Source organism: Reyranella sp., assembly GCF_965229815.1.
Taxonomy (GTDB): domain Bacteria; phylum Pseudomonadota; class Alphaproteobacteria; order Reyranellales; family Reyranellaceae; genus Reyranella.
Genome location: NZ_CBDDJN010000002.1, coordinates 499661 through 555232 on the forward strand (window position 1 = coordinate 499661; position 55572 = coordinate 555232).

General features: G+C 68.9%; 53 protein-coding genes and 2 pseudogenes (2 of these 55 only partly in view). 27 read left to right on the plus strand and 28 right to left on the minus strand.

The genetic code is table 11. The annotated features are described in order from the left end of the window. Window positions 1–612, minus strand: partial view of a helicase HerA-like domain-containing protein gene (locus ACO073_RS02900; protein ID WP_421995083.1) — the 5' portion only. It extends 999 nt beyond the left edge of the window; the window shows 612 of its 1611 coding nt (coding positions 1–612); it begins with the start codon at window positions 610–612; the stop codon falls past the left edge of the window. A gap of 64 nt (window positions 613–676) precedes the next feature. Here ACO073_RS02900 and ACO073_RS02905 point away from each other — a divergent pair, with 64 nt between their 5' ends. Both ACO073_RS02905 and ACO073_RS02910 read left to right on the plus strand, forming a co-directional pair. After that, complete coding sequence (locus ACO073_RS02905; RefSeq protein ID WP_421995085.1) at window positions 677–1612, plus strand: sugar phosphate isomerase/epimerase family protein; 936 nt, start codon at window positions 677–679, stop codon at window positions 1610–1612. An 8-nt stretch (window positions 1613–1620) separates the two neighbouring features. Continuing rightward, window positions 1621–2514, plus strand: a complete 894-nt coding sequence (locus ACO073_RS02910) for a PhzF family phenazine biosynthesis protein (protein ID WP_421995087.1) — start codon at window positions 1621–1623, stop codon at window positions 2512–2514. Between the two features lie 17 nt (window positions 2515–2531). On the opposite strand, the gene ACO073_RS02915 is transcribed toward ACO073_RS02910, so the two are convergent. The 3 genes from ACO073_RS02915 to ACO073_RS02925 are packed head-to-tail and all read right to left on the minus strand — an operon-like array spanning window position 2532 to window position 4595. After that, complete coding sequence (locus tag ACO073_RS02915; protein WP_421995089.1) at window positions 2532–3029, minus strand: hypothetical protein; 498 nt, start codon at window positions 3027–3029, stop codon at window positions 2532–2534. Further along, a complete protein-coding gene (gene rpe, locus ACO073_RS02920) occupies window positions 3026–3685 on the minus strand; it encodes a ribulose-phosphate 3-epimerase (protein WP_421995091.1) in 660 nt (219 codons plus the stop codon). The genes ACO073_RS02915 and rpe overlap by 4 nt, the downstream gene beginning before the upstream one ends. Window position 3686: 1 nt before the next feature. Further along, entirely contained in the window at window positions 3687–4595 is a 909-nt protein-coding gene (locus tag ACO073_RS02925) for a prephenate dehydratase (protein WP_421995093.1), read from the minus strand. Between the two features lie 223 nt (window positions 4596–4818). Between ACO073_RS02925 and ACO073_RS02930 the strand changes: the two genes are divergently transcribed. Together ACO073_RS02930 and hisN are read left to right on the plus strand one after the other, a co-directional pair. Next, the gene (locus ACO073_RS02930) at window positions 4819–5346 is read left to right on the plus strand and encodes a c-type cytochrome (protein WP_421995096.1); all 528 of its coding nucleotides are present in this window, start codon (window positions 4819–4821) and stop codon (window positions 5344–5346) included. Between the two features lie 16 nt (window positions 5347–5362). Further along, a complete protein-coding gene (gene hisN, locus ACO073_RS02935; protein ID WP_421995098.1) occupies window positions 5363–6178 on the plus strand; it encodes a histidinol-phosphatase in 816 nt (271 codons plus the stop codon). Here the strand turns inward: hisN and ACO073_RS02940 are convergent. Then, the gene (locus ACO073_RS02940) at window positions 6175–6702 is read right to left on the minus strand and encodes a GNAT family N-acetyltransferase (protein WP_421995100.1); all 528 of its coding nucleotides are present in this window, start codon (window positions 6700–6702) and stop codon (window positions 6175–6177) included. The genes hisN and ACO073_RS02940 overlap by 4 nt on opposite strands. A 93-nt stretch (window positions 6703–6795) precedes the next feature. Here ACO073_RS02940 and ACO073_RS02945 point away from each other — a divergent pair, with 93 nt between their 5' ends. From ACO073_RS02945 to hisH, 7 genes are all read left to right on the plus strand, one after another. Continuing rightward, window positions 6796–7290 (plus strand): Spy/CpxP family protein refolding chaperone, encoded by a 495-nt coding sequence (locus ACO073_RS02945; RefSeq protein ID WP_421995102.1) that lies wholly within the window; start codon window positions 6796–6798, stop codon window positions 7288–7290. 32 nt (window positions 7291–7322) lie between these two features. Then, complete coding sequence (locus ACO073_RS02950) at window positions 7323–8012, plus strand: response regulator (RefSeq protein WP_421995104.1); 690 nt, start codon at window positions 7323–7325, stop codon at window positions 8010–8012. 112 nt (window positions 8013–8124) lie between these two features. Continuing rightward, entirely contained in the window at window positions 8125–9375 is a 1251-nt protein-coding gene (locus ACO073_RS02955; protein WP_421995106.1) for an ATP-binding protein, read from the plus strand. Between the two features lie 37 nt (window positions 9376–9412). Continuing rightward, window positions 9413–10684 (plus strand): acyl-CoA dehydrogenase family protein, encoded by a 1272-nt coding sequence (locus tag ACO073_RS02960; RefSeq protein WP_421995108.1) that lies wholly within the window; start codon window positions 9413–9415, stop codon window positions 10682–10684. Window positions 10685–10765: 81 nt separating this feature from the next. Next, on the plus strand, window positions 10766–11677 hold the full coding sequence (locus ACO073_RS02965) for a DMT family transporter (RefSeq protein WP_421995110.1): 912 nt from the start codon (window positions 10766–10768) through the stop codon (window positions 11675–11677). A gap of 28 nt (window positions 11678–11705) precedes the next feature. Further along, window positions 11706–12368, plus strand: a complete 663-nt coding sequence (gene hisB, locus ACO073_RS02970; protein ID WP_421995112.1) for an imidazoleglycerol-phosphate dehydratase HisB — start codon at window positions 11706–11708, stop codon at window positions 12366–12368. Between the two features lie 10 nt (window positions 12369–12378). Beyond that, window positions 12379–13020 carry an imidazole glycerol phosphate synthase subunit HisH gene (gene hisH / locus ACO073_RS02975; RefSeq protein ID WP_421995114.1) on the plus strand — a complete coding sequence of 214 codons (642 nt, stop codon included), beginning with the start codon at window positions 12379–12381 and terminating at the stop codon, window positions 13018–13020. Window positions 13021–13039: 19 nt separating this feature from the next. Here the strand turns inward: hisH and ACO073_RS02980 are convergent, their stop codons facing one another. The 12 genes from ACO073_RS02980 to ACO073_RS03035 all read right to left on the minus strand — a co-directional run bounded on the left by ACO073_RS02980 (window position 13040) and on the right by ACO073_RS03035 (window position 26940). Continuing rightward, window positions 13040–14095, minus strand: coding sequence for a CobW family GTP-binding protein (locus ACO073_RS02980; RefSeq protein WP_421995116.1), 1056 nt, complete (start codon window positions 14093–14095; stop codon window positions 13040–13042). Beyond that, window positions 14088–14417: a hypothetical protein gene (locus ACO073_RS02985; RefSeq protein ID WP_421995118.1), complete on the minus strand. Its 330-nt coding sequence runs from the start codon at window positions 14415–14417 to the stop codon at window positions 14088–14090. The genes ACO073_RS02980 and ACO073_RS02985 overlap by 8 nt, the downstream gene beginning before the upstream one ends. 87 nt (window positions 14418–14504) lie before the next feature. Continuing rightward, window positions 14505–15386, minus strand: a complete 882-nt coding sequence (locus tag ACO073_RS02990) for a polysaccharide deacetylase family protein (protein ID WP_421995120.1) — start codon at window positions 15384–15386, stop codon at window positions 14505–14507. A 115-nt stretch (window positions 15387–15501) separates the two neighbouring features. Continuing rightward, entirely contained in the window at window positions 15502–16812 is a 1311-nt protein-coding gene (locus ACO073_RS02995) for a paraquat-inducible protein A (protein WP_421997383.1), read from the minus strand. 2 nt (window positions 16813–16814) lie between these two features. After that, a complete protein-coding gene (locus ACO073_RS03000) occupies window positions 16815–17393 on the minus strand; it encodes a PqiC family protein (protein WP_421995122.1) in 579 nt (192 codons plus the stop codon). Further along, a complete protein-coding gene (locus ACO073_RS03005; protein ID WP_421995124.1) occupies window positions 17390–19000 on the minus strand; it encodes an intermembrane transport protein PqiB in 1611 nt (536 codons plus the stop codon). The genes ACO073_RS03000 and ACO073_RS03005 overlap by 4 nt, the downstream gene beginning before the upstream one ends. A gap of 235 nt (window positions 19001–19235) precedes the next feature. After that, window positions 19236–20456, minus strand: a complete 1221-nt coding sequence (locus ACO073_RS03010) for a patatin-like phospholipase family protein (protein WP_421995126.1) — start codon at window positions 20454–20456, stop codon at window positions 19236–19238. Between the two features lie 72 nt (window positions 20457–20528). Next, complete coding sequence (locus ACO073_RS03015; RefSeq protein WP_421995128.1) at window positions 20529–23345, minus strand: DNA translocase FtsK 4TM domain-containing protein; 2817 nt, start codon at window positions 23343–23345, stop codon at window positions 20529–20531. A gap of 8 nt (window positions 23346–23353) precedes the next feature. Then, entirely contained in the window at window positions 23354–24559 is a 1206-nt protein-coding gene (locus ACO073_RS03020; RefSeq protein ID WP_421995130.1) for an aminotransferase class I/II-fold pyridoxal phosphate-dependent enzyme, read from the minus strand. 172 nt (window positions 24560–24731) lie between these two features. Beyond that, window positions 24732–25070 carry a P-II family nitrogen regulator gene (locus ACO073_RS03025; RefSeq protein WP_421995132.1) on the minus strand — a complete coding sequence of 113 codons (339 nt, stop codon included), beginning with the start codon at window positions 25068–25070 and terminating at the stop codon, window positions 24732–24734. Window positions 25071–25255: 185 nt separating this feature from the next. Continuing rightward, window positions 25256–26566: an ammonium transporter gene (locus ACO073_RS03030; protein ID WP_421995134.1), complete on the minus strand. Its 1311-nt coding sequence runs from the start codon at window positions 26564–26566 to the stop codon at window positions 25256–25258. Window positions 26567–26601: 35 nt separating this feature from the next. Continuing rightward, window positions 26602–26940 (minus strand): P-II family nitrogen regulator, encoded by a 339-nt coding sequence (locus ACO073_RS03035; protein WP_421995136.1) that lies wholly within the window; start codon window positions 26938–26940, stop codon window positions 26602–26604. A 149-nt stretch (window positions 26941–27089) separates the two neighbouring features. Between ACO073_RS03035 and ACO073_RS03040 the strand changes: the two genes are divergently transcribed. From ACO073_RS03040 to ACO073_RS03055, 4 genes are all read left to right on the plus strand, one after another. After that, window positions 27090–28025 carry a TorF family putative porin gene (locus ACO073_RS03040; RefSeq protein ID WP_421995138.1) on the plus strand — a complete coding sequence of 312 codons (936 nt, stop codon included), beginning with the start codon at window positions 27090–27092 and terminating at the stop codon, window positions 28023–28025. A gap of 67 nt (window positions 28026–28092) precedes the next feature. Beyond that, window positions 28093–29352 carry a UbiH/UbiF/VisC/COQ6 family ubiquinone biosynthesis hydroxylase gene (locus tag ACO073_RS03045; RefSeq protein ID WP_421995140.1) on the plus strand — a complete coding sequence of 420 codons (1260 nt, stop codon included), beginning with the start codon at window positions 28093–28095 and terminating at the stop codon, window positions 29350–29352. 70 nt (window positions 29353–29422) lie between these two features. After that, window positions 29423–30388 (plus strand): CobW family GTP-binding protein, encoded by a 966-nt coding sequence (locus tag ACO073_RS03050; protein WP_421995142.1) that lies wholly within the window; start codon window positions 29423–29425, stop codon window positions 30386–30388. A gap of 1 nt (window position 30389) precedes the next feature. After that, window positions 30390–31433, plus strand: a complete 1044-nt coding sequence (locus ACO073_RS03055) for a WD40 repeat domain-containing protein (RefSeq protein ID WP_421995144.1) — start codon at window positions 30390–30392, stop codon at window positions 31431–31433. A gap of 9 nt (window positions 31434–31442) precedes the next feature. On the opposite strand, the gene ACO073_RS03060 is transcribed toward ACO073_RS03055, so the two are convergent. Next, window positions 31443–32651 (minus strand): Bcr/CflA family multidrug efflux MFS transporter, encoded by a 1209-nt coding sequence (locus tag ACO073_RS03060; protein ID WP_421995146.1) that lies wholly within the window; start codon window positions 32649–32651, stop codon window positions 31443–31445. A gap of 160 nt (window positions 32652–32811) precedes the next feature. Here ACO073_RS03060 and ACO073_RS03065 point away from each other — a divergent pair, with 160 nt between their 5' ends. Genes ACO073_RS03065 through ACO073_RS03080 form a run of 4 tightly spaced genes read left to right on the plus strand, consistent with a single transcriptional unit; the run spans window position 32812 to window position 36390 of the window. Next, on the plus strand, window positions 32812–33585 hold the full coding sequence (locus ACO073_RS03065) for a HesA/MoeB/ThiF family protein (RefSeq protein ID WP_421995148.1): 774 nt from the start codon (window positions 32812–32814) through the stop codon (window positions 33583–33585). Beyond that, the gene (locus ACO073_RS03070; protein WP_421995150.1) at window positions 33582–33977 is read left to right on the plus strand and encodes a DsrE family protein; all 396 of its coding nucleotides are present in this window, start codon (window positions 33582–33584) and stop codon (window positions 33975–33977) included. Before ACO073_RS03065 ends, ACO073_RS03070 begins: the two co-directional genes overlap by 4 nt. 17 nt (window positions 33978–33994) lie before the next feature. Beyond that, window positions 33995–34972, plus strand: a complete 978-nt coding sequence (locus ACO073_RS03075) for an adenosine kinase (protein WP_421995152.1) — start codon at window positions 33995–33997, stop codon at window positions 34970–34972. Further along, entirely contained in the window at window positions 34969–36390 is a 1422-nt protein-coding gene (locus ACO073_RS03080) for an AmpG family muropeptide MFS transporter (protein WP_421995154.1), read from the plus strand. Before ACO073_RS03075 ends, ACO073_RS03080 begins: the two co-directional genes overlap by 4 nt. 146 nt (window positions 36391–36536) lie before the next feature. Here the strand turns inward: ACO073_RS03080 and phoB are convergent, their stop codons facing one another. The 7 genes from phoB to ACO073_RS03115 form a co-directional block, all read right to left on the minus strand. Beyond that, window positions 36537–37229, minus strand: coding sequence for a phosphate regulon transcriptional regulator PhoB (gene phoB / locus ACO073_RS03085; protein ID WP_421997384.1), 693 nt, complete (start codon window positions 37227–37229; stop codon window positions 36537–36539). Between the two features lie 47 nt (window positions 37230–37276). After that, window positions 37277–37987: a phosphate signaling complex protein PhoU gene (gene phoU / locus ACO073_RS03090; protein ID WP_421995156.1), complete on the minus strand. Its 711-nt coding sequence runs from the start codon at window positions 37985–37987 to the stop codon at window positions 37277–37279. Between the two features lie 14 nt (window positions 37988–38001). Further along, complete coding sequence (pstB, locus tag ACO073_RS03095) at window positions 38002–38832, minus strand: phosphate ABC transporter ATP-binding protein PstB (protein ID WP_421995158.1); 831 nt, start codon at window positions 38830–38832, stop codon at window positions 38002–38004. Next, window positions 38829–39695 (minus strand): phosphate ABC transporter permease PstA, encoded by an 867-nt coding sequence (pstA, locus tag ACO073_RS03100; protein WP_421995160.1) that lies wholly within the window; start codon window positions 39693–39695, stop codon window positions 38829–38831. The genes pstB and pstA overlap by 4 nt, the downstream gene beginning before the upstream one ends. A gap of 4 nt (window positions 39696–39699) precedes the next feature. Further along, window positions 39700–40689 (minus strand): phosphate ABC transporter permease subunit PstC, encoded by a 990-nt coding sequence (gene pstC, locus ACO073_RS03105; RefSeq protein WP_421995162.1) that lies wholly within the window; start codon window positions 40687–40689, stop codon window positions 39700–39702. A 94-nt stretch (window positions 40690–40783) separates the two neighbouring features. Then, window positions 40784–41830, minus strand: a complete 1047-nt coding sequence (pstS, locus tag ACO073_RS03110) for a phosphate ABC transporter substrate-binding protein PstS (RefSeq protein WP_421995164.1) — start codon at window positions 41828–41830, stop codon at window positions 40784–40786. Between the two features lie 632 nt (window positions 41831–42462). Beyond that, window positions 42463–42936 carry a hypothetical protein gene (locus ACO073_RS03115; RefSeq protein WP_421995166.1) on the minus strand — a complete coding sequence of 158 codons (474 nt, stop codon included), beginning with the start codon at window positions 42934–42936 and terminating at the stop codon, window positions 42463–42465. Window positions 42937–43072: 136 nt separating this feature from the next. Here ACO073_RS03115 and ACO073_RS03120 point away from each other — a divergent pair. Then, window positions 43073–43267, plus strand: a pseudogene (locus tag ACO073_RS03120) (type IIL restriction-modification enzyme MmeI); the annotation flags it as partial. Between the two features lie 48 nt (window positions 43268–43315). Here the strand turns inward: ACO073_RS03120 and ACO073_RS03125 are convergent. After that, window positions 43316–48130: a beta strand repeat-containing protein gene (locus tag ACO073_RS03125; protein WP_421995168.1), complete on the minus strand. Its 4815-nt coding sequence runs from the start codon at window positions 48128–48130 to the stop codon at window positions 43316–43318. Between the two features lie 269 nt (window positions 48131–48399). On the opposite strand from ACO073_RS03125, the gene ACO073_RS03130 reads away from it, so the two are divergent. After that, the gene (locus ACO073_RS03130; RefSeq protein ID WP_421995170.1) at window positions 48400–49677 is read left to right on the plus strand and encodes a winged helix-turn-helix domain-containing protein; all 1278 of its coding nucleotides are present in this window, start codon (window positions 48400–48402) and stop codon (window positions 49675–49677) included. Here ACO073_RS03130 and ACO073_RS03135 read toward each other — a convergent pair. Next, a pseudogene (locus ACO073_RS03135) lies at window positions 49649–49828 on the minus strand (ATP-binding protein); the annotation flags it as partial. The gene ACO073_RS03130 and the pseudogene ACO073_RS03135 sit on opposite strands and share 29 nt — an antisense overlap. Before the next feature lie 223 nt (window positions 49829–50051). Here ACO073_RS03135 and ACO073_RS03140 point away from each other — a divergent pair. The 4 genes from ACO073_RS03140 to arsB are packed head-to-tail and all read left to right on the plus strand — an operon-like array spanning window position 50052 to window position 54316. Next, entirely contained in the window at window positions 50052–50900 is an 849-nt protein-coding gene (locus ACO073_RS03140; protein ID WP_421995172.1) for a metalloregulator ArsR/SmtB family transcription factor, read from the plus strand. 11 nt (window positions 50901–50911) lie between these two features. Continuing rightward, on the plus strand, window positions 50912–51952 hold the full coding sequence (locus tag ACO073_RS03145; RefSeq protein WP_421995174.1) for an ArsJ-associated glyceraldehyde-3-phosphate dehydrogenase: 1041 nt from the start codon (window positions 50912–50914) through the stop codon (window positions 51950–51952). A gap of 1 nt (window position 51953) precedes the next feature. Beyond that, entirely contained in the window at window positions 51954–53186 is a 1233-nt protein-coding gene (gene arsJ / locus ACO073_RS03150) for an organoarsenical effux MFS transporter ArsJ (protein WP_421995176.1), read from the plus strand. Window positions 53187–53242: 56 nt separating this feature from the next. Beyond that, window positions 53243–54316, plus strand: a complete 1074-nt coding sequence (arsB, locus tag ACO073_RS03155; RefSeq protein WP_421995178.1) for an ACR3 family arsenite efflux transporter — start codon at window positions 53243–53245, stop codon at window positions 54314–54316. On the opposite strand, the gene ACO073_RS03160 is transcribed toward arsB, so the two are convergent. Further along, a complete protein-coding gene (locus ACO073_RS03160) occupies window positions 54279–54731 on the minus strand; it encodes a cupin domain-containing protein (protein WP_421995180.1) in 453 nt (150 codons plus the stop codon). The two genes, arsB and ACO073_RS03160, sit on opposite strands and share 38 nt — an antisense overlap. Window positions 54732–54859: 128 nt before the next feature. Here ACO073_RS03160 and ACO073_RS03165 point away from each other — a divergent pair, with 128 nt between their 5' ends. After that, on the plus strand, window positions 54860–55189 hold the full coding sequence (locus ACO073_RS03165) for an ArsR/SmtB family transcription factor (protein ID WP_421995182.1): 330 nt from the start codon (window positions 54860–54862) through the stop codon (window positions 55187–55189). A gap of 50 nt (window positions 55190–55239) precedes the next feature. After that, a protein-coding gene (locus tag ACO073_RS03170) for an NAD(P)-binding domain-containing protein (protein ID WP_421995184.1) crosses the window boundary here: on the plus strand, window positions 55240–55572 show its start. It continues 1080 nt past the right edge of the window; the window shows 333 of its 1413 coding nt (coding positions 1–333); it begins with the start codon at window positions 55240–55242; its stop codon lies beyond the right edge, outside the window.

Here is a 55572-nt window from a genome sequence, read left to right on the forward strand (position 1 = left end):
GGCCGGCTCGCCGAAGAAGCGCTCGCCGCCCTGCTGCTCCAGGGTGAGCAGCGCCCGCTGGATGGCGCCGATCGACTGCTTGGTCACGTTGCCGTAGCGCGTGGTGAGCGAGCCGGCATTCTCGGCCGCCCACTGCAGCACCGATTGAAGGTCCTTAAAGTCGAGCAGCAGCAGTCCCTGCTCGTCGGCGACCTTGAAGACGATGTTGAGCACGCCTTCCTGCGTGTCGTTGAGCTGCAGCAGCCGGGCCATCAGCACCGGGCCGATCTCGGTCACCGTGGTGCGGACCGGATGGCCCTTCTCGCCGAACAGGTCCCAGGGGATCACCGGGAAGGCCCGTCCGGCATAGGGCTCGATCTCGAGCTGGCGGGCCCGCTCGACGGCGCGCGGATTGTCGCCGCCCGGCAGGCCGATTCCCGACAGGTCGCCTTTGACGTCGGCCATGAAGACCGGCACGCCGTAGGCGGAGAAGCCCTCGGCGATGGTCTGCAGCGTCACCGTCTTGCCGGTGCCGGTGGCGCCCGCCACAAGACCGTGCCGGTTGGCGTACTTCAGGAGCAGGAACCGGTCGGTCTCGCCTGCGCCCACGAAGATCGCCGTGTCGTCACTCATCCCGTTTCCTTCCGCCGCACATTGGACTTTAGCCAAAGTTCGGCGGCCATAGTAGGCTGGCCCGATGAGCCTTCCCCGCCTTCAGCTATCCGTCATCGGCGACGAAATCGGCCCGACTCTCGACGAAATGATCGCCTTCGCGCACGAGCACGACCTCAAGCGACTCGACATGCGCACCGTGGCCGGCCGCAACCTGCTCGCCATGACGACGGAGGAGGTGATCCACATCAGCCGGACGCTGGAAAAGGCCGGTATCACCGTGACCGCTTTCGTTTCGCCACTGTTCAAGTGGCGGGCGCCGGGAAAGGCGCCGCCCAGCGGGCCGGTGGATTTCGCCTTCGATCCCTCGCAGTGCCCGGTCGAGGACTGGGTGGCGCACGCCATCCAGATCGCGGTCATCCTGGGCGCCCCGCACATGCGGATCTTCAGCTACCTGCGCTATCCCGGTTTCCGTCACACCGACCTCTACAAGATCGGCGGCCATCTCGGGAAGCTCTTGGGCCTGGCCAGCCATTACGACATCTCCCTGCAGCTCGAGAACGAGCCGGTCTGCAACCTCGGCACCATCGCCGAGCTGGCGGCCTTCTTCGAGGCCGACGAGAAGCTGGCGCAGGAAGCGGCGGAGACACAGGACGAGCTGGCGGCGCTCGAGAATGCCGGCACGCCCGACCAGCCGCGCTACCTGCGGCCGCTGGTTGACATCGCCAACGCATGGGCGGCCGGCGAGCGGCCGAGCGACGCCGACATCGCGACCCTGGCGCCTTTCACCACGGCGATCCATCTCAAGGACCGGGACCTCGCGGCCGGCCGCGTCGTGCCGTTCGGCGAGGGCAACGTGCCGTGGGCCGACGAGCTCAGGCGACTGCTGGCCGGAGTCGAGACCAAGGAAGTGCTGGCCAGCATCGAGACCCACGTGCCGGACGACCGGCGCAACGCCACCGCTCGCTCGCTCGCCGGCCTGCGCCGCATCGCCGGCGAGATCGGGGTCGAGATCACCTGACCGGTCCGATGCGGTCCTACGCGTTCGTCACGGTCGACGTCTTCACCGACCGCCGCTTCGGCGGCAACCCGCTGGCGGTCTTCCCCGACGCCGACGGCCTGTCCGACGCCGACATGCAGGCCCTGGCGGCAGAGTTCAACCTCAGCGAGACGACCTTCGTCCTGCCGCCCGCCGATCCGGCGAATACCGCGCGCGTGCGCATCTTCAACCGCACGGCCGAGATGGCCTTCGCCGGTCATCCCAACGTGGGAACCGGCTGGGTGCTGTCCGGACGGGGCCGCGCCCGCGACGGCAGGTTGCGCTTCGAGGAGATCGCCGGCCTGGTCGAGGTCGAGGCCGGCGCCGACGGCATCGTCACCATCTCCGCGCCGCAGCCGCTGTCGCTCGGCCCCGAGATGCCGGTCGACCTGCTGGCCGGGTGTGTCGGCCTGTCGACACCCGACATCGTGTGCACGACCCATCGGCCCGTGATGGCCTCGGTCGGCAACGGTTTCGTCGTAGCCGAGGTCACGCCCGATTCCCTGTCCCGCGCCGCGCCCGACCTCGCCCGCTTCCGCGCCGCCCACGAGGACTTCCCGCATCTCGGCCCCCGCCGCCTGCCCGTCTATCTCTACGCGTCCGACGGCCGGACCGACGACGGCAGCCGGCGCCTGCGCACGCGCATGTTCTCGCCCCTGTCCGGCACGCTCGAGGATGCCGCGACAGGGAGCGCCGCGACCCCGCTGGCGGCTCTGCTGCTCTCGCTGGGGCCGGACGAGGCCGCAGGCTATGCCATCGTCCAGGGCGTCGAGATGGGCCGGCCGAGCCGGCTCGCCTGCCGGGCGTGGCGGGCATCGGACGGCATCCGCGCCAGCGTCGGCGGCGGCTGCGTGCCCGTCCTGTCGGGCGAGGTGTCGCTGTAAGGCAGGCTGCCGCGGCCTCAGTGGATGGTGGCCAGTCCGACCAGGATCGCGAAGCCCGATCCGCCCGTGACCGCCAGCCGCCAGGCCCAGCGATAGAGCGTCACGCGACGCTCCACGACCTTGCCCAGCGCCTCGATCTCGGCCTCTTCGGGCAGCCGGCTGCCGCGGTCCTCACCGGGAAGCGCGCCCAGGAACTCGCGGCCGATGCCGATCACGGGGAAGGCGAAGCCGCAGCTCACGACGCTCGCGACCAGGCTGAGATGGCCCACGAACATGCCCGCCGCCTTGATGACGGTGTTGGCGCCGGCGAAGGGATCGGTGGCGCGGACCACGACGAGATAGGCCAGGGCGGCCACGACGATGGCGTTGAACCGCAGCAGCGCCGAGGTCTTGGAATCGAGCGTCGAGAGCATCGAGTCGAGGTGATCCTTGGCGTTGATCAGCACGCGCTCCTGCGGTGCGCCCTCGCCCACCTCGCGGCGCGCCATCGCGAGCGCCCGGCCGGCGGCGATCATGCGCGCAGGGCCTCGATGTTGGCGGCGTACTTCCCGGGTCCGCCGGCGAACACGGCCGTGCCAGCGACCAGGGCGTCGGCGCCGGCAGCGCGGCAGCGACGGGCGGTCTCGGGGTTGACGCCGCCATCGACCTCGAGGTCGATGGGCTTGCCCAGCGCGTCGATCGCCTTGCGCAGGGCCGCAATCCTGGCGAGCTGGCTGTCGATGAAGGCCTGGCCGCCGAAACCCGGGTTGACGCTCATGACCAGCACCAGGTCGAGGTCGCCCAGCACGGGCTCGACGGCGGAGAGCGGCGTCGCCGGATTGAGCACGCAGCCCGCCCGCTTGCCCAGGCCTTTGATGAGCTGCAGCGTGCGATGAAGGTGCGGGCCGGCCTCGGGATGGACGGAGATCGTGTCGGCACCGGCCTCGGCAAAGGCCGGGACCAGCGGGTCGACCGGCGAGACCATGAGATGCACGTCGAAGGGCAGGCGGCTGTGCGGCCGCAGGGCCTTCACCACCATCGGCCCGATCGTCAGGTTCGGCACGAAATGGTTGTCCATCACGTCCACATGGATCCAGTCGGCGCCGGCGGCCGTCACCGCCTCGACCTCGCGGCCCAGCGCCGCGAAGTCGGCGGACAGGATCGACGGCGCGATGCGGACGGGCTTCTGCATGTCAGGTGCCCGGCCGCGTCGGCGCTTCCCAGCCCTTTCGGCGGAAGGGATTGGCCGGAAAGGTGCCGAGCGGCTTGAACTCCTCGGAGAAGAAACCGAGCTCCTCGAAGGCGAGCTTCATCGCGCGCTGATCGGGATGGCCCTCGACCTCGGCATAGAACTGCGCCTGCTCGAACTGTGCGCCCGACAGGTAGCTCTCCAGCTTCACGATGTTCACGCCGTTGGTGGCGAAACCGCCCAGCGCCTTGTAGAGCGCGGCCGGCCGGCTCTTCACCCGGAACAGGAAGGCGGTCATGCATTGCACCGTGCGCCAGTCGGGACTGGCCTCGTCGCGCGAGAAGACCAGCATGCGGGTCGTGTTGTGGTCGGCATCCTCGATGTTGCGCGCGAGGACCTTGAGGCCATAGATGCGCGCCGCCAGCGACGAGGCGATGGCGCCCACCGCCTTGTCGCCGTCTTCGGCGATCTCGCGGGCCGCGCCGGCCGTGTCGGCGTGGACCAGCGGCGCCAGGCGATGCTTGCGCAGGAAGTTTCGGCACTGGGCCAGTGCCTGGACGTGGCTCTTCACCGTCTTGATCGACTTCAGCGTCGCGCCTGGCAGGGCGACCAGGCAGTGCTCGACCCGCTGGAAGTGCTCGGCCACGATCTTGAGCCGCGTGTGGGGCAGCAGGCTGTGCAGGTCGGCCACCCGGCCGGCGATCGAGTTCTCGACCGGGATCATCGCCAGTTCCGCCTTGCCGGCCTGGACGGCCGCCATGGCCGTCTCGAACGTCGGGCAGGGCAGGGTCGTCATGTAGGGAAACGCCGACCGGCAGGCCATGTCGGAATTGGCGCCGGCCTCGCCCTGGAAGGCGATGCTGTTGCTCGCCGCACTGCCACCGATGCGGGCTCGCTTCCGCGCCTTCGCCATCTCCGTTTCCCCCCGGGCGCGTCGCGCCCCAAAACTGCTGCGAGGCGTTGTTTCGCCCGCCGGATAAGCCCCGTCAATCGCCCGACAATCGGCGAAAAACCTCGCAAAATCCGGGACTTGCGACGTTCCGCCGCGCGAGGCCGCGTCCGTGATCAGATACTACTGGCGGTGCTGCGGGCGTGCTACAGCAACGTCCGGAATTTTGGCGCTGCGGGAATCGACTATGGCCAGTTTCAACACGATTGCGGGCTGCGTTCTGGCCTCGGCGCTGTTCGCGATGGTGGTGGGCAAGGTCTCCAACGCCCTCGTCCATCCGCACAAGCTCGAGAAGCCGGCCCTCGCGGTCTCCGACACGCCGCCGGTCGCCACGGCCGCCGCGCCGGCCCAGGAGCTGGCACCGATCGGCCCGCATCTCGCCGGCGCCAACGTCGAAGCCGGCAAGGCGCTGTTCCAGAAGCAGTGCTTCCAGTGCCACACCGTCGACAAGGGCGGCCCCAACAAGGTCGGCCCCAACCTCTGGGGCCTCGTCGGCCGCAAGAAGGCGAGCCACGAGGGCTTCAGCTACTCCTCGGCGCTGCAGGCCAAGGGCGGCGACTGGACCTACGAAGACATCAATCACATGATCTTCAAGCCGTCGGCCTACGTGCGAGGCACCAAGATGGCGTTCGTCGGCGTGCCCAAGGAAAAGGAGCGCGCCGACATCATCGCCTACCTGCGCACGATGGCGGACTCGCCGCAGCCGCTGCCCTGATCCGGGGAGCAAGGCCATGACCGGGTCGGTCCCTGCCGAGCTGGTCGCCCTCGCCCATCGCCTCGCCGACGCCGCGCGGCCGATCGCGGCACGCTACTTCCGCACCGGCGTGACGATCGACGACAAGACCGACGCCAGCCCCGTCACCATCGCCGACCGCGAGGCCGAGACGGCGATGCGCGCGCTGCTCGACGAGCACGTGCCGCAGCACGGCGTGTTTGGCGAGGAGCACGGCGCTGTGCGCACCGACGCCGAGTATGTCTGGGTTCTCGATCCGATCGACGGCACCAAGGCGTTCATCACCGGCCTGCCGATCTTCGGCACGCTGATCGCCCTGCTCCACCGCGGCCGGCCGGTGCTGGGCGTCATCGATCAGCCCATTCTCCAGGAGCGCTGGCTGGGCGTCGACGGCGCGGCCTCGACGTTCAACGGCCGGCCGATCCGCGTGCGCGCCTGTGCGAGCCTCGACCACGCCTACATGTACTCGACGGCGCCGATCATGTTCCCCGGCGCGCTCGCCGCGCGCCACGAGGCGCTGACCCGGCGCGTGAAGCTCTTCCGCTGGGGCGGCGACTGCTACGCCTACGGGCTGCTGGCGTCGGGCCATCTCGACCTGGTGGTCGAGAACACGCTCAAGCTCTACGACTTCGCGGCCCTGGTGCCGGTCGTCCGCGGTGCCGGCGGCCTGATCACGGACTGGGCCGGCCGCGAGCTCGACATGAATTCCGACGGCTCGGTGTTGGCGGCCGGCGACGCCGCCGTGCACCGGCTCGCGCGCGAGGTCCTGTCGGGCACGGCACCGTCGACCGCGCCGCGTCGCGGCCTGGGCTAGGCTCGAGGGGATCGCGAGCGCCAGGCGTCGCGGTCGATGTCGAACCAGACGATATCCTTGAAGCCCTTGTAGTCGACGCGGCGGCGGTAGCCGAGGCCGAGCCGCCGCATGACCGCCTGCGAGGCGAGATTGTCCGGCAGGGTTATGGCGAAGATCAGGTCGAGGCCGAGGGTCCCAAAGCCGTAGTCGAGGGCCGCGCGCGCGGCTTCCGTAGCGTAGCCCTGCCCCCAGGCGTCGGGATGCAGCGCCCAGAGTACCTCGGTCTCGGCGAACTCCGGCACGTAATTGAGCCCGGCATGGCCGACCAGCCGGCCGTCGCGAAAGAGGCCCCACGGCGCGTGGCGCCGCTCCCGCCAGCCCGCCGCGAAGCGGGCGATGGCCGCCTCCGCCGCCGCCACGGGCTCGTCCGAGGCGGGCGGCAGCCATCGGGACACGTCGGGATGGAAGCGCATCTGCGCATAGGCCGGAGCATCCGCCGGTTCCAGCGGGCGCAGCACCAGCCGCTCGGTCTGCAGGGTGGTCATCTTTACAGAACTTTACACCCGCGAGAGGAACGCGAAACCGGGGGGCTCCATATCAGCGTCACGGGGAATCACCCGCAACACACGGAGCATCACATGACGAACGACATCACGCTGAAGGGCACCCGCCGGACGAGCCTGAGGACGGTCATGGCGGCCCTGCTTGCCGGCAGCCTCGCCGCTACGGCCGGCGGCGTCGCCTACGCCAAGACCGAGGGTCGCACCTTCGATCCCGTCAAGTTCCAGGAGCGGATCGAGAAGCGCGTCGACAAGGCGCTGACCGGGACCGACGCGAGCGCCGAGCAGAAGAAGAAGGTCGTGGACATCCTCCAGGCCGCCTTCAAGGAGATGAAGCCGCTGCATGGCCAGCGCGTCGAGAACCGCAAGGCGATGGAATCCGCGATGCAGGCCCCGACCATCGACCCGGCGAAGATCGAGCAGATCCGCGCCGAGCAGATGAAGATCGCGGACCAGGGCTCGAAGATCTTCACCCAGGCCCTGACCGACGCCGGCAAGGTGCTGACGCAGGAGCAGCGGCAGGCCTTCTTCAAGAACTGGCATCAGCGCCACGGCCACGGCAAGCGCGGATGACATGACGGGGACCCCGGCCCGATACTGATCCTATGGCCGAGCGTATCCTGATGATCGACGACGATGTCCGCCTCGCCGGGATGGTCTCCGACTATCTCGGCGGGGCGGGCTTCCGTCTGACCACCGCCGCCACGGCGCGCGAGGGCGAGGCGCTGCTGAAGCGCGAGTCGTTCGACGCCATCATCCTCGACCTCATGCTGCCGGACGCCGACGGCCTCGACCTCTGCCGGCAGTTGCGCGCGGCGACGGACGTGCCGATCCTCATGCTGACGGCGCGCGGCGAGCCCATGGACCGGGTCGTCGGCCTCGAGGTCGGCGCCGACGACTATCTCGCCAAGCCCTTCGAGCCGCGCGAGCTGCAGGCCCGGCTGCGCGCCATCCTGCGCCGCCGCACCGGTCCGGTGCGCAGCGACAGCCTGCGCTTCGGTCGCCTCGAGATCGACAAGGGCGCCCGCATCGTGCGGCTGGACGGCGAGGAGAAGCCGATCACCTCCTACCAGTTCGCGCTGCTGCTGGCGCTGGCCGAGCGCGCCGGCCGCGTCCTGTCGCGCGACGCGCTGATGGACCTGCTGAAGGGCGAGAAGCTCGAGGCCTTCGACCGGTCGGTCGACGTGCACGTCTCGCGCATTCGCGCCGCCATCGAGGACGATCCGAAGAAACCGCGGCGCATCCTGACCGTTCGCGGCGCGGGCTACGTCTTCGCCAGGGACCAGGACCGATGAGAACGCGCACCCTGTCATCCCGAGCGCAGCGAGGGACCTTTCCTGTTGCGCCGAAGGTCCCTCGCTGCGCTCGGGATGACAGATGGGCCTTCCGCAGCGAACGTGCGCCCTGATGCAGCGGCTGTACCTGCAATTCTATCTCGCCATCCTGGTCGTGCTGGCGGTATTCGTGGGCGCCGCCGCGCTGCTGTGGCGGCTGGCCGACGACGATGCCCGGACACCGCAGTATTTCCAGGTCGCCGCCGAGCTGACCGGGGCGCTCCTGCCCGACAGCGACGCGCCGGTCGCCGAGCAGCAGCGCGCCATCGAGGTCCTGCACCGCAAGCTGCGCTTCGACATCGCCCTCTACCGCTCCGACGGCGACCTGATCGCCCGCGCCGGCAAGCCGCCGCCGCGCTTCGACGTGCAGCGCGCGCGCCCGGGCTGGCGCCGCGGCCCGGGCGCGCCCAACTTCACCCTGCAGCTTCCCGACGGCCGCTGGCTGGTCGCGCGCCAGGTGCGCGAGCGGCCCAACCCGACCGTCTGGATCACCGCCTTCCTCGCCCTGGTCGCGCTGGCGATCGCCGTCGGCGCCTATCCCGTGGTCCGCGGGCTGGGCCGACGGCTGGAGCGGCTCAAGGCCGGCGTCGAGAAGTTCGGCGACGATCTCGGCGCGCGTGTGAAGGTCGAGGGCCACGACGAGGTCGCCGCGCTGGCCCAGAGCTTCAACCGGTCGGCGGCGCGCATCGAGGAGCTGGTCGCGGCGCATCGCCTGCTGCTGGCCAACTGCAGCCACGAGCTGCGCACGCCGCTGGCCCGCATCGCCGTGGCGGCCTCCCTCCTCGGCGACAACGCCGATGCCCGGACCCGCGATTCGCTGAAGCGTGACATCGCCGAGCTCGATCACCTGATCGAGGAGATCCTGCTGGCCAGCCGGCTCGACGCCCAGGGCGGCGCCGACGTGCGCGAGCCGGTCGACCTGCTGGCGCTGGCGGCCGAGGAAGCCGCCCACTACGACCTCGAGGCGACCGGCGCGCCGGTCACCGTGACGGGCGACCGGCTGCTGCTGCGGCGCGCCATCCGCAACCTTCTGGAGAACGCCCGCCGCCACGGCGGCGAGGGGCCGGTGACGATCACCGTCACGCCGCAGGACGGCCGGGCGCGCGTCGACATCGTCGACCACGGGCCGGGCGTGCCGCCGGAGGAGCGCGAACGGATCTTCGAGCCGTTCTACCGGCTGGCGCGCTCGCGCGAGACGGGCCGCGGCAGCGGCCTCGGCCTCGCCCTGGTGCGCCAGATCGCGCGGCGTCACGGCGGCTCCGCCGTTTGCTTGGCGACAGACGAGGGCGGCAGCCGCTTCCGCATCGACCTGCCCGCCGCGTAGTATCCGGTGAACGGACGTTCACCAATGGAGCGCTGGCATGGATTTCGATGTTCCTGCCGACATCAAGGCCTATCTCGACGAGCTCGACACCTTCATCGAGCGCGAGATCCGTCCGCTCGAGCGCGAGAACGACAATATCCGGTTCTTCGACCATCGCCGCGAGCACGCCCGCACCGACTGGGACAATGACGGCCAGCCACGGCACGAATGGGAGGAGCTGCTGGCCGAGATGAAGCGCCGCGCCGACAAGGCCGGCCATCTGCGGTTCGGCCTGCCCAAGGCGCTGGGCGGCAAGGACGGCTCGAACCTCGCCATGGCGATCATTCGCGAGCACCTCGCCCACAAGGGTCTCGGCCTGCACAACGACCTGCAGAACGAGAGCTCGATCGTCGGCAACTTCCCGGTCGCCCTGCTGCTGCACCGCTTCGGCACGCCGGAACAGAAGGAGCGCTATCTCGAGGGCATGTTCACCGGCAAGGAGCGCATCGCCTTCGGCCTGACCGAGCCCGACCACGGTTCCGACGCGACCTTCATGGAGACGACCGCGACGAAGCAGGGCGCCGACTGGATCATCAACGGCATGAAGCGGTTCAACACCGGCATGCACACTGCCACGGTCGACCTGGTCTTCGCCCGCACCTCGGGCAAGGCCGGCGACGCGCGCGGCATCTCGGCCTTCCTCGTTCCGGTCACGTCGCCCGGCTTCAAGGTCGAGTACATGTGGTGGACCTTCAACATGCCGTCCGACCATGCCGAGGTCTCGCTCAGGGACGTCAAGGTGCCGGGCTCGACCATGCTGGGCGAGGAAGGCCGCGGCCTCGACGTCGCCCAGACCTTCGTGCACGAGAACCGCATCCGCCAGGCCGCCTCGAGCCTCGGCGCGGCGCAGTACTGCATCGACATGTCGGTGGCCTATGCCCGCAACCGCAAGGTCTTCGGCAAGGCGCTGGCGTCGAACCAGGCGATCCAGTTCCCGCTGGCCGAGCTGCACACCGAGGCCGAGATGACGCGCGGTCTGGTGCGCAAGACCGCCTGGCACCTCGACCGCCAGCACCACATGAACGTCAGCGAATGGGTGGCGATGTCGAACTACCGCGCCAACCGGCTGGTCTGCGACGCCGCCGACCGCGCGATCCAGGTCCATGGCGGCATCGGCTATTCCCGCCACATGCCGTTCGAGCACATCTACCGCCACCACCGGCGCTACCGCATCACGGAGGGCTCCGAGGAGATCCAGATCCGCCGCGTCGCCGGCGCCCTGTTCGGCTTCTGGGGCGCCCAGAAGGCATCGACGGCACCGAAGGCGTGAGGTCTCGACACGCTCACTCCCCCATCTCCCCCGTTCATGTTCCTCTCCCCCGCCAGGGGGAGAGGAGCAAGATTTGAGAGAATGAAAGAGAGAAGCAGCCGCTTCACCGGCGACGCCGTCATGGTCGGGACGGCCATGCTCATGGGGTCGAGCTATCCGTTCGCCAAGGACGTGCTCGGCGTCATGAGCCCCCTGCTCTACAGCGCCTCGCGCTACCTCGTGGCGTCCGGCTTCCTGTTCCTCGTCCTGGCGGCGATGCGCCGGCCGATCGCGCTGCCGACGCGCGACTGGGTGCCGATGATCCTGCTGTCATTGATCGGGGTCGCCCTGTTCCAGGCCTGCTGGGGGCTGGCCATGGCGCGCAGCGCGCCCTCCGTGGGCTCGATCGTGATGACCACGACCACGGCCTTCTCGGCCATCCTGGCCTGGCTGGGCGGCCGTCGCCTGCCGGCCCTGGGCTGGAGCGGCATCGCGATCGCCTTCCTGGGGGTCGTGCTGGTGGTCAACAACTCGCTGAGCCGCATCACCCTGTCCCTGGGAGGCCTCGACGGCACGCTGATCTGGATGCTGGCGGCCTTCGCCTGGGCGCTCTACGTCGACCGCTGCGCGCCCTACAACCTGCGCCTCGGCGCGCTCCGGGTCATGGCCTGGACCACCCTCTTCGGCTCGCTGGTCCTGCTGCCGGTCTCCCTGCTGTTCGATTCCCTCGGCGAGTTCGCCCGGCTCGACGGCCGCCTGCTGGGCTTCTGGCTCTACACCGCGATCTTCCCCGTGGGCGTCGCCTTCCTCGGCCTGACCGTCGGCCTCGACCGGCTGGGGGTGAGCCGGGTGATGGTCTACATGTACCTGATCCCGGTGGCCGGGGTCGGCCTGTCGGCGGCGTTCTTCGGCGACCCCCTGACCGCCGCCCGGGTCCTGGGCGGCCTGATCGTCCTCCTGGGCGTCATTCTGACGCGTGTCGCGCTCGACCGTGCGGCGCGTGTTCCTGTATGAACGGGCTGGCAGACTTAGAGGGATTCCAATGGCCCGCCCGGCCGCCAGCAAGAAGGCCTCTCCCAAGGCCGTGACCGAGATCCTGACCACCCCCGGAACCGGCGGGCGGCGGGCCTTCGTGTCGCGGGCCACCAAGGAGACGCGCATCGCCGCCGCCATCAACCTCGACGGCACCGGCAAGTACGACATCCGGACCGGCATCGGCTTCCTCGACCACATGCTCGAGCAGCTCTCCCGCCACAGCCTGATCGACATCACGCTGCGCGCCGAGGGCGACCTCCACATCGACTATCACCACACGACCGAGGACACGGGCATCGTGCTGGGCGAGTGCCTGACCAAGGCGTTGGGCGACCGCGCGGGCATCCGGCGCTACGGCGCGGCCCATATCCCGATGGACGAGACGCTGACGGAGGTGGCGCTCGACGCCTCCAACCGGCCCTACCTGATCTGGAAGGTGGCCTTCTCGCGGCCCAAGCTCGGCTCGATGGACACCGAGCTGTTCAAGGAATGGTTCCAGGCCTTCGCCCAGCTCGGCGGGCTGACGCTGCACGTCTGGAACCATTACGGCGAGAACAACCACCACATCGTCGAGAGCTGCTTCAAGGGCGTGGCCCGCGCCCTGCGCGCCGCCGTGGAGATCGATCCGCGCCAGGTGTCGGCGGTTCCCAGCACCAAGGGCGTGCTCTGAGCCCATCCTGATGACCGTTGCCATCGTCGACTACGGATCGGGCAACCTGCGATCCGCCGCGAAGGCCTTCGAGCGCGCCGCGCGCGAGGCCGGCGTCGACACACGCGTGCTCGTGACCTCCTCGCCGAACGAGGTCGCGGCCGCCGACCATATCGTCCTGCCCGGCGTCGGCGCCTTCGCCGACTGCCGCGCCGGCCTCTACGGCGTGCCCGGCATGGTCGACACGCTGAACGAGCAGGTGATCCGCCGCGGCAAGCCGTTCCTCGGCATCTGCGTCGGCATGCAGCTCATGGCGACGCGCGGCGTGGAGTACGGCATCCATGCCGGCCTCGACTGGATCGCCGGCGACGTCGTGCGCATCGAACCCGGCAGCACGGGCCTCAAGATCCCGCACATGGGCTGGAACGAGCTGGTCTCGCTGCGCCCGCATCCGCTGCTGGCCGGCATCGAAGAGGGCGACCACGCCTACTTCGTGCATTCGTTCCAGCTCAAGGCGCGTCGCGCCGACACCGTCCTGGCGCTGACCGAGTATGGCGGGCCGATCACCGCCGTGGTCGGCCGCGACAATCTCGCCGGCACCCAGTTCCACCCCGAGAAGAGCCAGGCGACCGGGCTGCGCCTGATCGCCAACTTCCTGCGCTGGAAGCCCTGACCGGCTGCGCCCGCGCCCGCTATGCCGCGGGCGACAACACCGCCGGGACGAGGCCCAGGAACGAGGCCAGGGAGCGCTCGATCAGGCGCGCGTCGAGCCCGTCCACGATGAACACCAGGCGCGAGGATCGCGGCCCGTCGGGCCAGGCGGCCATGTGGACCGGCGGATGCACGAGGTGCTGCACGCCGTGGATGGCGACCGGCGTCGCCGAGCCGGTGACGTTGAGGATGCCCTTCACCCGCAGCACCCGCTCGCCGTGCCGGTGAAGCAGCATGGTCAGCCACAGGCCGAAGGCCGTCCAGTCGACCGCGCCGTCGAGCGTCAGGGTGAAGGTATGGATGGTCTCGTCGTGCCGGTTGGGATCGCGGTCGGCCACCGGCGGCGGCGCGGCCTCGAGTTCGGCCGCCAGCCACCGGCGCGCCTGGGCGCTGCGGCTGGCGGTCGCGAACACGTCGTGCGCCAGCAACGCGGCGGCGTCGACCGGCCCCTCGGCCGAGCGCCACAGCGGCGCCGACGGATTGAGACGGCGCAGCCGCTCGACCAGCAGCTCGACCTCGGCCGCCTCGGCGAGATCGGTCTTGGTGAGAACCAGCCGGTCGGCCACGGCGACCTGCTTGGTGCTCTCGGGCTGGCGCGCCAGCTGGCGCAAGGCGTTCACCGCATCGACCGTGGTGATGACGTTGCCCAGGCGGAAATGATGCCGCAGGACGGGGTCGGCCTGCACAGTCGACAGGATGGGGAACGGATCGGCCAGCCCCGTGCTCTCGATCACCAGGCGGCGGAACCGCGGCGCCTTACCGCGCTCGCGCTTGCCGTGCAGGTCGCGGATGGCCGCCGAGAGATCGCCGCGGATGGTGCAGCAGACGCAACCCGACTGCAGCAGCACCATCGTGTCGTCGATCCGCTCCAGCAGATGATGGTCGAGGCCGACCTCGCCGAACTCGTTGATCAGCACGGCGGTGTCCGCGAGCGCCGGGTCGGCCAGCAGCTTCTGCAGGAGCGTGGTCTTGCCGGCACCCAGGAAGCCGGTGATCAGGTTGACCGGCGTGAAGAGCGGGGCCGGTGGTTCAGGCATCTCCTCCCTCCAGGCGCACGATGAGGTCCGCGTCGAGCGGGTCGCAGGGCCGGCCCAGCAGCTTCTCGGCCGCCGACCAGAGGTGACCCAGATCCTCGACCAGCTCGGTCTTGCCGGTGGCCGTCGACAGCACGAACGAGCTCGCCTGCCAGTCGCTGAGCGTCAGGCCGTAGTAGCGAAGGACACGGCTGGCGCAGGCGATGCGATGCGCCCGCTCGCGGCGGCGCTGCAGGGCATCGACGTTGCGCGTAAAGACGCCCGGCCGCGCCGCGGCATCGGTCCAGTGGTCGGCCCCGCCGAGCACGCCGCAGAGCGCGCACATGTTATGTCATCCCGAGGCCGAAGGCCGAGGGACCTTCAAGGCCACAGGTAAAGGTCCCTCGCTGCGCTCGGGATGACATGCGTTCTCTCACTTCTTCCGCGGGAAACGGCGGGCGAAGTCGTCCGCCATCTCGTTCATCGTCGCGAAGCGCACGCCGGGATGGCCGATCATGTGATGGTAGAGGCGCTCCAGCATCATCAGCACGTGCGGCCTTCCCGAGACGTCGGGATGGATGGTCATCGGAAACACCGCATAGTCGTACTCGCGATAAACCCAGTCGAACTGGTCGCGCCACATCTGCTCGATGTCGCGCGGATTGACGAAGCCGTGACTGTTCGGCGACTTCTTGATGAACATCATCGGCGGCAGGTCGTCGAGGTACCAGCTCGCCGGGATCTCGATCAGGTCGGTCTCCTGCCCGCGCTGCAGCGGCACCATCCATTCGGCGGGCTTGCGGGCGTAGTCGATCTTGGTCCAGCTGTCGCCCACCCGCACGTAGTAGGGCTGGTGGTCGTTGTGCATCAGCGAATGGTCGTACTTGATGCCGCGCTCGAGCAGCAGCTCGTTGGTGACCGGCGAGAACTCCCACCACGGCGCCACGTAGCCGGTCGGTCGCTTGCCCGAGAGCCGGGTGACGAGCTCGATGCACTTGTCGAGAATCTCCGTCTCCTGCTCGCGCGTCATGGCGATCGGGTTTTCGTGGCTGTAGCCGTGGATGCCGATCTCGTGGCCGGCGTCGGCGACGGCCTTCATCTCCTTGGGAAAGGTCTCGATCGAGTGGCCGGGAATGAACCAGGTCGTCTTGATGCCGAGCCGCCCGAACATCTTGAGCAGCCGAGGGCTGCCGACCTCACCGGCGAACAGGCCGCGGGAGATGTCGTCGGGCGAGTCCTCGCCGCCGTAGCTGCCGAGCCATCCCGCGACGGCATCGACGTCTACGCCGAAACCGCACAAAATCTCTTTGGCCATCGTCCGAACTCCCCGATCGGTTCAGTAGACGCCGCCGAGCAAAAAGCGTTCCGACGGCCTTTGCTGCAGTGCACACCCGCGGCGGCGTGCCCGGTGGAGAGGCCAGCGCAGCCCGTCAGCGCGCGAGAGGCAGGGGCGCGCGCAGGGCCGCCAGAGGTGGCCGGCGGTGGGGATTGCGCGCTGCAGCATCCCACATCAATCGAGGATCGAACGATTCGGCGGCAAAGATGGTCACGAAGACGACGGCGCAGAAGGCCAGCGCGCCGACTCCCGGCTCGATGGTGACGACACGCCCGAACTGCACCAGCGCACCCAGCAGCGATTCCATGAAGATGTCGACCATGGACCAGCGCCCGACCCAGGTGACGACGTGATACAGCGCGGTGCGCTGGCGAAGCAGGACGCCGGCCGCCCCGTCGGGCCGGCCGACTTGCGTCGCAATCAGCATGCTCGCCAGCCCGAGCAGCTTGAACAGCGGCACCAGGATGCTGGCAAAGAAGACCAGCAGGGCCAGCGGGTACATCTGCGACGCCAGCAGCTCCTCGACGCCGCCCAGGATCGTGCTGGGCTCGCCCGCGCCGAGCTGCATCACGGTCAGAACCGGATAGACGTTGGCCGGGATGTAGAGAATGGACGCCGCGATCACCAGCGCCCAGGTGCGCCCGACGCTGCCGGGCTTGCGCTCGTGCACGGTGGCGCCGCAGCGCGGGCAGCTTCCACCGGTCTGGGCCGGCACGCAGACCAGGCCGCAGCTTTCGCAGCCGGCGCTGCCCATCCGCCATTCCAGCGATGCCACCGCCGGCATCGGCGCATGCGTCTGGCCGGTCCGCTCGATCTCTTCCCACACCGCCTGCGGGTCGAGGGCCAGCTCGGCCCAGACGAGCACGATGGTGAGGACGCCCAGCGCGTAGACGGCAGGGCCGAGCTCGATGGTCACGAGGTCGCCGAGCTTGGTGTAGGCCACGAACACGCCGAGCAGCAGAACCTCGAGCATCGACCAGGGGCCGAGCCGGCGGGCCAGGCGGAAGACTCCCCTGAGGTTGGGCGGCGGCCGGCGAATCTTGAGGCCGATCAGCACGTAGAGCGTGCCCAGGAACTTGCCGAGCGGCGCGAAGGCCGTCGTAAAGGCGACCGCGAGCGCGAGCGGCCACAAGCCGCGGTCGACGAGCTCGAGCGGCCCCGATTGCAGGGTGGTCTCGCGCACGATGCCGGCCGTCGAGACCTTCATCAGCATGGCGAGCCACAGCACGGCGAACAGCGCCAGCGCCGCCAGGGTGAGCGCGAGATGGTGGTTGAGCGGGTCCGCGCGCGTCAGGCGCAGGGCCGTGCCGCAGCGCTGGCAGTCGGAACGCATGTTCGGCGCCATCGCCGGCACGATCTGGAACAGGCCGCAGCCCGGGCACTCGCGAAGCTGCGGCGGCGTCATCGTCACTGCAGCAGCGTGGCGACCCCGTCGGCCAGCTCGCCGAGGGCATCGCTGATCGCCGCCACCAGCGCCGGCGTGCCGGGCGTTCCGAGCGGCCGGGAGATGGTGAAGTTGCGGGCGGCCAGGCGCCGCGGCCGGTTGAACTCCACCGCCACCTGGGCCGCCAGGATCAGCGAGCCCGCACGATCGGCGTCGAGCCGCTGGATGTTGACGCCGACCGTGGCGTTGTAGTCGGCGGTGATGGAGCCAGCCTCGCTGTAGACCTTGCAGTTGGGCAGTCGCTGCGACAGCTCGACCACCAGCACGCGGCCGATCAGGCCGCCCAGCGGCTCGCCCCACCAGTCGTTGGCGCGGATGTCGAGCTTGTAGTCCTCCGACGACCGCACGACCTCCTTGCGGTCGAGATAGCTCGCAAGGCCGATATCCTTGACCATGACGATCCTCGGACCGCCCGGCAGGACCGGGCCGTCGCGCGGCGCGATCGTGAAGTAGTTCGGCTCCGGCGACGAGCAGGCGCCCGCCAGCAGCGGCAGGACGGCGCCGGCGAAGCCGCGGCGACCAAGCTTGATCGGTGTCGTCATTCCCTGCCCGTATTGGTGCGGCCCCGGATCAGGGCCTCGGGATGCCGCGCCAGCAGATCCGTCAGCGCACGGATCGAGCGGGCGGCATCGGTGAGCTGCGGCAGCAGCCGATCGAGATCGCGGCGGAAGCGGGAATCGTCGCCGTAGCCGGCATTGACCGAGGAGATCAGCCGGTTGGCCTGGGTGACGGCATCCTGCAGCTGCGCGGCGATGGCGGGCAGGCGCTTCAGCGCCGGCCCGGCATCCTTGTCGAGCTTGCGGGCGATGTCCTGCAGGTCGACCATGGCGCCTTCGAGCGCGGCCAGCGTCTTCTTGATCTGCGGGCCGTTGATCGTGACGTCGATCCCTTCGGCCGCGCGCGACAGGCTGCGGCCGATCCGGTCGAAGTCGATGCGGTTGATCTTGGACAGCAGCTCGTTGGCCGAACGGGTGATGGAATCGAAGCCGCCCGTTTCCGACGCCGGAATGACGTAGACGTCGCCGTCACGCTCGAGGTCGGCCGGCTTGGCGTCGTCGACCCGCTCCAGTGCGATGATCTTGCCGCCGGTGATCAGGCTCGGCGCCTGCAGCGTGGCGCGCAGGCCGCGGCGGATCATCTCTTCGGCGAGCTTGGCCGGATCGATGGCCTCGGCCTTGGCGATGTTGCGGATGCGACCCGCCTCGACCCGGTAGTGGACCGGCACGACGATCCGGTCGAGCTTGGCGTCGTAGACGAGCGCCACGTCGGTCACCTCCCCGATCTTGAGCCCGTGCAGGGTCACGTCGGCGCCGACATCCAGGCCGGAGACGGAACCGGGAAAATACGAGACGAGATGGAGCTGCTGCCCGAAGCCTGCCGCCTTGGCGGCCTCGAGGTTGGGATAGAGGGGGAACAGGTGGCTGGCATCGGCGCGCGGCTGGTCGGTGTCCGGCGTGTCGAAGGCGAGGCCGCCCAGCAGCAGGGCGCGCAGCGATTCCATCTGCACCGTCACCCCCTCGGCGCCCAGCTTGAGGGACAGGCCCGACGCGTTCCAGAAAGAAGAGTCGGTGTGCACATACTGGTCGAACGGGGAGCGCACGAACGCGTGGATGGTGACGTTCCGGGCGAGGTCGCCGAGATCCCAGCCCAGCACCATGCCGACCTCGATGTCGCGGTAGAAGATCGGCGAGCCGAGGCTGACCGATCCCAGGCGCTTGGACTTCAGGCTGAAGGTCGTGCCTTTCGCCCACGCCTGCAGCACCGGTGGATCCTGCTCCCCGACGAAGTGCCGCTTGGCGACGCCCGATTCGGACGACGGGCGCATGCCGATGTAGGAGCCCGACAGAAGCGTATCGAGGCCGGTGATGTTTCCCGCGAAGAGCTGCGGCTTGACGACCCAGAATGCCGTCTTGTCGGTGAGCAGCGACTCGGCCTCGCGCACCGTCTCGATCGTGACGATGACATGGGTGAGGTCCGGCGACAGGCTGATCGACTTTACCGTGCCCATGACCACGTTCTTGTACTTGAGCTGCGACTGGCCGGCCGTCAGGCCGGAGGCGCTCTCGAACTCGACGGTGATCGTCGGTCCCCGCTTGGAGAATGTGTCCCAGGCCAGCCAGCCGCCGATCAGGGCGGTGATCAGGGGCACGATCCAGACGAGCGGTATGCGGCGGCGGCGGCGAACGCCCGCTGTTGGCAGCTCTCTCGGCGCTCCGCTGTCCGTCATCTTACCTTCTGGTGCGCAGTTACCGGCCGGAAGGTAACTTAAAACACCCGCGCTGCAAGCAGGTCGCAAGGCCCTGCCTCGGAACCGCCCTGCGTCCGCCCGGCGACGGTGCCGGCCGGGAGACGCGCGCGACCGGCCCTGTTCCCAGTCGCAGGATTCAGACGCCCGGCGGCCTCTTGGCCCAGTGATAGCCGTGCACCGCCTGCTGGTAGGCGTAGTCGAACAGCGCCTGCATGTAGGCACGGTCGAAGGGACCCGGCAGGACCTTGTTGAAGTCGCGGCCGATGAAGGCGAGGTTGAAGTCGACCCCGTCGCGCTGCGTGGTGTTGTAGATGCGGATCACGTCGTTCAAGCCCGACACGGCGATCATGGTCGAGATCGCACGGCCCACGATGCCCAGCGTCTGGCGCTCGACAACCGACCATTCCGGGTCGAGGCGCCCGTTGCGGATGATGTAGGCGCGGGCCTCGACCACCGGCTGGCCGGCACGCCGGCGCTGCTCGCGATTGCGGGTCAGCGCCGAGGGATAGAGGAACGTCTGGGCGACGGCGCCGCCGTCGACATGCATCTCCTGATAGGTCTTTCCGTCCAGCGTCACCTCGACCATGGTGGGCGGAAAGGCGCCCGGGATGGCCGCCGAGGCCAGCAGGACGCGCCGGATCGTATCGGCGGCGCGCGGATGGCCGCTCTTGGCAATGGCGCCGATATTCCAGATCACCGGCACCTGGGCATCGAGATCGGTCGAGGCGATCAGCAGCAGGCGCCCCTCGTCGTAGGCCTTGGCGATCGCCACCAGGAGCTGATCGTTCACGTACTGCGAGATCGTCGCGAGCAGCGGGGCATTGTCGGCCATGGCATCGTCGAAGATCGCCGCCGTGATGCCGCGCTTGGCGAGGATCCGGTCGGCCGAGGTTTCGGTGTAGACGGCGCGCAACTGCGGATCGTAGGCCGGTCCGAGGAAGGCGAAGGGCGCCGACAGCGCGCCGGTGCTGATCCCCGTCACGAGGTCGAACGTGGGCCGCGTGCCCTGTGCGCTCCAGCCGCACAGCAGGCCGGCGCCGAACGCGCCGTTCTCGCCGCCGCCCGAGATCGCCAGCATCTGGAGCTGGGGCATCTGGGCGACGCCGGTGATGCCGCGGGCGCGCATCTGCCGCATCATCGCGGCGGCGAACTCGGCCTCCAGCGGCCCGATGCCCATCGCCGGGAAGAACCGCTCGTTGGGGATGCCCAGCACGCTCGCCTGGCCGGTCCGGTTGAGCGGCACGGGCGGCTGGCGTTCGGGATGCGAGCAGGCGGCCGTGCCCGCCAGGCTCGCCGCAGCGGCACTCCCGCGCAGGAAGGCGCGACGCGTCGATGCGATTATCGGCTTCTCACTCATTGCGCTCCCCCGGTCCGCCGGGGCCGCTCTAACAGAAAATGCAGGCGCTTTGCAATTAGCGCGAAGCGCGCATCAACGCTCGCGGTCGTCGATGTCGCGCGCCAGGACCTCGCGCTTGCCGACATGGTTGGCCGGGCTGACGACGCCCTCGCGCTCCATGCGCTCGACGATGCGGGCGGCCCGGTTGTAGCCGATCTGCAGGTAGCGCTGGATGAAGCTGGTGCTGCACTTGCGCTCGCGCGCCACCAAGGCGATCGCCTGATCGTAGAGCTGGTCGCTCTCGCCGTCCTCACTGTCGCCGGCCGGCAGGCCGCCCTCCCCGGCCTCGGGATCGTCGGTGACCGATTCGATGTAGGCCGGGGCGCCCTGGGCCCGCAGATGGCGGACCACCTCCTCGACCTCGCCGTCGCTCACGAACGGGCCGTGCACGCGGGCGATCTTGCCGCCGCCGGCCATGTAGAGCATGTCGCCCTGGCCGAGCAGCTGCTCGCCGCCCTGCTCGCCCAGGATGGTGCGGCTGTCGATCTTGGACGTCACCTGGAACGAGATGCGGGTCGGGAAATTGGCCTTGATGGTGCCGGTGATAACGTCGACCGACGGGCGCTGCGTCGCCATGATGACGTGGATGCCGGCGGCGCGCGCCATCTGGGCCAGCCGCTGCACCGCCGCCTCGATCTCCTTGCCGGCGACCAGCATCAGGTCGGCCATCTCGTCGATGATGACCACGATGAAGGGAAGCGCGTCGAGGTCGATCTCCTCTTCCTCGAAGATCGGCCGGCGCGTCTCGGGATCGATGCCGGTCTGGACCTGGCGGGTCAGCGCCTGGCCCTTGCGGCGCGCGTCGGCCAGCCGCTCGTTGTAGCCGGCGATGTTGCGCACGCCGAGCGCGCTCATGGCGCGGTAGCGGTCTTCCATCTCGCGCACCACCCACTTCAGCGCCACGATCGCCTTGCGCGGCTCGGTGACGACGGGCGTCAGGAGATGCGGGATGTCCTGGTAGACGCTGAGCTCCAGCATCTTGGGATCGATCATGATGAAGCGGCAGCGATCCGGCGGCAGCCTGTAGAGCAGCGACAGGATCATGGTGTTGACCGCCACCGACTTGCCCGAGCCGGTGGTGCCGCCGATCAGCAGATGCGGCATGCGGGCGAGGTCGGCGATCACCGGATCGCCGCCGATGTCCTTGCCCAGCGCCAGGGGCAGGCCAAGTCGCGTGTCCTCGTAATGACGGGTCGACAGCAGCTCGCGCAGGAACACCATCTCGCGCCGCGCATTGGGCAGCTCGATGCCGATCACGTTGCGACCCGGCACGGTGGCGACGCGCGCCGACACCGCGCTCATCGAGCGGGCGATGTCGTCGGCGAGGCCGATCACGCGGCTCGACTTGGTGCCGGGGGCCGGTTCGAGCTCGTAGAGCGTCACGACCGGTCCCGGCCGCACCTTCACGATCTGGCCCTTGACGCCGAAATCGTCGAGCACGGTCTCGAGCAGGCGGGCATTCTGCTCCAGCGCCTCCTCGTCGATCTTGGTCTCGGCGCTGACCCGCGAGGGCGACGACAGGATGTCGAGCGGCGGCAGCTGGTACTCCCCCGTCGCCAGATCGAGCTCGCGCTGGCCGGCCTTGGCGGCCCGCTTGCCCTGCGCGGCGGCCGACTTGCGCGGCATGATCTTGACGCCGCTGGCGGCGGGCGCAGCCGTCGGCTCGTCGGCCGGATCGTCGGGCGTGAAGGGGTTGTCGTCCTCCCCCTCGGCCTCGGTCTCGAACGCCGGCGGCGGCTCGGCGGCGGCGACCGGCACCGGCGCGGGCTCCTCGTCGAACTCCTCGGGCGGAGCCGCGGGCGGCAGGGCGGCGGGCGGTGGCGCGGCCGGGCGGAGACGGCCCAGGACGGGCTCGATGCGGCGGCCGGCCAGGCGGTCGAACAGCGTGCGGTCCTGCACCGACTCCGGCACCGACTCCGTCGCCGGCGGCGGCTCCTGGGCCTGCAGGGCGCCCGGCGGCGGCTCCGGGATCTCGCCCGTCGGCCGCTCGATCGGCGCATACGGTGCGTCGACCATGAGGGATTCGCGCGCCGGCAGCGGCACCCCCTCTTCCGGGATCGGCTCCTGGCGGTCCTGGAAATGCGCCGGGTCGTACTGGCTGGCGTCGATCTCGCCAGGGATCTCGGCGTAGCCGATCGCCGGACCCGGCAGGTCGCTCTCCTCGTCGATCGTCGCCGGCTTGCCGCGCCACAGGCCGATGCCCGCCCGCACCAGCCAGCCGGCGCCGAGGAACGGCGCGCGCAGGATGCGGAAGATCAGCGGCAGGTCGGTGCGGTTCATGCCCAGCGCCGGCGCCATGGCGATGAAGGCGAGCGCGGCGCAGACCGGCTCGATCAGCGCGAGGCTGCCGCCGCTGGAGTGGCTCAGCACCACTTCTCGGAAACGGCCCACCAGCGCCAGCCCGACCAGGCCGCCCGGCCCGGCATGGGTGGCGGCCGCCCCGACATCGCCCAGGCCGACGCAGGCGACGCTCATCATCAGCAGGGCCAGGAGCAGAAGCGACAGGCGCAGGCCGAAGAATCCGAGATGGTGGGTGCGCACCATGCGCACCCCCCAGGTGATCAGCGCGACCGGCACCAGCACGATGGCGAGGCCGAAGGTCTGCAGCAGCAGGTCCGAGACGTAGGCGCCCGGCAGGCCGAGGATGTTGTGCGGCGCCCGCGACGTGGCGTGGTTCAGTGAAGGATCGAGCGGATTGAAGGTGAACAGGGCCAGCAGGAGCAGGACGCCCGCCGCGGCGACCGCGGCGCCCACCATCTCCATCATGCGCCGTCGCAGGAAGTCGCGCCCGCCTTCCGGCAGGATCGCCGTCTTGCGGGGGACGAAGGAGGCGGCGCCGATGATCGCCATGCCGGGCCCTAGAGCACCGAAGCGAGGCGGGCCATCGCCTCCCGCGTCGTGGCCTCGTCATGCACCAGCGCCACCCGGATGAAGCGCTGGCCGACATTGGTTCCGCCGGTCTCGCGGCAGACATAGGCGCCCGGCAGGACCTTGAGATGGGCCTCGCCCCACAGCTTGCGGGTCGCCTCCTCGCCGTCGCCGACATCGAGCCACAGGAAGAACCCGCCGCCGGGCGTGAAGTAGCCGAAGCGGTTGTGCAGGATCTGCTCGGCGACGCGGAAATTGCGCCTGTACCATTCGCGCGTCTCGACCGGATGGGTCTCCTCGCGCCACAGCGCCGCCGACGCCTTCTGGACGGCGAAGGGAATCTGCGGCCCGCCATAGGTCCGCCAGCGCAGCAGCATCGCGACCAGCCGCGGATCGCCTGCCATGAAGCCGGAGCGCAGGCCGGCGGCGTTCGAGCGCTTGGACAGAGAATGGAAGACGACGACGTTGCGGAACGGGTCCTTGCCGTCCGTCTCGTCCATGGCGAGCGCCGCCTCGAGGCCGCCGACCGGAGCCTCGCGCGTGTAGATCTCGGCGTAGCACTCGTCGATCGCCAGCACCGTGTCGTGGGCGCGGCACTTGGCGATCAGCGCCTGCAGATAGGCGACATCGGCGATGGCGCCCTGCGGGTTGGCGGGCGAGCAGAGATAGACGACCGCCAGCCGGTCCCAGGTCGCGTCGTCGAGCCCGAGGAAGTCGGGCAGGAAGCCCGTCTCGACGTTGGCATTGACCAGCAGCGGCTCGGCGCCGGAGAGGACCGCGCCGCCGAGATAGGCCTGGTAGAAGGGGTTGGGCAGGGCGACGATCGGCCGGCCGCCGGCCTTCTGCTGCGGCGTCGCCACCGTGGCGATGATGTAGACGCCTTCCTTGCTGCCGGCGGTCGGCATGACATGGCGCGCCGGATCGAGCAGGCCGGCCGGCAGGCGGTAGCGGCGCGTCAGCCACTCGACGATGGCGAGGTTGAGGTCGGGAATGCCCTGGTTGGGCGGATAGCGGTTCCAGCCATCGACCTCGTCGGCGACGATCTTGCGGGCGAAGGCCGGCATCGCACCCTGCGGCTCGCCGACCGACATGTTGATCAGGGAGAGATGCGCCGGCGGAGTGATCGGGGCGATGAGAGTATTGAGCCGCGCGAACGGAAAATCGGTCAGCTCCTCCGTGAGGCGCGGATTGAACATCGAGACCATCCAATGGGCCGGCTCGGCCGAGGCAAAGCGATCACGCCGGCCAAGGGGACCCGGCCGGACCAACTATTGCCGCATTCTATGAAACAAATAAGCCAATCACAACAAAGGAATAGGCCGGATTCTTCATGCACGGGCCGACCTGGGGCTCGGCGCACGCCCGCCGCTAGAGGGCGTTCGATCCGGTCTCGCCGGTGCGGATGCGGACGGCCTGCTCGACCGGGGTGATGAAGATCTTGCCGTCGCCGATCTTGCCGGTATGGGCGGCCTTCTGGATGACCTCGACGGCCCGCTCGACCTGGGCATCGTCGATCACGATCTCGACCTTCACCTTGGGCAGGAAGCTCACCAGATACTCCGCGCCGCGGTAGATCTCGGTCTGGCCCTTCTGCCGGCCGAAGCCCTTCACCTCGCTGACGGTCAGGCCGGAAACGCCGACACCGGTCAGGGCATCCCGCACCTCGTCGAGCTTGAACGGCTTGATGATGGCGGACACCAGCTTCATGGGGCTCTCCTCCTGCCTTCCGACCCTGTGCGGACAGACTGGCGTCTGGCGGCCGCGGCGTCAAACGGGCCAAGAAAAATGGCCCGGCGAGTGGACTCGCCGGGCCCGGAGGAACCGCCGCGACACGGAAGCGGCGGGAGAGGGAACCAGGAGGAGGGGGTTCCCGAGAGCGTCGCGCGACGGTCCTAGTGGATCGTCTCGCCGTGCAGGTTGATGTCGAGGCCTTCGATCTCTTCCTCGGCCGTGACGCGCAGGCCGATCATCAGATCGACGACCTTGAGGATGATGAAGGTCGCGACGGCGCACCAGGCGATGCAGACCAGCGAGCCCCAGAGCTGGGTCAGGACCTGGCCGGGGTTGCCGTCGATCAGGCCCTTCTTGCCCTCGCCGCCGATCACCTCGACCGCGAATACGCCGGTCAGGATGGCGCCGACGAAGCCGCCGATGCCATGGACGCCGAACGCGTCGAGCGAGTCGTCGTAGCCCATCGCCTTCTTGAGCGACGTCGCGCCCCAGAAGCAGACCAGGCCGGCGACGATGCCGATGGCCAGCGAGCCCATGGGATTGACGAAGCCCGAGGCCGGCGTGATCGCGACCAGGCCGGCCACGGCGCCGGAGATGATGCCGAGCACCGACGGCTTGCCGCGCGTGACCCACTCCGCGAACATCCAGGCGAGCGCCGCCGCGGCCGTCGCGAACTGCGTCACCGCCATCGCCATGCCGGCATTCGTGCTGGCGGCAACCGCCGAGCCGGCGTTGAAGCCGAACCAGCCGACCCACAGCAGCGAGGCGCCGATCACCGAGTAGACGAGGTTGAACGGCGCCATGTTGTCGCTGCCGAAGCCCTTGCGCTTGCCGATCACCAGCGCGCACACTAGGCCAGCGACGCCGGCATTGATGTGAACGACGGTGCCGCCGGCGAAGTCGAGCACGCCCCAGTCGCCCAGGAAGCCGCCGCCCCACACCCAATGGGCGATCGGCGCGTAGACGATCAGCGACCACAGGGCCATGAACCACATCATCGCCGAGAACTTCATGCGCTCGGCGAAGGCGCCGGCGATCAGCGCCGGAGTGATGATGGCAAAGGTGAGCTGGAAGCAGAGGAAGACCGATTCCGGGATGGTCTTGGCGAGATCCTGCACGCTGTCGAGCGTGAGGCCGCGCAGGAAGATGCGGCCGAGGCCGCCCACGATCGTGCTGCCCTCGGAGAAGGCGAGGCTGTAGCCGATCAGCACCCAGAGCACCGTGATCAGGCAGGTGATGGCGAAGCTCTGCATGACCGTCGCCAGCACGTTCTTCTTGCGCACCATGCCGCCGTAGAACAGCGCGAGTCCGGGGATCGTCATCATCAGGACCAGCGCCGTGGAGGTGAGCATCCAGGCGGTGTCGCCGGTATCGAGCTTGGGCTTGTTGTCCTGGGCCAGCACGAGGGCCGGCGCGAGCAGCATGCCGGCCGCCCCAAGGCCGGCGAGCAGCGGGTTGAGCTTGAGTTTCATCGTATTTCCCTCGGATTGTTGATTTGTCTGGTCGATCACAGCGCTTCGATGCCGGACTCGCCGGTGCGGATGCGGATGGCCTGCTCGATCGGCAGGACGAAGATCTTGCCGTCGCCGATCTTGCCGGTGCCGGCAGCCTTGCGGATGGTCTCGACCGCGCGCTCGACGAGGCCGTCGTCGATGACCACCTCGATCTTCACCTTGGGCAGGAAGCTCACCGCGTACTCGGCGCCGCGGTAGATCTCGGTCTGGCCCTTCTGCCGGCCGAAGCCCTTGACCTCGCTGACCGTCAGGCCCTGGATGCCGAGCGACGTGAGCGCGTCTCGGACATCGTCCAGCTTGAATGGCTTGAAAATGGCCATGATCATTTTCATTTCGGCTGCCCTCCAAAAGGCGGAACACCCGCCCCCAAATTGATCAGTTGGGGAGCAAGGCGCGTGCCAAAGCAGGTTTTTGAGACCCTGGAGCCAGTTGGCACCGGTCTTGCACTAGCAACCTTAGAACCAACAATCGGTCTTTGGGGGTGGTCGTGCTGCTTAAGAAAATTGCCATTTACGCGCTTGGGTTGTCTACATTCTGGGCAATCGGCACTGCGGGTGCTCAGACGCAGGCCACGATCGAAGGCACGCCCTCACAGGCGAGCCAGCCGCAGCAGGCTCAATCCCAGGAACAGCAGCAGCAGGCGCAGACCACCGCGCCGGCCCCCGCCGGCGTCCCGCCCACCCAGCCTGCAGAGGAGCCCGGTTGGGCAGCGCCCTTCGGCGGCAGCTGGACGGCAACCTTCGCCTTCGCCACCGACTACTCCTACCGCGGCATTTCGCAGACCCAGCGCCAGATCGCCGTGCAGCCGTCCTTCGGCTACGAGACGGCACCGGTCAGCGAGAAGGTCCATCTCACCGCCTATGTCGGCGTGTGGGGGTCGAACGTCTACTTCGCCAACACCAACCCGACCTTCGCCGAGATCGATCTGCTGGCCGGCTTCAGGCTCAAGCTGCTCGACGACAAGCTGACCTTCGACCTCGGCTACACGCGCTACAACTACCTCGGCGCTCCGGCCAACCTGTTCTACGACTTCAACGAGTACTCGCTGGTCGCGGGCTACGATTTCGGCGTCGCCCAGCTCACCGGCGCCGTCCGCTACAGCCCCAACTTCTTCGGCAACTCCGGCGTGGCCTGGTACAAGTGGGGCCAGCTCGCGGTGCCCCTGACGTTCATCAACCTCAACGAAAACGTGTCGTTCAAGGTCTTCGGCACGATCGGCAACCAGTACGTCAACCTCTTCACCAACTACGGCATCGGCTACAACAACTACTGGGATTGGCAGCTCGGCCTCACCGCGACGGTGTGGGGCGTCGACCTGACCATCGCCTATGTCGACACCAACCTCTCGGTGGCGAACTGCGGCGCCACCATGAACTGCGACGCGCGCGCGATCTTCACGATCAGCAAGACGTTCTGATCCCGCTTCCGCGACAACAACAGCCGCCCGGCTTGCGACACAGCCGGGCGGCTGCCATTTTGGGCCGATGCAAGCCGATCGGTCAGATCTCGCCATCGTCGGCGCCGGCCTGAACGGCAGCCTGCTGGCCCTGGCCGCCGGCCAGGCCGGCCTCTCGACCGTCGTGATCGACCGTGTGCCGGCCGGATCGCTGTCCGACGCGGGCTTCGACGGGCGCACCACCGCCGTCGCCTACACCAGCCAGCGACTGTTCGCGGCGCTGGGCGTCTGGGACCAGCTCGCCGAGCATGCCGAGCCCATCCTCGACATCCGCATTTCGGATGCCGGCCATGACGGCCGACCGAGCCCGCTGTTCCTCCATTTCGACCATCGCGAGGCCGCCGACGACCCGGAGACGGCCTCGCCGATGGGATGGATCGTCGAGAACCGCTACCTGCGCGCGGCGCTGCTGCGGCGGCTCGCGGACTGTCCCTCGGTCGAGATCGTGGCGCCCGACGAGGTCGTCGACTCGCGGCGCGACGCCGACCGGGCGGAACTGTCGCTGAAGAGCGGCCGGCGCCTCGTCACGCGCCTGATCGCATCGGCCGAGGGGCGCGGCGGCACGCTGCGCGAGGATGCCGGGATCGGCGCCCGCGCCTGGTCCTACGGGCAGATCGCCATCGTGCTGGTGGCGCGTCACGAGCGGCCGCACCGCGGGGTCGCCCAGGAGAAGTTCCTGCCCGGTGGCCCGTTTGCGATCCTGCCCATGCGCGACGGCGAGGACGGAAGCCACCGCTCGTCGATCGTCTGGACCGAGCGCGCCGCGCTGGCGCGCCGCCTGCTCGAGCTCGATGCCGCCTCCTTCCAGGCCGAGTTCGCGCGCCGCTTCGGCGACCATCTCGGCCGGGTCGACACGGTCGGGCCGCGCTGGTGGTATCCGCTCAGCCTGGTCCACGCCGAGCGCTACGTCGACACGCGGCTCGTGCTCGTTGGCGACGCCGCCCACGGAATCCATCCGATCGCGGGCCAAGGCTACAATCTCGGCGTCCGAGACATCGCCGCCCTGGTCGAGGTCATGGTCGAGGCCAGGCGCCTCGGGCTCGATCCCGGCGCCGCCGACACGCTCGAGCGCTACGCGCAATGGCGCCGGTCCGACAATTTCGCCATGGTCGCCGCCACCGACCTGCTGAACCGGCTGTTCTCCAACGATATCGGCCCGGTCCGGCTGGCGCGCGATGTCGGCTTGGCGGCCGTCCACCGCGTCCCGGCCTTGCGCCGCTTCTTCACGCGCCACGCGATGGGTCTGGTCGGCGACCTGCCGCGGCTGATCCGGGGCGAGCGTCCGTAGGCCGGACACCCGGTCTGGACTCGCGGGACCCCGCGCCCTATCTCAGGGTCCGAATTTCGAGGACATTTCCATGGCCCAAGCGCAAGTGCCCGTGACGGTGCTGACCGGCTATCTCGGCGCCGGCAAGACCACCCTGCTCAACCGCATCCTGAGCGAGCAGCACGGCAAGAAATACGCCGTGATCGTGAACGAGTTCGGCGAGCTCGGCGTCGACAACGACCTCGTGGTGAACGCCGACGAGGAAGTGTTCGAGATGAACAACGGCTGCATCTGCTGCACCGTGCGCGGCGATCTCATCCGCATCATCGAAGGCCTGATGAAGCGCAAGGACAAGTTCGACGGCATCCTGGTCGAGACCACCGGTCTCGCCGATCCCGGGCCGGTCGCGCAGACCTTCTTCACCGACGACGAGGTCAAGGCGCGCACCCGCCTCGACGCCATCGTCACCGTCGTCGACGCCAAGCACTTCCTGGGGCAGCTCGAGCAGGGCAGCGAGGCCGAGGAGCAGGTCGCCTTCGCCGACGTGATCCTGCTGAACAAGACCGACCTGGTCAGCCCCGAAGACCTCGAGAAGGTCGAAGGCCGGATCCGGTCGATCAACCGCTATGCGCGGATCTTCCGCACGCAGAAGAGCCAGATCGAGCTCGACGCCATCCTCGACAAGGGTGCCTTCGACCTCAAGCGCATCCTCGAGTTCGAGCCCGACTTCCTCCATCACGGCCACGACCACGACCACGAGGAAGAGGTGAAGAGCCTGTCGCTCACCGCCGACCGCCCGGTCGATCCCGAGCGCTTCCAGAAGTGGATGGGCGCGCTCCTGCAGCTGCGCGGTCCCGACATCTTCCGCAGCAAGGGCATCCTGGCGATCGACGGCGCGCCGCGGCGCTACGTCTACCAGGGCGTCCACATGATGATGGATTCCGACTGGGGCACGCCATGGAAGGACGGCGAGCCGCGCGCCAGCAAGCTGGTGTTCATCGGCCGCAATCTCGATGGCGAGAACCTCCAGCGCGGCTTCAACGACTGCCTGAAGTAGCGTGAAGATCGATCTCGCCAACCCGGCCTGGCGCGAGACGCTGCCGCCGGGCCGCGCCGTCGCGGGCGACGCGCCGGTCGCCGCCTGTGCCTTCAACAGGGACGGCACGCTGGCCGCCTTCGCCCTGGGCGACGGCCGCGTCCGCCTGCTGCCGGGCGACGTCAACGCCACCGAAGCCGCGCCCGGCGATCCCGTCCATGGCGGCGCCGTGCTGTCGCTGGTCGGCGATCCGGCCGGCGATGGCTTCGTGAGCGGCGGCGACGACGGGCGCCTGCTGCGGCTCGCCGCCGACGGCACTGCCAGCGAGCTCGCCAGCCAGAAGGGCAAGTGGTTCGAGCATCTCGCGGCGCATCGTGCCACGGGTGCGGTAGCCGCCTCGGCGGGCCGCGTCGCCTTCGTCGTCAGGGCGGGCGAGGTCCGCGAGTTCGGCCCGCACCCCAGCACCGTGGCCGGCATCGATTTCAGCAAGGATGGCGGCCGTATCGCCTGCGCCCACTATGGCGGTGTCACCGTGACCAGCCCCGGCCAGACCGGCGTCGCGCCGCGGCTGTTCGCCTGGCGCGGCAGCCATGTCGCGCTGAAGTGGAGCACCGACGGCAAGTTCATCGCCACCGGCACGCAGGAAAACGACATCCATGTCTGGCGCCTGGCGCAGGCCACCGACATGCGCATGCAGGGTTACCCGGCCAAGGTGAAGTCCCTGTCGTGGACCGCCGACGCGCGCTTCCTCTACACGTCCTCGCAGCCTGTCTTCACCGCCTGGCCGTTCTCCGGCAAGGGCCCCGAGGGCAAGCCGCCGCTGCAGTTCGGCGAGGAGGGCGCCGGCCTGATGACCGTCGTGGCCGCCCATCCGACGGCCGAGTTCGTGGCCGGCGGGTACGATTCGGGCGAGCTGCAGCTCGGCGACATCAAGACCCGTCGGTCGGCCGTGCTGCGGATGGCCGACGGCTCGGCCATCACCGGCCTTGCCTGGTCGCCCGACGGCTGGCGGCTCGCCGCCGGCAACGAGCGGGGCGACCTGCTGGTGATCGACCTGCGCCGCTGACGCAACCTCTCAGCCGTTGCGCACCAGCACGCGGTGCGAGAGGAAGCAGAGGAGCCCGGCCAGCCCCATCGCCGTGGTCATGGGCGCGATCGTGCCGTCGAAGGTCTGGCCGACGACGGCGCCGAAGATCGCACCGATGCCGAACTGCAGGACGCCCATCAGCGACGAGGCCGTTCCCGCCATGTGCGGATAGCGCTGCAACGCCATGGCCATCGAGTTCGGGCCGATCAGGCTGATGGTGGCGATCTGCGGCGCGAAGCAGAACAGGAACGGCCACATGCCGATCGTGCCGTAGCGCGCCTCGATGAAGCCCATGACCAGGGCGGTCATGCCTGCCACGGCGGGAATGATCACGGCATAGCGCAGGATCTTGCCGGCGCCGAAAACCGGCGCGAACTTGGCGTTGAGCAGGCTGCCCAGGGTCATGAACACGACCATGCCGCCGAAGATCAGCCCATAGGCGCGCGGCGGCACGCCGTACTTCTCGATGAAGATGAAGGGCGAGCCCGACAGGAACGACAGCAGCGCCGAGAACATGAAGGTGCTGGTGAAGGCGTAGCCCATGAAGGCGCGATGGCGGAACAGCTCGCCGAACCGCTTCAGGATCGACGACACGACGAGCGGCTGGCGGTATTCCGGCCGCAGCGTCTCGGGGAGACGAAGCCAGGCGGCCAGCAGCGCGAACAGGCCGATCGAGGCCAGCACCCAGAAGATCGCGCGCCAGCCCAGGAACCACAGGACCTGGCCGCCGATCAGCGGCGCCAGCATGGGCGCGATCGAGGTGCAGGCCATCATCAGCGACATGGCGCGGGCGGCCTGGTCGCGCTCGGCGAGGTCGCGCACCATGGTGCGCGCCAGCACCACGCCGCCGCAGGCCGCCAGCCCCTGCAGCAGCCGCAGCAGGATCAGGTGGCCCGCCGCCGCGGCGAAGGCGCAGCCGATGCTGGCGGCCACGTACACGACGAGGCCCCCCAGGATCACCGGCCGCCGGCCGAATCGGTCGCCGGCCGGGCCGTAGAAGACCTGCCCGACGCCGAACGCGATCATGAAGGCCGACAGGGTGAGCTGGATGTCTCCCGACGTGCTGTTGAGGTCCGTGGCGATCACCGGCAGGGCCGGCAGGTACATGTCGATCGACAGCGGGGTGAAAGCCGACAGAAGCGCCAGGACCGCGAGCAACAGGGGCGTCAGGGTCGGGCGGACGGTTGAGGAGGTCATTGGCGCAGGCTCTATAGAGCACATTCCGTTCCACTGACATCAGACGAACGGACATGGCCGATGGTAGGCGGATTGGCCGCGCATGGCTCCGGCGCTCGAGGCGGCGAGCGCGCGACCGTCCCGCCGGAAAACCACCGCCTCGACATGCTATAAGCGAACCATGTCGTCGCTGCCCGAGCTCACAGAGCCGCAGATCCGCCGCTACGCGCGCCATATCGTGCTGGCGGAGATCGGCGGCGTGGGCCAGGCGCGGTTGATCGCCGCACGGGTCCTCGTGGTCGGCGCCGGCGGCCTCGGCGCGCCCCTCCTGCAATATCTTGGCGCGGCCGGCGTGGGCACACTGGGCGTGATCGACCACGACACGGTCGACCTGTCCAACCTGCAGCGCCAGGTCATCCATCGCACCGCCGACATCGGCGCGACCAAGGTCGAGAGCGCCCGACGCGCCCTGGCCGACATCAATCCCGAGGTCCGCGTCGAGACCCATGGCGAGCGCCTGACCGACGCCAATGTCGAGCGCATCGTCGCCGGCTACGACATCGTGGCCGACGGCAGCGACAACTTCGCGACCCGCTATCTCCTGAACGACGCCTGCTACCGGCTGAAGAAGACCCTGGTCGCCGCCGCCATCCTGCGCTTCGACGGCCAGATCTCGACTTACAAGGCCTGGCAGGGCGCCGGCCATCCCTGCCTGCGCTGCCTGTTCCCGCAGGCACCGTCGGAGGACGCGGTGCCAAGCTGCGCCCAGGCGGGCGTGCTGGGCGCGCTGGCCGGCACGCTGGGCGCCCTGCAGGCGACCGAGGTCGTGAAGGAGCTGCTCGGCATCGGGCGCTCTTTGTCGGGGCGGCTGGTGATGTACGACGCCCTGGCCGGCGCTTTCGACGAGATGGCGGTCGCCAAGCGCGCCGACTGCCCGACCTGCGGGACGCCATGACGGACAGCGCGGGCGGCATCTCGGTGATCGTGCGGGCCGGCGACTACGAGAGCGTGCACTACGCCCTGGCGCTGGCCGCCGCCGCGCTGGCGGTGAACAAGCCGGCCGTCCTGTTCTTCACCATGGCCGGCATCAACGCCCTCGCCGGGCCGCCGCCGACCCTGGCGGACTGGCCGCGCGACGCCGAGAACCGCGCCCGGGGCGTCGGCGACTTCGAGACCCTGCTGTCGGCCTGCGTCGAGCTTGGCGCGCGGTTCATCGTGTGCGAAATGGGCCTGCGCTCGCTCGACATCGACCGGACGCGGCTGCGTGCCGACGTACCGTTCACGGTCGCGGGCATCGTGACCTTGCTGGAAGAGACCAAGCCGGGCATGCACCTGGTGACCCTGTAGAGAGATTGGAAGACCTCATGACATCTGCCGCCTTCGACGTGCTGGGAATCGGCAACGCCATCGTCGACGTCATCAGCCGTGCCGACGAGGCTTTCCTGGGACAGCACGGGCTGGTCAAGGGCAGCATGATGCTGATCGACGAGCAGCGCGCCGACACCCTCTACGCCGCCATGGGGCCGGGCATCGAGATCTCCGGCGGCTCGTGCGGCAACACGATGGCTGGCGTTGCCTCGTTCGGCGGCAAGGGTGCCTATGTCGGCAAGGTGCGCGACGACCAGCTCGGCGCCGTGTTCGGCCACGACCTGCGCGCCACCGGCGTGTCGTTCGAGACGCCGAGCGCCAAGGACGGTCCGTCGACGGCGCGCTGCCTCATCCTGGTCACGCCCGATGCCCAGCGCACGATGAACACCTATCTCGGCGCCTGCACCGGCCTCGGCCCGGCCGACATCGATCCGAAGGTCGTCGCATCGGCGCAGGTGACTTATGTCGAGGGCTACCTGTGGGACGCGCCCGAGGCCAAGAAGGCGGTGTTGAAGGCGTTCGACGCTGCCCATGCCGCCGACCGGCTGGTCTCGATCACCCTGTCCGACTCCTTCTGCGTGCACCGCTACCGATCGGAGTTCCGCGACCTGCTGCGCGACAAGGTCGACATCCTGTTCGGCAACGAGGCCGAGATCACCGCCCTCTACGAGGTCGCGACCTTCGAGGAGGCGATGGAGGCGGTGCGCAAGGAGGCGAAGATCGCGGCGCTGACCCGCAGCGAGAAGGGCTCGGTGGTGATCAAGGGCGACGAGACCTGGGCGGTCCCGGCCGCCCCCGTGGCCAAGGTGGTCGACACGACCGGCGCCGGCGACCTCTACGCGGCCGGCTTCCTGCACGGGTTCACCAGCGGCAAGCCGCTGGCCGAATGCGCGCGGCTGGGCGGCATCGCCGCCGCCGAGGTGATCTCCCATGTCGGCGCGCGGCCCGAGCAGCCGCTGCGCGGGCTCGTTTGACCGCTTCCTCCCCGGACGCGCCGGCCGCCGCCGGCTGGCGCGCCACCCTGGCGATCTACGCGCATCCGCGCGTCGTCACCTTCCTGTTCCTCGGCTTCTCGGCCGGCCTGCCCTTCCTGCTGGTCTTCACGACGCTGTCGGCGTGGCTGCGCGAGTTCGGCGTCAGCCGCACCGCCATCGGCTTCATGAGCTGGATCGGCATCACCTACTCGATCAAGTTCGTGTGGTCGCCGGTGGTCGACCGCGTGCCATTGCCGTTGCTGACGCGACTGCTCGGCCGGCGCCGTTCGTGGATGGTGCTGGCGCAGGCCGGCATCGGGCTCGGCCTGCTCGCGATGTCCTTCTGCGATCCGCGCGCCGACCTGTGGTGGCTCGCGGTGTTCGCCGTCGTCGTCGCCTTCTCGTCGGCCACCCAGGACATCGCGCTCGACGCCTTCCGCATCGAGGCGACCGACGAGACGCTGCAGGGCGCCACGGCCGCGACCTACCAGCTCGGCTACCGCATCGCCGTGCTGGCCGCCGGAGCGGGCGCGCTCTACCTCGCCGAGTTCGGCTCCTGGCCGCTCGCCTATCGCATCATGGCGGCGCTGGCGCTGGTCGGCATCGTGACCACGCTCGTGATCACCGAGCCCGCGCCGCGCGTCGCTGCCGGCACCGCCGAGCGCGAGGGCAAGATCGCGGACTTCGCGGCGCGCAATGCCGCGTTGCCGCCGGCGCTGCGCGAGGCGCTGGTCTTCGTCTACGGCGCCATCGTCTGCCCGTTCGTCGACTTCTTCGTGCGCTTTCGCTGGCACGCGCTGGTGCTGCTGGCCTTCATCGGCCTGTTCCGCCTGAGCGACATCGCCATGGGCGTGATGGCCAACCCGTTCTACATCGACATGGGCTTCAGCCTGTCGGAGATTGCCAACGTGACGAAGCTGTATGGCTTCGTCATGTCGATCCTGGGCGCGCTGCTGGGCGGCGCGCTGGTGTTCAGGATCGGCGCGCCGCGCCTTCTCGCCCCATCGGTTTTCCTGATCGCCGTCTCCAACCTGACCTTCGCCTGGCTGGCGATGGTCGGGCGGCCCGACACGCTGGTGCTGGCGACCGCCATCAGCGTCGACAACCTGGTGAGCGGCATGGCCGGCTCCATCTTCATCGCCTTCCTCTCGGGCCTCACCAACACCGCCTACACGGCCACGCAGTACGCGCTGTTCAGCTCGGTGATGACCCTGCCCGGCAAGGTGGTCGGCGGCTTCTCGGGCCTGATGGTCGACTGGCTGCAGGCCGACGCTTCGACGAAGTTCAGCGGCTACGCGATCTTCTTCGTCTACACCGCGCTGCTCGGCCTGCCCGCACTGGTGCTGGCGCTTCTCGTACGCCGCCACTTCGACGCGGCAGAAAAAGAAACCCCTCCTTCCGCGAAGAAGGAGGGGTAGTAGGATCGGCTACGGGGTGTCATCCGAGCCGGGGGAACCGACCCGTTCCGGAGCGGGGGCGTGGGGTTGCCGGCTGGAACGGGCACATTCCGTCTACGGGTCGGACGCTACAAATCCGTTACCGGCGGTGTGGATAACGGCAGACGTCAGCCCGGGGTCGCGTCGAGCGCGTAGCCGGCGGCCCGCACAGTGCGGATCAGGTCGGCCCGGCTCTCGCCGTTGAGCGCGATGCGCAGTCGGCGGATATGGACGTCGACAGTGCGCGCCTCGACATAGACGTCCTTGCCCCACACCGCGTCGAGCAGCTGCTCTCGCGAGAAGACGCGGCCGGGATGCTCCATGAAATGCCGCAGCAGGCGAAACTCGGTGGGGCCGAGATGGACCGGCTTGCCGTCGCGCGTCACGCGGTGGGCAACCAGGTCCATGACGATGTCGGCATAGGACAGCGCCTCGTCGGCAAGAGCCGGCCGGATGCGGCGCAGCACGGCGCGGATGCGCGCCACCAGCTCGGTCGGCGAGAACGGCTTGGACACGTAGTCGTCGGCGCCGGCGTCGAGGCCGCGCACGCGGTCGCCCTCCTCGCCGCGCGCCGTCAGCATGATGATCGGCAGGTTGGCGGTCGCCGTCTGGCGGCGCAGCTGGCGGCAGACCTCGATGCCCGACATCAGCGGCAGCATCCAGTCGAGCAGGATGAGGTCCGGCACGTCCTCCTGCACCGAATTCAGCGCCTCCTCGCCATCGTAGGCGACCGAGACGCGAAAGCCCGACTGTTCGAGATTGTAGCGCAGGAGCTCCACCAGCGCGGTCTCGTCCTCGACGATCAGCACCCGCGGCTTCATCGACGTGCCCGGCGAGTCGCGCCGGGAGGCCGCCTGCGCCGCCATGCTCATGACGCGCTGCCTGCCGCGTACAGCGAAGCGCTGCCCTTGGGCCGGGCCTCGTCGAAGCCGTGGCCGGTGGCCCGGAAGCTCACCAGCTCGGCGATGTTGGTGACGTGATCCCCGGCGCGCTCGATGTTCTTGGCCATGAACAGGAGATGCGTGCACGCGGTGATCGTGCGCGGATCCTCCATCATGTAGGTCAGCAGCTCGCGGAACAGGCCGGTGTAGACCTGGTCGATCTCCTCGTCGCGCTGCCACACGTCGTGCGCCTTGGCGACGTCGCCCTGGGCGAAGGCGTCGAGCACGTCCTTCAGCGCCGCGCGCACGAGCCGCCCCAGACGCTCGATCCCGGTAACCGCCGAGGTCGGCGCGTTCACGTTGTTCAGGACGATCGTCCGCTTCGCGGTGTTCTTGGCATAGTCGGCGATGCGCTCGAGCGCCGCGGCGATCTTGATCGAGGACAGGATGACCCGGAGATCGACCGCCATCGGCTGGCGCAGCGCCAGCAGCTTGACCGTCTGCTCCTGGACGGCGTTGTCGAGGGCGTCGACGCGCGCGTCGTCGGCGATCACCCGCTCGGCGATCTCCGTGTCGCTCTGGCGAAGGGCCACGAGGCACTGCGCGAGCTGGCTCTCGGCGAGACCGCCCATCTCGCTGATGGTCGCGCTGAGCCGCTCGAGCTCCTCGTCGAAGCGCTTCAGGGTATGTTCGGGCATGTCCGTCTCCATTGTCAGCCGAAGCGGCCGGTGATGTAGGCCTGGGTACGGCTGTCCTTGGGCGTCGTGAACAGCGTCTCGGTGGCGCCGAACTCGATCAATTCGCCGAGATACATGAAGGCCGTGAAGTCCGAGACGCGTGCGGCCTGCTGCATGTTGTGGGTCACGATCACGATCGTGTAATCCTGCTTCAGCTCGTCGATCAGCTCCTCGATCTTGGCCGTCGAGATCGGGTCGAGCGCCGAGCAGGGCTCGTCGAACAGGATGACCTCGGGCTTCACCGCCACGGTGCGGGCGATGCAAAGGCGCTGCTGCTGGCCGCCCGACAGGCTCTGGCCGTTGGCCGCGAGCTTGTCCTTGACCTCGTCCCACAGGGCGGCCCGGCGCAGCGCCGATTCGACGCGGGCGTCGAGCTCGGCGCGCGGCAGGCGCTCGTAGAGGCGTACGCCGAAGGCGATGTTCTCGTAGATCGACATCGGGAAGGGTGTGGGCTTCTGGAACACCATGCCGATGCGCGCCCGGAGGAGGTTGATGTCGACCCCGGGGTGCAGCAGGTTCTTGCCGTCGAACTGAACCTCGCCGGTCGCGCGCTGGCCCGGATAGAGGTCGTACATGCGGTTCAGGATGCGCAGCAGCGTGGACTTGCCGCAGCCCGACGGGCCGATGAACGCCGTGGCCTTGTTGGCGTAGAGCGGCAGCGAGATGCTCTTCAGCGCCCGGCTGTCGCCGTAGAAGAACTCGAGGTTGCGGATCGACACGCGCTCGGCGAGGTTGGCGGTGTCGACCTTGGCGTGGGCCGCGACGGGAACGGCCGTCGACAGGCCGTTTGTCGGAGCGATACTCATGACTTCCTCCCGGCGGTAAGGGATCGGGCGATGATGCTGAGGGCCAGGACGGCCACGGTGATCAGCAGCGCACCGCTCCAGGCGAGCTTCTGCCACTCGGCGTAGGGCGACAGGGCGAACTGGAAGATGACCACCGGCAGGCTGGGCATCGGCTGGTTCATGTCGAGGCTGAAGAACTGGTTGTTCAGCGCGGTGAAGAGCAGCGGCGCGGTCTCGCCGCTGATGCGCGCGACGGCCAGCAGGACGCCGGTGACGATGCCGGCACGGGCGGCGCGATAGGCGATTTGGGTGATCATCAGGGCGCGCGGCAGTCCGATCGAGGCGGCCGCCTCGCGCAGCGTGTCGGGCACGAGGCTCAGCATGTCCTCGGTGGTGCGCACCACCACCGGGATCACGATCACCGCCAGGGCCACCGCGCCGGCCCAGCCGGAGAAGTGGCCCATCGGCGCCACCATGATCTCGTAGACGAAAAGGCCGACGACGATGGAGGGTGCGCTGAGCAGGATGTCGTTGATGAAGCGCACGACACTCGACAGCTTGTCGTGGCGGCCATACTCGGCGAGGTAGGTGCCGGCCAGGATGCCGATCGGCGTGCCGATCAGCACGGCGAGGAGGGTGATGATCAGGCTGCCGACGATGGCGTTGAGCAGGCCGCCGGCCGAGCCCGGCGGCGGCGTGTTCTCGGTGAACACGGCGAGCGACAGGCCGCCGATGCCCTCGTAGAGCAGGATGCCCAGGATCAGCACCAGCCAGCCCAGGCCGAAGATGGTGGCGGCCAGGGCCAGCGACTTGGCGATGGCATTGCGCCGGCGGCGACCGCCATAGTGCGGGCCACCCGTCGCAGTTCCGATATTGTCGCTCATGGCGTCAGCCCTTCTGCTGCAGGCGCATCAGCATGTAGCGCGCGATGGCCAACACGATGAACGTGATGAAAAACAGGATCAGGCCCAGGGCCACCAGCGACGAGGTGTAGAGATCGCCCACGGCCTCGGTGAATTCGTTGGCGATGGAGGCCGAGATGGTGGTGCCCGGCGCGAACAGCGACGCCGATACGTGGTGGGCGTTGCCGATCACGAAGGTGACGGCCATCGTCTCGCCAAGCGCGCGGCCCAGGCCCAGCATGAAGCCGCCGATCACGCCGACCCGCGTGAAGGGCAGCACGACGTTGCGGAAGACTTCCCAGGTGGTGCAGCCCAGCCCATAGGCGGCCTCCTTCAGCACCGGCGGCACGGCGTCGAACACGTCGCGCGAGATCGAGGTGACGAAGGGCAGGACCATGATCGCGAGGATCAGACCGGCGGTCAGCATGCCGATGCCGTAGGGCGGACCGGCGAACAGCACGTTCATGACGGGAACGTTCTCGAACGCGCCGATCAGGAAGGGCTGCACATGCGATTGCAGGAAGGGCGCGAAGACGAACAGGCCCCAGATGCCGTAGATGATGCTGGGGATGCCGGCCAGCAGCTCGATGGCGATGCCGATCGGCCGGCGCAGCACCGGCGGGCAGAGCTCGGTCAGGAAGAAGGCGATCATCAGCCCAACCGGCACGGCGATCACCATGGCGACCGCCGAGGTCACCAGCGTGCCGTAGATCGGCGCCAGCGCGCCGAAGCGCTCGGTGACCGGGTTCCACGATTCGTCGAACAGGAACGAGAAGCCGAAGGTCCCCAGCGCGGGTGCCGCGCCGATGACCAGGGCGATGATCACACCGCTCAGCAGGGCCAGCACGAGGAGTGATGCGCCTCGCGTCAAGCCGTGGAAGACGCTGTCGGTCAGCCGCAGCCGCCGCAATACGGCGCTGCGGGAAGCGGCCTCTGCCGCGGCCGCGTTCGTCCCCTTCAAAGCCAAGTCACTCATGTTGCGCCCCCCCGCTGCGCCTGCCGATCTTCCCCGCCGCGAGCCGGCGGGATCGAGAAGGCGGACGCCGCGGTCGCGACGCCCGCCCCGCTCATCAGTTGGTCGGCGAGTACAGAGGCTTGCCGCTCGCGTCCTTGATTTCCGCGGACCACATCTTCTCGATGTCGTTCACGACGTTGGCCGGCATCGGCACGTAGTCGAGCTCCTCGGCCATCTTGTCGCCCTTGGCATAGGACCAGGCGAAGAACTTCAGCGCCGAAGCCGTCGACGCGGTGTCCTGCGGCTTCTTGTAGAGCAGGATCCAGGTGGCGGCGGTCATCGGCCAGGACTGGTCGCCGGGCTGGTTCGCGAGGATGACGCCGTAGCCGGGCTGGGACTTCCAGTCGGCATTGGCGGCCGCGGCCTGGAAGGCCGCCATGCTCGGCGCGACGCTCTTGCCGGCCTTGTTCATCATCTTGGTGTAGGTCAGCTTGTTCTGCTTGGCGTAGGCATACTCGACGTAGCCGATCGAGCCCTTGGTGTTGGCGACGTTGTTGGCGACGCCCTCGTTGCCCTTGGCGCCGATGCCCACGGGCCACTGCAGGGCCGTGCTGACGCCGACCTTGCTCTTCCACTCGGGGCTGACGTCGGCGAGATAGTAGGCGAAGTTGTAGGTCGTGCCCGACCCGTCGGAGCGGCGCACCGGCACGATGGCCTGCTTGGGCAGCTTGGCATTGGGATTGAGCTTGGCGATGGCGGCATCGTCCCAGCTCTTGATCTGTCCCAGGTAGATCTTGGCGATCGTCGGGCCGTCGAGCGTCAGGTCGCCCGGCTTCACGCCCTCAAGATTCACCACCGGCACGATCGCGCCCATGACCATCGGGAACTGCGCGAGGCCCGATTCGTCGAGGTCCTTGCCCGTCAGCGGCGCATCGCTGGCGCCGAAGGTCACGGTCTTGGCCTTGATCTGCTTGATGCCGCCGCCCGAGCCGATCGACTGGTAGTTGAGGCCGATGCCCGTCTCTTTCTTGTAGGCGTCCGCCCACTTGGCATAGATCGGGTAGGGAAAGGTGGCGCCGGCGCCGGAGATGTCGGCGGCGTTGGCAACCACCGACGACAGAGCCAGGGCGGCCGTCGCGAACGCAATCCGAGCGAAATTCATAGGGTCCCTCCTTCGTGAACTCGAAGCACCTTCCCCTAGGAGCCCAGCGTCACCGTCCTATTACGAATATATGACAGTCCGATGACAGTCGCGGCCGACTCCTGAGGACGAAATCCGGAGCGTCATCCTGCAAGTGGGCCAGGGATGCACCTTGACCCAGCTCAAGGAGATCCAGTCCAGGCGGACCAACTCGAGGACCCGGCCCGGGTTGGCTGCAAGGATTCCATTCGACGCAAACACAAGGCTGGGGTGGGCGGATCGCCAATGGGAGCGATGGCGTTCTACCGGAGAAGGGCCTGATCAAGTAGACGCGCCGTTGCCGTGTCGAAGCCGGTCGCCAGAAGGCGGCGCCGAATTATTGGACACCGGAGCATCCAATAATCCGGGCCGCGGTATTCGGGGCGAGCGCCGAAGGTACGCGCCCCAATCGCGGCGCCGTTGCCCGGCCGTGACTACGTGGAATCACCCTCGCGCGGGGGTACGGCGCGCACGAACGCGTACGGATCCAACGATGCATAGAGCGAGCGGCACCCCCTGTCGTGGCCGACGGAGTGGCGCCGATACTTCCGAACGCGACGCGACTGAGCGAAGCCCGGGCCATCAGAAAACTCTAGATACCGGCAAACGGCCCTCTAACGTTTTTTCCGGCCGTGGCCGAAAGCCGTTGCCGGACAAGGCGTTGGCGCGAAAAAAACCTTAGCGACCTCCCTATAGAGTTTTCCGTCGGAGAGCCTCTCCGCATCCGATAGCCGGTGCGACAGGCTGGCCAACGCGCTGCCCGCCGCAGCGCAGGTGCAAACGAACATGTTCATCCCTTCCTTCAGTGTGCGGTGCCGGACCCTCGCGCGCGGTCGCGCCCGCGGCCCGGCACGAGCGGCGATGGCGCTCGTCGGAAGGATCGCCGGTTGGTCCGGCAGCCTGGTTAACCCCTTGCCGATGGCCACCCGCCCCGACCGCCGGTTGGTGGCCGGTCCGGACGCGCAGCGGGTCGGTGTAGCCTTCACCGGCGGCCGGGCCGTCCCGGTCCTCGCGACGAGCGTCGACAACCACAGGCCACGATTGCCGGCGAGGAAGTCAATGGACTCGTGAAGAAGTGTGCAGGTCATGTGTCGATCCTTGCGCGGATGAAGGTCGACAGGGATAGGCCACAACCTTGCGCCAGGGAGTCAAGCGAATCCCGAGAGCGAACCGGCAAATCTTTTGATTCTGCCGGCCCATGACGTCCGACGATTTTGTTCGGAAATGGCGCGGTGTCGAGCTGTCGGTGCTGGCGGCCTCGCCCACTTCCTGAACAAGATCGTGTTCTGCCGGTTCGCCGAGGATGCCGGGCTGCCGCCCGGCAACGTCTTCGGCGCCGTTGTCGAGGAGGCGCTGCGCGACAAGTCCGGCCTGGCGCACATGCCGGCCGACCTGTTCAACAAGATGCGCACCGGTTCCCCTTCACGGCGTAGCCCCGCCTTGAGGCATCCGCCGAGGCGATGGCGACTACCAGGTGAGCCGCAGGCCGGCGGTGAAGGCGTGATTGTCGGAGCCGCCGCCCAACTCTCCGTCGTAGCGGACGTAAAGCCGCGCGCCGTCTGCGACGAGCGTCTGCGCCTGCAGGCCGATCACCGCGCTGTCGCGCTGCGGCGTGGCGCCGTAGACGGTGAAGCCGTTGCCCGGCGCGCCGGCGAAAGCCGCCGTCATCGGCCGCGTCGTGTCGGCGTACTCGTGCAGCCAGCCCAGCCGCAGCCCGAACTCCAGGCGGCGGTCGCCGCCCAGCCCGACGGAACCGGCGAGATCGGCGCCCAGCACCGTGCGCAGCGACGTCGTCGTCTGTTGCGCCACGCTGAGGTTGAGGCTGTCGGCGCCCCATTCCGTGAATGCCGCCTGGTTGATGCTCGACGCCTGGAAGCGCACGAACGGCGTGACGGTGGCCTGCGCCGGCGCATAGAGGCCGAAGGCATAGCCCGCCTCGGCCTGGCCGAGGAACTGATTCGCCCCCGTGCTGCCGCTGGCCGTGCGCGGCTGCAGCCCGGGGATCGCGATCTGCCGCTGCAGCTGGTTGTTGGCGTAGGCATAGCCCGCCAGCGCGTCTAGGTAGGCGCCCCCCTGAACGAGGCTCGCGTAGGCCGCCACGCTCACGCCGTTGCTCCAGCCCTTGCCTTGGAAGCTGTCGACCCACTGCGTGCCGCTCGCGTAGCCGGCGCCCAGCCCGACCAGCAGGCTCGGCGAGAGCCGGTAGTCGATTCCGGCCGCCGTGCCGCCCACGTTGTAAGTGAAGGTGCTGGCGTTGCCGTCGCCCTGCACCGCGCCCAGGCCGCCCAGCGCGCTGCCCCATACGCTGAACGGGCTGGTGCCGTCGCAGGCGGCGACATCGCACGCTTCCGCCAGCGCCTGGCGCTGGCCGCTGCCCGCGCCGCCGCGGGCGAGCGCCATCTGCTGGCCGACGGCGTTCATGAACAGCGCGTTGGCCGCCACGTTGAACGTGCCGAAGTCTGCGTAGGGCTGGCCGCTGATCGTGTTCAGCGCCGGCCCGGCCTGCTGGGTGCTGAGGCTCGCCAGCGCCCCCACCACCGTGGCGAAGTCGCCGGTGGCGTTGGCATAGGACTGGTCGAGCGCGTAGCCAACGTTGCGCTGGTTCACCGTGTTGCCGCCGAAGCCCGAGAAGGCGTTGCCCTGCAACGCCAGGGTCAGGAACACATTGTTGGCGTCGTACGACAGGCTCGGCGTCAGGAACGCGAAGTTGCTGGTGACGCCGGAGTAGCTTCCCGTCACGCCGCCCGTCGCATTGAGGATGGTGTAGGTCGTGCTGGTGCCGTAGTTGCCCGACGCGGCGACGACTTGCACCACGGCGCCGCTGATGGTGGCGGTGCCGGTGACGTTCACCCGGTCGGCCTGGCCCGCCGCATTGGCTTCGACCACGTAGGTTCCGCCGATCTGGCTGAAGGTGCCGTTCACCGTCAGCGTGCCGATCGAGTTGCCCGGCGCCAGCACACCGCCGTTCGACACCAGCCCGCCGATGCTGCCGGTGCCGCCCAGCATGGCGCCGTTGCTCAGCGTCACCGCGCTCGCCAGCGAACCGTTCACCACCAGCGTGCTGGCGTCCACCGTCGTGGCGCCGCTGTAGGTGCTGGCGCCCGTCATGGCGAGCGTGCCGCCGCCCTGCAGCGTCATGCCGCCCGTGCCCGACATCGCTCCCGCGTAGGTGCCGCTGCCGGTCTGGTTGAAGGTCACCATCGCGTTGTTGAGGATGGCGCCCTGCAGGCTCGACGTCGTGCCCTGCAGCGTGCCGCCGGACACCGTCGTGCCGCCCGTGTAGCTGTTGGCGCCCGACAGCGTCACCGTCCCGCCGCCCGTCACCACGAGGCCGCCTGTGCCCGACATCGCGCCGGCATAGGTGCCGCTGGTCGCCTGGTTGAACGCCACCGTCGCGTTGTTGAGGATGGCGCCCTGCAGGCTCGACGTCGTGCCCTGCAGCGTGCCGCCGGACACCGTCGTGCCACCCGTGTAGCTGTTGTTGCCCGACAGCGTCACCGTCCCGCCGCCCGTCACCACGAGGCCGCCCGCGCCCGACATCGCGCCGGCATAGGTGCCGCTGGTCGCCTGGTTGAACGCCACCGTCGCGTTGTTGAGGATGGCGCCCTGCAGGCTCGACGTCGTGCCCACGAGCGTGCTGCCGCCAGACACCGTCGTGCCGCCCGTGTAGCTGTTGGCGCCCGACAGCGTCACCGTCCCGCCGCCCGTCACCACGAGGCCGCCTGTGCCCGACATCGCGCCGGCATAGGTGCCGCTGGTCGCCTGGTTGAACGCCACCGTCGCGTTGTTGAGGATGGCGCCCTGCAGGCTCGACGTCGTGCCCTGCAGCGTGCCGCCGGACACCGTCGTGCCACCCGTGTAGCTGTTGTTGCCGGTCAGGATCAGCGTGCCGGTGCCGATCTTGGTCAGGTTGCCGGTGCCACCGATCGCGCCACCGAGCGTCAGGGTGTTGGTCTGGGTATCGACGGTTCCGGTGCCGTTCAGCGTCATGGCATTGCCGACCGAAAGGCCCGACGCGGCGGCCTGCAGGGTCGTGCCGGCCGAAAAGGAGAGTGCACCCGTGCCCAGCGCACTGTTGTTGCCGATCGCAAGCGTTCCCGCGTTGATGGTGGTGCCGCCCGTGTAGAGGTTGGCGCCGCTCAAGGTCAGCGTGCCGCTGCCCTGCTTGATCAGGCCGCCGCCGGGACCGCTGCTGTCGTCGATCACGCCGGCGAAGGTCGTCGAATTGGCCGTGCCCACGATCAGGCTGTTGCCGCCGATCTGGACGGTCGAGCCGGCGACGCCTGTCAGGTCCTGAATCGTGACGTTGGCGTTGGCAGCGGAGACGTCGAACTGCGCTCCGGCGCCGGACAGCGTCAGGCCGCTCGACGAGGCGATGCTGCCGTTGCCGGAAAGCGTGAGCAGCCCGCCCGCCGTGATCGTCGTCGCGCCGGTGTAGGTGTTGACGCCGCTCAGGTCCTGGCCGCCCGAGCCGGAGAAGACCACGGACCCGGCCGTGCCGCCGGCGATGCCGCCATCCTGGATGACGCCGCTGAAGGCCGAGCCGTTGGTGATGGTGAGCGTCCTGCCGCCCAGGCTGACGGTGCCAGCGGCGAACAGCCCGCCGACCGAGGCACCCGATGTCGTCTGCGAGAGATCGAGCGTGGCCGTCGCGAGAACACCGACGAAGGACGTGCTGGCGATCGATCCCGAGCCGCTCAGCGCCAGGGTGGTGCCGGCGTTGATCTGGCTCGGGCCGACATAGGTGTTGGCGCCGGTCAGCGTGTATGTGCCGCCGCCGGCGACCGTCAGGCCGGAACTGGAGCCGCTGCCGCCAATGACGCCGGAGAAAGTGCCGGCGGCGTTGCTGAGAACCAGCCCGTCATTCAGCTGCACGGTGCCGGCGCCGCCCAGTGTCCGGATGGTGGTGAACCCGGTGTTGCCGGTGATGTCGAAGGTGGCGCCGCTGGCCACCGTCACGCCGCTCGAGCTCGAGAGGGCGGCATTGCCCAGGGCGAGAGTCCCGCCGTCGACCGCGGTAGCACCCGTGTAGCTGTTCGTACCCGTCAGCGTCACCGTCCCGGTGCCGCTCTTGGTCAGGCTGCCGCTGCCTGACATGTTGCCCGAATAGGTGCCCGCGCCGGCCTGGTTGAAGGTGACGTTGGCATTGTTGGCGATGTTGCCCTGAAGGCTCGAGGTCGTGCCCTGCAGCGTGCCCGCCGACACCGTTGTGCCGCCGCTGTAGTTGTTGGTACCGCCCAGGACGAGCGTGCCGCCGCCGGTCTTGCCCAGGCTGCCGGCGCCGCCGATCGCGCCGTTCAGCGTCAGCGTGCTGGCCTGGCTGTCGACCGTGCCGGCACCGTTGAGCGTCACGGTATTGGCCAGCGTCACCGAGGCGGCGGCCTGCAGGGTCGCTCCATTCGCGATGGTGAGCCCACCGGTCCCCAGCGCCGTGCTGCTGCCGGCCGCCAGTGTGCCGGACGTGAGGGTCGTGCCGCCGGTGTAGTCGTTGTTGCCCGACAGCGTCAGCGTTCCCGAGCCGGATTTCTCGATCGAACCGTCCTGCCTGATGCGGCCGTTGAACGCCGTCGATTGGTTGTTGCCGCCGATGGCCAGCGCTTTGGCGTCAACGCCGGTCCCCAGGCTCACCGTCCCGTTACCCGAAAGCGATCCGATCGTCGTGCCGGCACCGGTATAGGATTGGAAGAGGAGCTCCGATCCGCCGGTCAATGAGACGCTGGCCTGGCCGCCGCTGCCGGTGTCGAGGAACCTCAGCGAGCCACTGGCGCCGACATTCACAGTCGCATTCTGCAGGGAGGCGGTGCCGCCGACGTTGATGCGCGCACCGGTGGCGCTGACGGTGGCGGTGCCGCCGGTCGAATTGCTGGCGAAGTTGATGTTGGAATCGGTCGAGATGACCGTGGCGTTGGCGGCGGTGCTGCCCGCGTCGAACGAGATCGCCGCCCCGGCGACATCGGAGCGAATGGTCTGGACGGCCGACGAATTGTTGACGATGCCGCTCCCGTTTCTGAACTGTATACCCCCGCCAGTGATGTTGATCGTATAGGCCTGCGCGTTGTTGAGGAAGTCGAACGTCCCGATGGTGAGGCCGGAACCGATCGAAACATTGTTGACGCCGGCCGCGCCGAACGTCGCCGTGGTGCCGGCATTTGTCGGAACGGTGGCCGGGCTCCAGTTCGACGACGTGAAGTAGTCGCCGGTCGCGCCCTGCCAGGTCTGGCCCATTGCGCCGAGCGGCGTCAGGCAGGTGCCCAGCAGCAGGCCGGCCGTCAGCCGCCGCACGATGGGCGATGCACGCTCTTTCGTTGAGCTCCCCATCCCCAACCCCGAGACGACAACCAAGCGGTCAATCGGAACTTTGATCCGGTCCCCAATTGCCCTTTGATTCTAACGGCGAGGAGCGGTCAGCCGAGGTCAAAAAAAGATCAAAAATGAACCCGCACCGTGTGCGTCGGGAATCGACGGCTATCCGCATCTCAATTGCAGGATGTGGGCCCTTGCAGCTGTCGCGTGCCACGGGCAAAGGTCAAAAAAAGGTCAAAGGCACCCGAGTGGCATTATTCGAATTCGGTCCCTTCGTGCTCGATGCCGCCGAGCGACGCCTGACGCGGCACGGCGCGCGTGTACCGGTGACCGGCAAGACATTGGACGTGTTGCGACTGCTGGCCGAGGCCGAGGGCCGACTGGTCGATCGCCAGACCTTCAATACCCATTTGTGGCCCGAGGTGATTGTCGAGGATCGCAATCTCACCGTTCACATCTCGGTGCTGCGCAAGGTGCTGGGCGGCGGGACCATCGAGACGGTGGCCAGGAACGGCTATCGACTCGCCATGCCGGTGCGCGCCGTGAAGGGCCAGGAGTCCCCGGAAGCGACGCGGGTGCTCCGCGAGGCGCGCTATCAGCTCGGCCAGGCCGAGCGTGTGCCGGCGCTGCGGGCGCTCGGCCTGTTCGAGCGGGCACTGGCGCTCGATCCCCACGATGCCAACGCGCTGGCGGGACTCGCCTCGACCTATCTCCTGTTGTCCTCGACCACGATCCGCCGGCCCCTTCCGGTGGACGAGGCCGTGCAGCTCGCCACCGACGCCGCGCGGCGCGCGCTGGCCACGGATCCGCGGCAGGGCGAGGCCTACGCCGTCCTGGGCCGCCTGAAGATGACTTACGATGCGGACTGGGCGGGCGCGGAGGCCGATCTCGCGATGGCCGTGGCGCTGGCTCCCGCCTCGGTGGAAACCAGGGTCGGCAACAGCTTCTTCCTGTCGGCGGTCGGCCGTCATCGCGAGGCGCTGGCCGAGCTCGAGCGGGCGCGCGCCATCGACCCGACGCGGCGCGAGACGCACGAGCGCCTGGGACTCGCCTGGTGGATGGCGGGCGACGGCGAGCGCGCCCTGGCGGCACTCGGCGAGGCGGTCTCAGTCGACCCCGAAGCGCGGCGGCCGCACTTCCGGCGGATGGTCGTGCTCGACCAGCTGGGACGGCACGCCGAAGCTGCGGCCGAGCGCGCGATCTGGCTGCGGCTGTTCGGCGATCACACCGAGGCCGAGCGGCTGGCCGACGTCGCCCGGCGCGCCGGCCCGTGCGCCGCCATCGTCGAGTGGATCGCCCGGCTGGCGAAGCTCAACCAGTGGTTCGAGGCAGCGATCCAGGCCATGGCGATCGGCGAGCGCGAGCAGGCGCTCGCCGCCCTGGAGCGCTGCGTCGAGGAGCGCGGCGACAATGCGCCGTTCATCGCCGAGTTCCCGCCCTTCCGGCGGCTCGCCGGCGAGCCGCGATTCGATCGGCTGCTGAGCGAAGTCGGGCTGCTCAGCCCGCCGCCGGCAACGTCACCGTGAAGGTCGAGCCCTTTCCCGGCGTGCTCTGGATGTCGAGCCGACCGCGATGGCGGTTGACGACGTGCCTGACGATGGCGAGGCCGAGCCCGGTGCCGCCGAGCTGTCGCGAGCGGGCGGCATCGACGCGGTAGAAGCGCTCGGTGAGGCGCGGTGGCGGGAATGCCGCCGCCATCGTCCGCGACGGCGCGACGCGATCCTCGCCCAGCGGCCGCGCCGCGACGCGCGCGGTCCGCCGCAGCGGCCCTGGTCGCAGGACGACCACCGAGACGGAAGTCAGGAGCCGTTCGCCCAAGCCGCGCGATGCCCCCCGGGAGCGTGATGCCGGACCGATGGATTCTCTTGATCGAGCCATTCGTTTCGACTATTCTCGAATCATGGAAACAAAGGATGCCGTGCAGGGATTTGCGGCCCTGGCGCAGGAGACCCGGCTTGATCTCATGCGCCTGCTGGCCTCGCGTGGCGCGTCCGGCATGGCCGCGGGCGAGCTCGCTGCCGCCCTGCGCCAAGCGCCCTCGACCTTGTCGTTCCATCTGGCTGCGCTGGAACAGGCACAGCTTGTCCAATCCGTCCGGCGCGGTCGACACGTCATCTACGCGGTCCGCTTCATCGGACTTCGCACCCTCCTCGGCTTCCTGACCGAGACCTGCTGCGGCGGCCGCCCCGAACTGTGTGGCGACCTCGCCCGACTGCTCCCAGACCCTCCCGAGGACGACTCCATGACCCCTTCGTTCAATGTGCTTTTCCTGTGCACGCGCAATTCCGCGCGATCGCTGATGGCCCAGTCGATCCTGGAGAAGGTCGGCAAGGGCAAGTTCAACGCCTACTCCGCAGGCTCCGAGCCGGCCCGCAGTCCGATGCCGGAGGTGATCGAGAAGCTGAAGGCGCTGGGCCACGACGTCTCCGGCCTGCACTGCAAGTCGTGGGACACGTTCGTCGGGCCCGACGCGCCGCAGATGGACTTCGTCATTGCCCTCTGCGACACGCTGGATGGCCAGGACTGTCCCGATGTCGGTCCCAACCCGATCACGGCATCGTGGCCGCTGCCCGACCCGGCCAAGTTCAAGGGCACGCCTGCGGAGCAGGCCACGATGATCAACGAGCTCTACGGCATGATCCGCCGCCGCCTCGAGATCTTCGTCAACCTCCCCTATGCCTCGCTCGACCGGCTGGCGCTGAAGAAGCGCCTCGACGAGCTGGGCGACAGTGCACGCGCGCCGGTCTAGCGGAGTCTGCCATGAAGGTCGGCATCAACGGCATGGGCCGCATGGGTCGGCTCGCCCTGCGCGCGGCGCTCGGCGGCGCGCCGCGCGCGGCGGACGATCCGCGGCGCGGCAACCGCCTCGACATCGTGCATGTGAACGAGATCAAGGGCGGCGCCGAAGCGACGGCCCATCTGCTCGAGTTCGACAGCATCCACGGCCGCTGGTCCGCCTCCTTCGAGGCGGACGAGCGCGGCATCGCGGTCGGCGGCCGGTACATCGGTTTCAGCGCCGAGGCCTCGCCGGGCGGCGTGCCGTGGGGCGACCTCGGCTGCGAGATCGTCCTCGAATGCACGGGCAAGTTCCTGAAGCCCGAGCAGCTCGACGCCTACTTCCAGCGGGGTGTGAAGCGCGTCATCGTCGCCGCCCCGGTGAAGGACGACCGGGCGCTGAACGTCGTGGTCGGCGTCAACGACCATCTCTACGAGCCCGGGCGGCATCGGCTGCTGACCGCCGCGTCCTGCACCACCAATTGCCTCGCGCCCGTGGTCAAGGTCGTGCACGAGGCGATCGGCATCCGGCACGGCCAGATCACGACCATCCACGATCCCACCAACACCAACGTCGTGGTCGATGCCCCGCACAAGGACCTGCGGCGCGCCCGCTCGGCCATGGCCTCGCTGGCGCCCACGACGACGGGCAGCGCCACGGCGATCGCGCTGATCTATCCCGAGCTGAAGGGCAAGCTGAACGGCCACGCGGTGCGGGCGCCCGTACTCAACGCCAGCCTGACCGACTGCGTGTTCGAGCTGAAGCGCGGCACGACCGAGACGGAGGTCAACGACCTGTTCGCCCGGGCCGCGCGAGGTCCCCTGGCCGGCATCCTGGGCTACGAGACGAAACCCCTGGTCTCCGTCGACTACTGCAACGACACGCGCAGCGCCATCGTCGACGCGCCCAGCACGATGGTCACCGATGGCACGCTGCTCAAGGTCTATGCCTGGTACGACAACGAGATGGGCTATGTCAGCCGGATGGTCGACCTCGCCAACCAGGTGATCGACGCGGAGACGTGATGTGGCTTCCGCTGCCCGCAGCTACCTGATCGTCACCCTGTCCTACTGGGGCTTCACCCTGGTCGACGGCGCGCTGCGCATGCTCGTGCTGCTGCACTTCTTCCAGCTCGGCTACTCGCCGTTCACGCTCGCCTTCCTGTTCCTGCTGTACGAGTGCGCCGGCATCGTCGCCAACCTGGCCGGCGGCTGGCTCGCGGTGCGCTTCGGCATCCCGCGCATGCTAATGGCCGGCCAGGCGCTGCAGATCGCCGGCCTGGTCATGCTCTCGCTGCTCGGACCGGAATGGAGCGCGGCCCTGTCGGTGGCCTGGGTGGTCGCCGCCCAGGGCATCTCGGGTCTCGCCAAGGACTTCACCAAGACGGCGTCCAAGTCGGCCATCAAGGCGACCGCCGCCCAGGGGTCGGGCCAGCTCTTCCGCTGGGTCGCGTGGTTCACCGGCTCGAAGAACGCCATGAAGGGGCTGGGCTTCTTCGTCGGCGGCCTGCTGCTGGACCTGGTCGGCTTCAGGCCCGCGCTCTGGCTGATGGCGGCCGCCATCCTGGTCGTCATGGCCGGCGGTGCGCTGCTGCTGCCGCGCCAGCTCGGGAGGGCGAAGCCGTCGCGGACGGTGCGCGAGCTGTTCGCCAAGTCGCGCGGCGTCAACCTGCTGGCCGCCGCGCGCATCTTCCTGTTCGGTGCGCGCGACGTCTGGTTCGTCGTCGGCCTGCCCGTATTCCTCTACGCCAGCGGCTGGCGCTTCACGGAGGTCGGCGGCTTCCTCGCGGCCTGGACCGTGGCCTACGGCGGCATCCAGGCCTTCGCGCCCGGGCTGGTGACGCGCAGCGACGACGGGCTCAGCCGCGAGGTTCCCAATGCCCGCCTGTGGGCAGGACTGCTGGCCGCCGTGCCGCTGGCGCTGTCGGTGCTGCTGCACCAGGCCGGGCCGTGGCCGCCGGACCTCGTCGTGGTCGCGGGGCTCGCCTTGTTCGCCCTGCCCTTCGCGGTCAACTCCTCGCTCCATTCCTACCTGATCCTGGCCTATGCCGGATCGGAGAAGGCGGCGGAGGACGTCGGCTTCTACTACGCGGCCAACGCTGCCGGCCGACTGCTCGGCATCCTGCTGTCCGGCGCGCTCTACCAGATGGGCGGCCTCGACGCCTGCCTGCTCGGATCGACGGCCATGCTACTCGCCTGCTGGGCCATCACCTTCCTCCTGCCGAGCCGGGGGGCGATGCCGCGCGGGCAGGCGGCTTGACCCTCTCCTTCACCTTCAACTTTTCGCGGATCATGGAAAGAGGGCGTGGCTGAGCGATGTCCCTGTTCGAACGGTACCTTACCCTGTGGGTGGCGCTCTGCATCGTGGCCGGGATCGCGCTCGGCCACGCGTTTCCCGCCCTGTTCCACGCCATCGGCAGCGCCGAGGTCGCCCACGTCAACCTGCCGGTGGCGTTGCTGATCTGGCTGATGATCATTCCCATGCTGGCGAAGGTCGACTTCGCCGCCATCGGCAAGGTGCGCGAGCACTGGCGCGGCATCGGCGTCACCCTGTTCATCAACTGGGCGGTCAAGCCCTTCTCGATGGCGCTGCTGGGCTGGCTGTTCGTCGGCCATCTCTTCCGCCCCTGGCTGCCGGCCGGCCAGATCGACAGCTACATCGCCGGCCTGATCCTGCTGGCGGCCGCGCCCTGCACGGCCATGGTGTTCGTGTGGAGCAACCTGTCGGACGGCGAGCCCGACTTCACCCTGACGCAGGTGGCGCTGAACGACACAATCATGGTGTTCGCCTTCGCGCCCATCGTCGGCCTGCTGCTCGGCCTGTCGGCCATCACGGTGCCGTGGCAGACGCTGCTGCTGTCGGTCGGCCTCTACATCGTCGTGCCGGTCGTGCTGGCGCAGGTGCTGCGCGCCGGCGCGCTGGCACGCGGCGGCGCGGCCGGCCTGGCGGCGCTGCTGGCGCGCCTGCAGCCGCTCTCCCTCGTGGCGCTGCTGACCACGCTGGTCCTGCTGTTCGGCTTCCAGGGCGAGCAGATCATCAGTCAGCCGCTGATCATCGCCCTGCTCGCCGTGCCGATCCTGATCCAGGTCTACTTCAACGCGGGACTGGCCTACCTGCTGAACCGCGCGACCGGCGAGGCGCATTGCGTCGCCGCGCCGTCGGCGCTGATCGGCGCCAGCAACTTCTTCGAACTCGCCGTCGCCGCCGCCATCAGCCTCTTCGGCTTCTCCTCGGGCGCCGCCCTTGCCACGGTGGTCGGCGTCCTGATCGAGGTGCCGGTCATGCTGTCGGTGGTGAAGATCGTGAACGCCAGCAAGGGCTGGTACGAGCAAGGGGCCGCGGTGACGACCCTCAATCGCGCGTCACCTCGGCGGAGAGCGGGTCGGTGACGTCGGCCCGCACGTACTCGCTCTGCCCCGGCGTGATGGTCATCAAGGTCACGCCATCGGGATAGTCGAACCGGTGCCAGGCGCCTGCCGGGACGATGGCGAGCTTTCCGGTGTCGACCGGCATGGACTGCAAGCCCGCATCGGTGAGGACATGCAGCGTCGCGGCACCGTCGATGATGTAGACGAACTCATCTCCGTCGGGATGCCTTTCCCACGCGCCCCGGCCGGCCGACTTGTTCACGAAGATGGTGGCATCGCGATAGGCGGCCAGGCGGGTCGACGAGCCTTTTCGATCCTCCCTGGTCGAGGTCGGCGTGCGCCCTCGAAACATGGTCAACTTCGCCAGTTCCGCGTCCAGATCGAAAAGAGCCGTCATCACACGCTCCGCGCCGGGCCAAAGGTCCGTCTCAGCCATGCGGCTCGAACGTTAAGGGTTCGTGACGGTGCCATCGCAAGCAACGCGGTCGCGCAGGCAGAGCGACTATTTCGAATATTCCGGAAATACCGTTTGACAGGGCCGGAAGGCTTCTCCAAGGTCTCCGCATGAAGCTCGACGATGCCGCCGCGCGCCTCGAAGCCTTGGGCAACCCGACCCGGCTGAAGATCTTTCGCACCCTTGTGCGGGCGGGCGACGAGGGCATGGCGGTCGGCCGCCTGCAGGAGCGGCTCGACATCGCCGCGTCGACCCTGTCGCATCACCTCAAGGCGCTGGTCGGCGTCGGCCTCGTCACCCAGACCCGTGAGGGGACGACGCTGATCTGCAACGCGAGCTACGGCGAGATGCACGGGCTGATCGACTACATGGTCGCCGAATGCTGCGCCGACGGCTCCTGCCCGCCCGCCATCGTGTCGAAGTTCAAGAAGGTCGCCTGAATTTTTTTTGCCCCGCTATTTCGATGATTCTAGGAGAACCGGAGAAAGTCATGCCCGATTCGCTGAACAGGCCGAAGACGGTCGCCATCCTGGGCGCCGGCCCCGTGGGCCTTGCCGCCGCCGCCCATGTGCTGGAGCGCGGCATGGAGCCCGTCGTGCTCGAGGCCGGCCCGCAGGTCGGGCACGCCGTGCGCCAGTGGGCACATGTGCCGCTGTTCTCGCCGTGGGAATACGCCGTCGACAAGGCCTCGGAGCGCCTGCTGGTGGCTGCCGGCTGGAACTCGCCGCCGCCCGACCAGTACCCGACCGGCGCCGAACTGCTGGCGCAGTACCTCGAGCCGCTGGCCACGCGCACGCCGCTCAAGGACCACATCCGCACCAGC

Excerpts from the sequence above, each read along its gene's own strand:
- ACO073_RS02905 (WP_421995085.1), top strand. The coding sequence starts at position 677 with ATGAGCCTTCCCCGCCTTCAGCTATCCGTCATCGGCGACGAAATCGGC.
- ACO073_RS02910 (WP_421995087.1), top strand. The coding sequence starts at position 1,621 with ATGCGGTCCTACGCGTTCGTCACGGTCGACGTCTTCACCGACCGCCGC.
- ACO073_RS02915 (WP_421995089.1), bottom strand. The coding sequence starts at position 3,029 with ATGATCGCCGCCGGCCGGGCGCTCGCGATGGCGCGCCGCGAGGTGGGC.
- rpe (WP_421995091.1), bottom strand. The coding sequence starts at position 3,685 with ATGCAGAAGCCCGTCCGCATCGCGCCGTCGATCCTGTCCGCCGACTTC.
- ACO073_RS02925 (WP_421995093.1), bottom strand. The coding sequence starts at position 4,595 with ATGGCGAAGGCGCGGAAGCGAGCCCGCATCGGTGGCAGTGCGGCGAGC.
- ACO073_RS02930 (WP_421995096.1), top strand. The coding sequence starts at position 4,819 with ATGGCCAGTTTCAACACGATTGCGGGCTGCGTTCTGGCCTCGGCGCTG.
- hisN (WP_421995098.1), top strand. The coding sequence starts at position 5,363 with ATGACCGGGTCGGTCCCTGCCGAGCTGGTCGCCCTCGCCCATCGCCTC.
- ACO073_RS02940 (WP_421995100.1), bottom strand. The coding sequence starts at position 6,702 with ATGACCACCCTGCAGACCGAGCGGCTGGTGCTGCGCCCGCTGGAACCG.
- ACO073_RS02945 (WP_421995102.1), top strand. The coding sequence starts at position 6,796 with ATGACGAACGACATCACGCTGAAGGGCACCCGCCGGACGAGCCTGAGG.
- ACO073_RS02950 (WP_421995104.1), top strand. The coding sequence starts at position 7,323 with ATGGCCGAGCGTATCCTGATGATCGACGACGATGTCCGCCTCGCCGGG.
- ACO073_RS02955 (WP_421995106.1), top strand. The coding sequence starts at position 8,125 with ATGCAGCGGCTGTACCTGCAATTCTATCTCGCCATCCTGGTCGTGCTG.
- ACO073_RS02960 (WP_421995108.1), top strand. The coding sequence starts at position 9,413 with ATGGATTTCGATGTTCCTGCCGACATCAAGGCCTATCTCGACGAGCTC.
- ACO073_RS02965 (WP_421995110.1), top strand. The coding sequence starts at position 10,766 with ATGAAAGAGAGAAGCAGCCGCTTCACCGGCGACGCCGTCATGGTCGGG.
- hisB (WP_421995112.1), top strand. The coding sequence starts at position 11,706 with ATGGCCCGCCCGGCCGCCAGCAAGAAGGCCTCTCCCAAGGCCGTGACC.
- hisH (WP_421995114.1), top strand. The coding sequence starts at position 12,379 with ATGACCGTTGCCATCGTCGACTACGGATCGGGCAACCTGCGATCCGCC.
- ACO073_RS02980 (WP_421995116.1), bottom strand. The coding sequence starts at position 14,095 with ATGCCTGAACCACCGGCCCCGCTCTTCACGCCGGTCAACCTGATCACC.
- ACO073_RS02985 (WP_421995118.1), bottom strand. The coding sequence starts at position 14,417 with ATGTGCGCGCTCTGCGGCGTGCTCGGCGGGGCCGACCACTGGACCGAT.
- ACO073_RS02990 (WP_421995120.1), bottom strand. The coding sequence starts at position 15,386 with ATGGCCAAAGAGATTTTGTGCGGTTTCGGCGTAGACGTCGATGCCGTC.
- ACO073_RS02995 (WP_421997383.1), bottom strand. The coding sequence starts at position 16,812 with ATGACGCCGCCGCAGCTTCGCGAGTGCCCGGGCTGCGGCCTGTTCCAG.
- ACO073_RS03000 (WP_421995122.1), bottom strand. The coding sequence starts at position 17,393 with ATGACGACACCGATCAAGCTTGGTCGCCGCGGCTTCGCCGGCGCCGTC.
- ACO073_RS03010 (WP_421995126.1), bottom strand. The coding sequence starts at position 20,456 with ATGAGTGAGAAGCCGATAATCGCATCGACGCGTCGCGCCTTCCTGCGC.
- ACO073_RS03015 (WP_421995128.1), bottom strand. The coding sequence starts at position 23,345 with ATGGCGATCATCGGCGCCGCCTCCTTCGTCCCCCGCAAGACGGCGATC.
- ACO073_RS03020 (WP_421995130.1), bottom strand. The coding sequence starts at position 24,559 with ATGTTCAATCCGCGCCTCACGGAGGAGCTGACCGATTTTCCGTTCGCG.
- ACO073_RS03025 (WP_421995132.1), bottom strand. The coding sequence starts at position 25,070 with ATGAAGCTGGTGTCCGCCATCATCAAGCCGTTCAAGCTCGACGAGGTG.
- ACO073_RS03030 (WP_421995134.1), bottom strand. The coding sequence starts at position 26,566 with ATGAAACTCAAGCTCAACCCGCTGCTCGCCGGCCTTGGGGCGGCCGGC.
- ACO073_RS03035 (WP_421995136.1), bottom strand. The coding sequence starts at position 26,940 with ATGAAAATGATCATGGCCATTTTCAAGCCATTCAAGCTGGACGATGTC.
- ACO073_RS03045 (WP_421995140.1), top strand. The coding sequence starts at position 28,093 with ATGCAAGCCGATCGGTCAGATCTCGCCATCGTCGGCGCCGGCCTGAAC.
- ACO073_RS03050 (WP_421995142.1), top strand. The coding sequence starts at position 29,423 with ATGGCCCAAGCGCAAGTGCCCGTGACGGTGCTGACCGGCTATCTCGGC.
- ACO073_RS03060 (WP_421995146.1), bottom strand. The coding sequence starts at position 32,651 with ATGACCTCCTCAACCGTCCGCCCGACCCTGACGCCCCTGTTGCTCGCG.
- ACO073_RS03065 (WP_421995148.1), top strand. The coding sequence starts at position 32,812 with ATGTCGTCGCTGCCCGAGCTCACAGAGCCGCAGATCCGCCGCTACGCG.
- ACO073_RS03070 (WP_421995150.1), top strand. The coding sequence starts at position 33,582 with ATGACGGACAGCGCGGGCGGCATCTCGGTGATCGTGCGGGCCGGCGAC.
- ACO073_RS03075 (WP_421995152.1), top strand. The coding sequence starts at position 33,995 with ATGACATCTGCCGCCTTCGACGTGCTGGGAATCGGCAACGCCATCGTC.
- phoB (WP_421997384.1), bottom strand. The coding sequence starts at position 37,229 with ATGAAGCCGCGGGTGCTGATCGTCGAGGACGAGACCGCGCTGGTGGAG.
- phoU (WP_421995156.1), bottom strand. The coding sequence starts at position 37,987 with ATGCCCGAACATACCCTGAAGCGCTTCGACGAGGAGCTCGAGCGGCTC.
- pstB (WP_421995158.1), bottom strand. The coding sequence starts at position 38,832 with ATGAGTATCGCTCCGACAAACGGCCTGTCGACGGCCGTTCCCGTCGCG.
- pstA (WP_421995160.1), bottom strand. The coding sequence starts at position 39,695 with ATGAGCGACAATATCGGAACTGCGACGGGTGGCCCGCACTATGGCGGT.
- pstC (WP_421995162.1), bottom strand. The coding sequence starts at position 40,689 with ATGAGTGACTTGGCTTTGAAGGGGACGAACGCGGCCGCGGCAGAGGCC.
- pstS (WP_421995164.1), bottom strand. The coding sequence starts at position 41,830 with ATGAATTTCGCTCGGATTGCGTTCGCGACGGCCGCCCTGGCTCTGTCG.
- ACO073_RS03115 (WP_421995166.1), bottom strand. The coding sequence starts at position 42,936 with ATGACCTGCACACTTCTTCACGAGTCCATTGACTTCCTCGCCGGCAAT.
- ACO073_RS03140 (WP_421995172.1), top strand. The coding sequence starts at position 50,052 with ATGGAAACAAAGGATGCCGTGCAGGGATTTGCGGCCCTGGCGCAGGAG.
- ACO073_RS03145 (WP_421995174.1), top strand. The coding sequence starts at position 50,912 with ATGAAGGTCGGCATCAACGGCATGGGCCGCATGGGTCGGCTCGCCCTG.
- arsB (WP_421995178.1), top strand. The coding sequence starts at position 53,243 with ATGTCCCTGTTCGAACGGTACCTTACCCTGTGGGTGGCGCTCTGCATC.
- ACO073_RS03160 (WP_421995180.1), bottom strand. The coding sequence starts at position 54,731 with ATGGCTGAGACGGACCTTTGGCCCGGCGCGGAGCGTGTGATGACGGCT.
- ACO073_RS03165 (WP_421995182.1), top strand. The coding sequence starts at position 54,860 with ATGAAGCTCGACGATGCCGCCGCGCGCCTCGAAGCCTTGGGCAACCCG.